The following is a 57,671-nucleotide window of genomic DNA, read 5'->3' on the forward strand; positions in this document are numbered from 1 at the left end:
ATGCCACACGCCGTGGACAAAACCACTGAGCACGCCCATCACCAGCAGCAAGCTGAGCGCCACCCACCAGATCCGCCGTGCAAACAACTGGCGTACCTGCCAGCGCGCTTCATGCCACAAGGCGTGCGTCCAACGACTGGCCGTCAACGGACCCGGCAATTGCACGTCACGGCTGCGCAGCATCGGCGGTTCCGCCAGCACCGCACCGCTGCGCCGGCCCATCAGGCCCTGGCGCGTGGTGCGCGCCAACACCACGGCCAGCACCAGCAGCGGCAACACACACCACAACGCGCGGTTGAGCCAGAACCCCGGCGTCAGCGCCAGCAGCGACTGCGACTTCTGCGCGGCGCTCCAGGTTTCGACCTGGGCCTGGGCAAAGGTAAATAGCGACGGGTCCAGGCTGGCCGCCAACAGCGGGTTGATATGCCCGCCCTTGAGTACGACCACCGCAAACATCCACAGCAGCATCAATACCGTCGCCAGGGCAAAGGGCGCAGCCAGGCCACGGCTGCGCAACGCCAGCAGGTAATACAACGCACCGATCCCCGTACTCACCGGCAACAGCAAGGCGACCCAGGCAAAGGCCAGCGCCGACCACACCGGCGCACCGATACTTGCCGCGGGTACCCAGCCGAGCCAGCCCAATACCGGGCTGACCAGGAAGCCGACAATCAACGCACTCGCGAGCAACCCACCCACCAGCGCCGCGCCGATAAAACGCCCCCACAGCAGCGCCGGCAGCGACAGCGGCAAGGCCAGCAGCACCTCTTCCAACTGCGCCTTGCGGTCGCGCAGGGCCGGCTGCGCAAACACCCAGGCCCAAGCAAAAAACAGGAAGAACATGCAACCGCACGACATCAGGTAAATCAGGCTCGGCGCATTGCGTACGATGTCGCTGGCCCCCATTTTCTGCACGTAATCGGCATTCGTCAGGGACATCAGCAGGTAGCCGGTGAGGCCAAGAAACACCAACAAGGGAATGCCACTGCGCAGCCCGGCGCGGACTTCCACCCAGGCTTCACGCAACAGCAAGGCGAAGGTATTCATGCGTCCACCGCCTCGCCGGCCTGGGCCAGCGCCAGGTAATAGATGTCTTCCAGGCGCGGTACATGGGCGATAAAGCGCGGGTCTGCTGGCCGCTCACCGTGCACGATCACGCGACTGCCTTCGGGGCTGGCCGCCACATGCAAAGCCGCGGGCAACGTTTCGCCACGGCTGAACGGCGCTTCCCACAAGCGGCCCTGTTCGGCAGCGAGCAAGTCGGCCGGGCGACCTTCGACAATAATCTGCCCGCCGGCCAACACCGCCAGGCGGCTGCACAGGTTCTCGACGTCTTCGACGATATGGGTCGACAGCAGCACGATGGATTCGGCGGCGACATCCGCCAGCACTCGATGAAAACGGTTGCGTTCGGCCGGGTCGAGGCCCGCCGTGGGCTCATCGACGATCACTAAGCGCGGCGAGCCCACCAGTGCCATGGCGATACCGAACCGGCGCAACATGCCGCCCGAATAGGTCGCCAACGCACGGTGGGCCGCCTGCTGCAAGTTGACCTTATCCAGCAGGGCCTCGATTTCCTCGCGGCGCTGGCCGTTGTCGGTACGGCCCTTGAGCCAGGCGAACCGGTCGAGCAAATCCCGCGCACTCACGCCGGGGTATGCGCCCAGTTGCTGCGGCAGGTAACCCAGGCGGCGACGCAGATGGTCGGGGCCGCGCAGAACGTCCACGCCGTCCAGGTGAATGCTGCCGGCGTCCGGCTGCTGCAAGGTCGCCAGGGTGCGCATCAGGCTGCTCTTGCCAGCGCCGTTGGGGCCGAGCAAGCCATACATGCCGGGGCCAACACTCAGGTCAACGCCGCGCAGCGCTTCAACGCCGTTGTTGTAGCGCTTGCGCAGGCCGCGCACTTGTAAACCCGAATCGACAGACATCCGCAACTCCATGAAGAGGCCCTGCAAGAGGGCGGCGAGCGACGGTAGTCAAGGCCGTGGGCCGGGCTCTACCCGATTCAAGTCATTTTCCAACCGCATCGCGCGGCGTATCGGCGTCATCCCCCGCAGTTGCGCCCGTGCAATCCGCACCGACCAAACGGATACGGGGCAAAAACGATTCGATCCGGGTAGTTACCAAAATGAGAATGACTAGCATCTTGCCCCATGCATTTGCCTGCCCCCAGCGCCTGGGCCAACCCCGGCCCGGGCCCTAGCGATGAGAAGACGTTGAGCCATGGCCACTCCCAGCACCTCAACCGCAACACTGCTGCGCCAATCCCTGTCCGACGCCCTTGGACTGCCCGCCGACCAGGTGCCCCTGGAGGCCAACCTGATCGAATGGGGGCTGGATTCCGTCACCCTGATCCGCCTCGCCGGCCAATGGCGGCGCCAAGGCCTGGCCGCGCGTTTCGCCGACCTGGTGGCGGACCCGCGCCTGTGTGCCTGGTTGGCCCTGCTTGATACGGCACCCACGGCCGCCGCGCCGGTCAGCACCTCTACCGATGACGGCTTGCCATTCGAACTGGCGCCGATGCAGCACGCCTATTGGATCGGTCGCGCCCCTGGCCAAGCGCTGGGTGGCGTGGCCGCACACTTCTATAACGAGTTCGATGGCCACGACGTTGACCCGATACGGTTGGAAGCCGCCGTGCGTGCCCTGCTCGCGCGGCACCCGATGTTGCGGGCGCAATTTCTCGATGACGGCCGCCAGCAGGTCCTCGCGCACAGCCCGTGGCCGGGGCTCACGGTGCATGACCTGCGCCAGGCCAGCGCCGAACAGGTGCAACAACGGCTGGCAGCCTTGCGCGCCGAGCTGTCCCATCGCACGTTGGCCGTGGAGCAAGGCCAGGTGCTGGATATCCAGCTGTCGTTGTTGCCCGACGGCACCCGCCTGCACCTGAACCTCGACATGCTCGCCGCCGATGCCTTGAGCCTGCGCACCCTGCTCGGCGACCTGGTGCTGTTGTACCGCCAACATCCCCTGCCCGCGCTGGACTACACCTTTGCCCGCTACCTGGCTGACCTGCGCCAGGAACAGGCCAGCACCGAGCAGCGGGATCGTCACCAACGGGCGCGCGACTACTGGTTGCAGCGCCTCAATCAATTGCCCGGTGCGCCGAGCCTGCCGATCAAGCCCCAGGGCGATGACCGCCAGGTCTGCCGCCGTCACCATTGGCTGCCGCCGTCGGAACGCCAGGCATTCGAACGCCGTGCGCGGGAGCACGGGCTCACGCCGGCTATGGCGTTGGCGGCGGTGTTCAGTGAAGCGCTCGGCGCCTGGTGCGATACCCCTGAGTTGCTGCTCAACCTGCCGCTGTTCAATCGCGCACCGCTGCACGCCGATGTCGAACGCCTGGTGGGGGATTTCACCTCGTCGATCCTGCTGGCCTGGGACGGCCGGGTCGCCGGCACCTTTGCCGCACGCGCCACCGCCCTGCAACGCCGCTTCCACAACGATGTCGCGCACAGTGCGTTTTCCGGCCTGGAGGTGTTGCGCGAACTGTCCCGCCAACGCGGTGAACAAGTGCTGGCTCCCGTTGTATACACCAGCGCACTGGGCCTGGGTGAGCTGTTCGCCGAGGGTGTACAGGCCAGTTTCGGCCAGCCGGCGTGGATCATTTCCCAAGGCCCGCAGGTGTGGCTCGATGCGCAAGTCACCGAGCTGGACGGCGGCATCCTGGTCAACCTCGATGCACGTGAAGGGCTGTTCGCCGACGGCGTGCTGGATGGCATGTTCAAGGCCTATACCGACCTGTTGCAACGCCTGTGTTTTGACCCGGACGCCTGGCATCAGGCGCCGTCTGCGCTGATCCCCGCCGAGCAACTGGCCCTGCGCCAAACCGTGCAAGGCCAGCCTGCTGCCCTGCCCGTCAAGCGCCTGCATGAGGCTTTTTTTTCCCAGGCACGCCTGACGCCCACCTTGCCCGCGCTGCTGCAGGGCCACCCTCCCGTCATCAGCTATGGCGAGCTGGCCGAGCGGGCCCTGCAAGTTGCAGCGTACCTGGAAGACCAAGGTATCCAGCGCGGCGATGTGGTGGCGCTGCAACTGCCCAAGGGCCCCGAGCAAGTCATCGCGGTGCTGGGCATCCTCGCCTGCAGCGCCACATACCTGCCCATCGGCATCGACCAGCCCGACGCCCGCTGCCAGAAAATCTGCGAAAGCTCAGGTGCACGGTTGCTGCTCAAGGCCCTGCCACCTGCGGGCCCCGCGCTGGACGCGCCCCGGCCCGGCGCGGTCAGCGACCTGGCCTACATCCTCTACACCTCCGGTTCCACTGGCGAACCCAAGGGCGTGGAAATCAGCCACCTGGCCGCCGCCAACACCGTGGACGACCTGCAACGACGCCTCCAACTGACCGCCGATGACCGCATCCTCGCGCTCTCTGCGCTGGAGTTCGACTTGTCGGTGTTCGACCTGTTTGCTGCGCTGTCCACCGGCGCGGCGGTGATTGGCATCGAGCCCGAAGCGCAACGCGATGCCGAGCGCTGGCGTGAATTGGCCTTGCAGCACCGCGCCAGTGTGCTCAACTGCGTGCCGGCGTTGCTGGACATGTTGCTCGGTTGCGCCCCGGCCGACGCCCGCCTGCCGCTGCGTGCGGTGTTGCTCGGCGGTGACAAAGTCGCCCCGGACCTGGCGCCACGGTTGTGGGCCCAGGCGCCGGGCTGTCGCTTCATGGCCTTGGGCGGCGCTACCGAAGCGGCGATCCACTCGACGCTGTTCGAAGCCCTCCCCGGCCAGCCATTGGCTTGGCACTGCCTGCCCTACGGCAAACCGCTGGACAACGTCAGCCTGCGCATCGTCGACCACCAGGGCCATGACTGCCCGGACTGGGTGGCCGGGGAGCTGTGGATCGGCGGCGCCGGGGTAGCCGAAGGTTATCGCGGCGACCGTGTGCGCAGCGCCGAGCGTTTCGTCGACTATCAAGGCCTGCGCTGGTACCGCACCGGCGACCGAGCGCGCTACCACCCCGACGGCACTGTGGAGTTCCTCGGGCGTAGCGACTTTCAGCTCAAGCTGCATGGCTACCGCATCGAGGCCGGCGAAGTCGAGCAGGCGCTGCTGGCCTGCCCAGGCGTGGAGCACGCGGTCGTGTTGCTGGCCGGCCAGCAATTGGCGGCGGTGGTCCGTCTGGCGCACGGCGCCGTGCAACCTGTGCAGATCGACCTGCCGGGCCTGGCCGAGCGCCTGCCGGCGTATATGATTCCCTCGCTGATTCTCGGCTGCGCGCAGTTGCCCTTGACCGGCAACGGCAAGGTCGACCGCAAAGCCTTGCACGCGTGGCTCGCCCAGCATAGCCCTGTGCAGCAGGCCAACCTGACGGCGCCCTGCGGCGTTATCGAACAACAGGTGGCCCGCGCCTGGCAGCAGTTGCTTGGCTGTGGTGAGGTGTACCGCGAACACAGCTTCTTTGCCCTGGGCGGCGACTCCCTGAGCGCCACCCGCCTGGTGCGCCTGCTTGCCGAACAAGGGCTGGGCGGTGCACGCATCGCCCAGGTGTTTGCCAAGCCGGTGTTGGCGCAGTTCTGTGTCGACCTGCATCAACAGGCACAGGCCGAACCCGCACGCACCGTCGTTGCAGACCTGGCGCAACGCCACGCGCCCTTCCCTATGACTGAGGTGCAGCAGGCCTATTGGCTGGGCCGCGACCCCAGCCTGGTGCTGGGGGGCGTGAGTTGCCACTTCTACCGTGAATACGACGTCGAGGACCTTGACCTGCCGCGCCTGCAACACGCCTTGCAGCGCCTGATCGAACGCCACGAAATGCTGCGCGCTGTGTTCGACCAGAATGGCCAGGCGCGCATTCTGCAACAAGTGCCGGACTTCGTGATCGGCCAGGGCCACGCCAGCCTGGAAGACCTGCGTGAACACTGTGCCCATCGCGTGTTCGCCCCTCACCAATGGCCGCTGTTCGATGTGCAAACAGTGACCCACGGCCGGCACACACGCCTGGCGATCAGCCTGGACAATTTGATCCTCGATGCGCTGAGCATCCTGCGTTTCTACGCCGAACTCGATGCGTTGTACCGCGAGCCCGACATGGCGCTGGCCCCGTGGGACCTGTCGTTCCGCGATTACCAATTGCAGTGCGCCCCGACACCTGAAGAGCTGCACGCCGCGCAGCGCTTCTGGCAGGAACACCTGCCCGAATTGCCGCCCCATCCGCAGCTGCCGCTGGCCGCCGACCCCGCCAGCCTGGGCCGACCACGCTTTGAACGCCTGCAAGGGCAGATCGATGCGAGCGCCTGGCAAGCGATCCTGGCCAAGGCCCAGCAACAGGGGCTGACCGCCTCGGCGGTATTGCTCTGCGCTTTTGCCGAAACCCTCGGCCGCTGGAGCGCACGCCCGGACCTGAGCCTCAACCTCACGCTGTTCGATCGCCGCCCCGTCCACCCTCAGATCGACCAGGTCATGGGCGACTTCACATCGCTGACCCTGCTCGGGTATGTGCCCGTGGCGGGTGAGCGTTGGATTGACCGTGCGCGGCGTACGCAACAATCCCTGGGCGAGGCGTTGGAGCATCGCTGCGTGGGTTCGGTCAGCCTGCTGCGCCAGCTGGCCCGGGGCAATGGCGAGCAACAGGTGAGCATGCCGGTGGTGTTCACCAGCGCCCTGGGCGTGCCGGATGGCACGGCGGCGCCGGTGGACGGCCCGTTTGCCCACCAGGTGTTCGGCCTGACACAAACCCCGCAAGTGTGGCTCGACCACCAGGTCGTCGAAGCCAACGGTGGCATTGCCCTTAACTGGGACCGTGTGGTCGGCCTGTTTCCCGAAGGTCTGGTTGAAGCGATGTTCGATGCTTACCTGCTGAGCCTCAACTGGTTGGCCGAGCACGCCTGGGACAGCGCGCCACCCGACCTGCTGCCCCAGGCCCAAGCGCAACGGCGCGCTCAACTCAACGCCCCGGTCGACTGCGTGCCGGGCGACCCGACGCTGCACCAGGGCTTCTTTGAACAGGCGCGTCAGACGCCACAGCGCCCGGCCCTGTTATGGGGTGAACACGGCACGCTTAAGTACGGCGAACTGGCCGAACGCGCGCTGCGTATCGCCCACAGTCTGATGGACGCAGGTGTCGCACCCGGCGACCTGGTGGCCGTGTCCCTGGCCAAGGGGCCGCAGCAGGTCGCCTGTGTGCTGGGCATTCTGGCGGCCGGCGCCGCCTATCTGCCGGGGGGTGTCGATCAGCCATTGCAGCGCTGCCAGCGCATCCTGCAACAGGCCGGCGTGACCCTGATGCTCGCCGAGCACGACCCGCGACTGCCCGGTGTCAAACACCTCAAGCCCTCCACCGCGTTGAAGGCCGAACCGCTGGCAGCGCCACGGCCTGTCGCGGCGGATGAACTGGCGTATGTGATCTACACCTCCGGCTCCACCGGCCAGCCCAAGGGCGTGGAAATCACCCACCGCGCAGCGATGAATACCGTGGCCGAGATCAACCGCTGTTATGGCGTCCAAGCCAGCGACCGGGGCCTGGCACTGTCGGCGCTGGACTTCGACTTGTCGGTGTATGACCTGTTCGGCCTGCTCTCGGTGGGCGCCGCGGTGGTGCTGATCGACGAAGACCAGCGCCGCGATGCCCGCGCCTGGCTCAAGGCATTGCAACAGCACCGCGTGACCCTGTGGAACAGCGTGCCGGCGCTGCTCGACATGCTGCTGGAAGCCAACTTACAAGACCGCCAGCCTCTGGACCTGAGGGTCGCACTGCTGTCCGGCGACTGGATCGGCCTTGATCTGCCGCAACGCCTGCAAGAGCAGGCCCCCGGTTGCCGTTTTATCGCCCTCGGCGGCGCGACCGAAGCGGCAATCTGGTCGAATCACTTTGAAGTACGCCAGGCAATGCCGGGCTGGCGTTCGATCCCCTACGGCGTGCCGCTGGCCAACCAGGCCTACCGGGTGGTCGATGCGCTGGGCCGTGACTGCCCGGACTGGGTCACGGGGGAACTGTGGATCGGCGGTGCCGGCGTCGCGCGCGGTTATCGCCACGCCCCGCAGTTGAATGCCGAGCGCTTTGTCGATGGCTGGTACCGCACCGGAGACCTTGGCCGCTACCACCCCGATGGCCTGCTGGAGTTTCTCGGGCGCGCCGACAGCCAAGTGAAGATCCGTGGCCATCGCATCGAACTGGGCGAAATCGAAGCCGCCCTGGCGCGTCACCCCTGTGTGAACAGCGCCGTGGCGCTGGTCGCCGACCACCGACTGATGGCCGCCGTTACGGCCAGCACCTGCGCCGAGGTGCTCGCACAGCATCTGGAACAGTGCCTGCCTGCGTACATGCGCCCGGAACAGATCCTGGTGCTGGAACGCCTGCCCTTGAGCAGCAATGGCAAGGTCGACCGCCGTGCGCTGCTCGCCCCTTTGAGCGCCGCAGCCCAGCCACGGGACGCGGTGGATGAGCAACCGCTGAGCGCAGGCGAACAGGTGATCGCCGAGCTCTGGCAGCACTTGCTCAAGGTGCCGAGCGTCTCGCGCCACGACAACTTTTTCCGCCTGGGCGGCGACAGCCTGCTGGCCACGCGTTTTCTCGAAATGCTGCGCAGCCGTCTGGGTGTGGAACTGCCCATGGGCCAGTTGTTCGGCGCCGCCAGCCTATTGGAAGTGGCGCAGACCCTCGAACGCCTGCCCACCCCGCACACCGTTGAAGAAGGCGTTATCTGATGCCCGCGCAACCCCCCTTTTTTCCAGGAGCTGTCCCCATGCCCGCCGCCAAACTGCTAAGTGAACTCAAGTCCTTGGGCGTCGAACTCTGGCCCCAGGATGGCCAACTGAAATTCCGCGCGCCCCAGGGCCTTCTCGACACCGAACGCCTGGCGCAACTGCGCGAACACAAGCAACAGATCCTGCATCTACTGGAGACACAGGAACGCCCGCTCGTGCAGGCCCATCCGGCGCAGCACCACGCGCCCTTTCCCCTCACCGATGTGCAGAATGCCTACCTGCTGGGCCGCCAATCGTCCTTCGGCTACGGCAATGTCGCCTGCCATGGCTACCTGGAACTGAGCTGGCCGACCCTGGACCCGCGCCAGGTGGAACAGGCCTGGAACCGCCTGATCGCCCGCCACGACATGCTGCGCGCGGTGATCGCCAGCGAAGGTTCGCAGCGTGTGCTGCCCGACGTCGACCACTATCCTGTGGCCATCGCCGATCTGCGAGGCGCCACCCGCGAGCAGCACCAGCACGCGGTGCAACAGATTCGCCAGGCCATGGAGCAGAAGCTCTACCCCACCGAGGTCTGGCCGCTGTTCGAACTGCGTATGAGCCGCAGCGACAACGGCGACACGCTGCACTTTTCCATGGATTCCTTGATCGCGGACTGGGCCAGCGCGCAGCTGCTGTTCAATGAGCTGGAACTGTTGCTGCAGGATCCTCAGGCAGCCTTATCTGCCTTGGACATCACCTTCCGCGACTACCTGCTGGCCGAGCGCAGTTTGCTCGAAGGCAGCCGCCACCAACGTGACCGTGACTACTGGCTGGCCCGCATCGACGCATTGCCCGCCGCCCCACAACTGCCGGCGCCGCTGAGCGGCGAAGACACCCGCGTACCCCGTTTCCAACGGCACTCGGCGCAGCTTGAGCCGCAGCCATGGGCCGCCCTGAAAAGCGCTGCCAGCGAACGCGGTCTTACCCCATCCATCGTGGTGCTGGCGGCCTACGTCGCCACGTTGCAACGCTGGAGCCAGCAGCCCGCCTTCAGTCTCAACCTGACATTGCTCAACCGCCTGCCACTGCACCCGCAGGTGGATCGCCTGGTGGGCGACTTCACCTCGGTCAGCCTGTTGCAGGTCAACGATCCCGAAGGGCTGGACTTCACCGCCCAGGCACGCCAGTTGGGCAGCCAATTGTTTGCCGACCTGGAGCACCGGCTATTTTCCGGCATCCAGGTCATGCGCGAAATCGGTCGCCGTCGTGGGCGTGAAGCGGCGGCCATGCCGGTGGTCTTCACCAGCGCCATCGGCCTGGGGATCGAGGCACCGCCGGCCAGTCAACGCCGGGTGGGCCACGGCATCACCCAGACGCCGCAGGTCACCCTTGATTGCCAAGTGATGGATGACGCCAACGGCCTGCACATCCATTGGGACGTGCGCCAAGGCGTATTCCCCGACGGCCTGGTGGACGACATGCAACAGGCCTTTGTCGCCGAGTTGCAGTTGCTCGCCCTCGATCCGGCCGCCTGGGAACATCCGGTGCAAGTGCCGCTGCCGGCCTGGCAACAGCGTGAACGCCTGGCGGCGAATGCCACCGCCGCCCCGTTGCCCACCGGTCGCCTGCACGACGGCCTGCTGGCCATGGCTTGGGAACATCCTCACGCACTGGCGGTGATCGATGCAAGCGGCAGCCTGACCTACGCCGCCCTTGCCGAACGCGCACTGGCCGTGGCCGCCACCCTGCGTGAGGTCGGATGCGACGCGCAGGAACCCGTGGCGATCCTGATGCCCAAGGGCCTCGACCAAGTGGTGGCGGCCTACGGCGTGTTGCTCGCCGGCGCGGCCTATCTGCCCCTGGACAGCAACGCTCCGGCCGCACGCCGCGACCGCGTCCTGCTAAGTGCCAAGGTGCGGCATGTGCTGGGGCATTCCCTGGCACAGCCAAACACGCCGTTGCCCGAGACATTGCAATGGCACGCCGTAGACCGGTTGCCCTCGGCGGGCGCGGATTTCGAGCTGATCGAGGGCGGCCCCGACGACCTCGCCTACGTGATCTACACCTCCGGTTCCACCGGCGAACCCAAGGGCGTGATGATCAGCCATCGCGCCGCGCTCAATACCGTGCAAGACATCAACCGACGCTTCGACGTCAACGCCGATGACCGCGTACTGGGCCTGGCGCAGTTGAGTTTCGACCTGTCGGTGTATGACCTGTTCGGCCCCCTCGCGGTGGGCGCAACCCTGGTGCTGCCCGACCCGGCACGTGGCGCCGACCCGTCGCACTGGGCCGAACTGGTACAGCGTCATCAGGTCACGCTGTGGAACTCAGTGCCGGCACAACTGCACATGCTCGCCGACTACCTGCACGCCGAACCCCGGCCACTGGACAGCTTGCGCCTGGCCTTGCTGTCCGGTGACTGGATCCCGCTGAACCTGCCACCGCAACTCCAGGCGTTGTTGCCCGAGCTGAAACTGGTGGGCCTGGGCGGCGCCACCGAAGCCTCGATCTGGTCGAACCTGCACCCCATCGGCGCCATCGACCCGACGTGGCGCAGCATTCCCTACGGCCTGCCGTTGGCCAACCAGGGCTTTCGGGTACTCGACAGCCACTGGCGTGATGCGCCGACCTGGGTGCCGGGCGACTTGTATATCACCGGTGTCGGCCTGGCCCAGGGCTACCTGGGCGATCCGGCATTGAGCGACTCACGCTTCTTTGCTCACCCGCTCGACGGCCAGCGCCTGTACCGCACCGGCGACCGTGGCCGCTATTTGCCGGGGGGTGAACTGGAATTCCTGGGTCGTGAAGACGGCCAGGTGAAAATTCGCGGGCATCGGGTGGAACTCGGTGAGGTCGAGGCCGCACTGCTCGCCACCCCCGGCGTGGACAGCGCGGTGAGCCTGGTCAGTGGCGACCTGCTGGCGTTCGTTACTGCCGCACGCGTCGAACCCGAGCCGCTTCCAGGCGCGCCGTTGCTCACGGCAGTGAAACGCTATGCCGACAGCCAAGTCGGCAGTTTCGATGCGCAGCAGGTGCGCGAGTACCAGGCTGACCTGAGTGCCGCCGCATTGAGTTCGATGCTGGAGGTGTTGCTCAAGGCCGGACTGTTCAGCGGCGAACAGGCCGAACCGGACGCCGCCGCAATCCTGCACGCCTTGCAGGCCGAGCCGCGTCACCATTGGCTGGTACGCCGCTGGTTGGGCGCGCTATGTGAGGCGGGTCTGCTGCACTCCACCCACTCGCACTACCGCCTTGCGCAACCCACGCCCAACCCGGCGCTGGCGTGGGGCCGGGTGGAACAGGCGGTCGCCTCGGGGCTGTGCAGCCAGACGCTGCTCGACTACCAGCTCAACCATGTGTGGCAACTGCCGCAACTGCTCAAGGGCGAGGTCAACCCGTTTGATTTGCTGTTCCCCCAAGGCCAACTGGACGTGGCCTTGCAGCTGTATGGCGGGGATGCCGTGTCGCGCTACAACAACCACAGCATCGCTGCGCTGATCAACCGCCTGGCCACCCACCATCAAGGCGACGGCCCGCTGCGCATCCTCGAAATCGGCGCCGGTACCGGCGCCACCAGCGCGCCGGTCATCGGCTTGCTCGATGGGCTGGAAGTCGACTACCTGTTTACCGACATGACCGCGTTTTTCCTGCCGGCGGCCAAGCAACGCTTTGCTGAACAGGCCTGGGTACGCTATGGCGTGTTGGACATCGACCAGGACATCCGTCCTCAGGGTTTGGCCAGCAACAGCGTGGATATCGTGCTGTGTGCGGGCATGCTCAACAGCGTCAAGGACATCGACAATGCCCTCGGCCAGATCACCGAGTTGCTCAGCCCTGGCGGCTGGCTGGTGTTCAGCGAACCGACCGGCGAATGGCCGCCGATCCTGCTGACCCAGGGCTTCATGATGACACCGGCCAACGGCGATCACGACCAGGGCCGCAGTGGCCTGCGCGACGCTGATATCTGGCAGGCGCGGGTCAAGGCTTTCGGGGGCGAATGCCTGCCTGCCCTGCCCCAGGCCGATCATCCGCTGGCCGCCCTCGGCATGCAGGTATTCGCCGCGCGCTTCAAGGCCGGCGTGCAGCGCCTGAGTGTCGACAACCTGCGCCGCGCCCTGGCCGAGCGCCTGCCGGACTACATGCTGCCGGCGCACCTGCAGGTACTCGACCGCTTGCCGCTGACCGCCAATGGCAAGGTCGACCGCAAGACCCTGGCCGGCTGGCGCCCTGCCGCCGATGCCCAGGCCTCCAGCCGCCAGGAAGCGCCGAGCGATCCACTCAGCGCCGAGTTGTGCCGCGTATGGGCCGACGCCCTGGGGCTGGCGCAGATCGGCGTCGAGGACAGCTTCTATGAAAAAGGCGCCGACTCGCTGATCCTCGCCCGCGTCGCCGGCCAACTGCGTGAGCAACTGCCTCAGGCCCAACGCCTGAGCTACGACACCTTGCTGCGCCAGATGCTCAACGAGCCGAATGTCGCCGCCCTCGCGCGCCTGCTCCATCAGGGCGAAGCCACGCCGGCCACGGTTGCCGTCAGCGCTGAAGCGCAACGCTCGTCCAGCAGCAACGCGCTGGTGGTGCCGTTTGGCGGGGGTGACATCGGCCCGGTGCGGGTGATGTTCCATGCCGCCCTCGGCACCCTGGATTATTTCCAGCACCTGGGCCGCGCCCTTGCCGACCAGCAGGCCGGTCCGGTGATTGGCTTTGCCGTGGCTGACACCGAACAGTACCTGGCGCTGGAGCCCAAGCGCCTGATCGAAAGCGTGGCCGAGGACTACGCCGAACGCTTGATTGCCGATGGCCATCAACGCTTCCAGTTGATCGGCTACTGCCTCGGCGGGCTACTGGCCACTGAGGTTGCCCGGCGCTTGCTCGAACGCGGCATGGAGGTGGTCGACTTGAGCCTGATCGACAGCATCCCGATGTTCATCGACACCGACGAAGAGCTGGCCTACGAGGCGATCTTCGTGCCCAACCTGAACCTGGACCCAGTGAAAACCGTGTTCGGCGCGCACATCGAAGACTACGACGTGTACCGCGCCATCGACCTGTTGATGGCCCGCGACAACCGCCGCGTGCCCGCCGGGGCCATGGCGGCGTTGAGCGGCGATCCGGGGCTGGACGCGCTGGCGCTGGCGGTCCAACAGCAATCGGCGCGCAGCCAGGAGGAACGCCTGGCCGAATACGCACGCCTGGCCTCAGGCCAGGCCGGGGTGCCGATCGGTCCCGAACTGGTGCCAACGCTGTTCCGTGTGTGCCGCCACAGCATGCGGGCGGCGCGGTTCGACCCGCCGCCGTTCCTCGGCAACATGACCTACCTGCGCTGCCTGGAGCAACAGTCGTTCGGCATCACCGGCGGCGTCGGGCATTTGGCCGCGCCGTTCTGGGAAGACGCGTGCCTGGGCCGCTTCGAGCTGATCGACGTGCCTGGCAACCACTTCAGCGTGATCGAACCGCCCCACGTCCACACGGTTACTGCGCTCCTGCTTGAGGCCCTTCGGAAAAACTCATGACCACTGCCTTGGATACCCTGAAACGCCCGGTCAATCGCCTCATCCGTCTTGGTGTGGCGTTCGCCGCCCTCGGCGCATTGGTCAACCTGGTGCCCTTTATCGGCCTCACCGAACTGGGCCGCTTGCTGTTGGCCGGCAGCGCCGACAGCAAGACCCTGTGGCTGTGGGCCGCGCTGGTGGTGATCGCCCTGAGTGTGGGGTGGATGGCCAGTGGCGTGGCGCTGTGGTTGACCCATGTGGCTGACCACCGGCTGCAATCAAGCTTGCGCGAAGCCATGGTGCGCAAGCTCGGGCGCGTGCCGTTGGGCTGGTACACCGACACCACCTCCGGCGCCGTGCGCAAGGTGGTGCAGGACGACCTCGAAGACCTGCACCACCTGGTCGCCCACCATGCGGTGGAACTCACCGCAGCCATCGTCACGCCGTTGGCGGGCCTGCTGTGGCTGGCGACGTTGAACTGGCGGCTGGCGCTGCTGGCGGTGCTGACACTGCCCATCTACGCGGTGGCCTACACCCTGATGATGCGCGGTTTTGGCGCCAAGATGCAGTTGCTGGACAAAAGCATGACCCGGGTCAGCGCGGCGATTGTCGAGTTCGTGCACGGCATTGCCGTGGTCAAGGCGTTCGGCCAGGTCGGCCAGGCGCACCGCAGCTATCAGCAGGCGGTCAACCAGTTCAGCGAGCAGTACGCCGGCTGGGTCAAGCCGCTGCTGCGCCTGGAAGCCTTTTCCTCGATGGCCTTGAGTGTGCCGGTGATCCTGCTGGTGAGCCTGGGGGTGGGTAGCCTGTTGCTGGCGCACGGTTGGATCACACCGCTGGAGCTGTTCGCCGAAACCCTGGTGGCGGTGGTCATCCCGCAGTCACTGCTGGTGATCAACCAGAGCCTCACGGCCCAGCGTACGGCCCTGGCGGCAGCGGATCGCATCGAAGCGCTGCTGGACGTTGAGGAATTGCCTACGCCCAAGGCCTGCGTCCAACCCCAGGGCAGCGACATCCGCTTTGAACAGGTGCAGTTCGGCTACGACGCCGAGCACCTGATCCTCAAGGGCGTCGACCTGCACTGCCCGGCCGGCAGCGTGACCGCATTGGTCGGCGCGTCCGGCGCCGGCAAGTCGACCCTGGCCAAGCTGGTGCCGCGCTTTCATGACGTCAACGCCGGCCGTATCTGCGTGGGCGGCGCCGATGTGCGCGAGATCGACCCGCGCCAGTTGTATCAACACGTGGGCTTCGTGTTGCAGGACGCGCAACTGGTGCACGGCACGGTCGCCGACAACCTGCGCCTGGGCCGCCCGGATGCCAGCGATGCAGAGGTCGAGGCGGCAGCGCGCTCGGCGCAGATCCATGCGCGTATCCAGGCCCTACCCCGTGGTTATCAATCGGTAATCGGCGACGACGCGATCTTCTCCGGTGGCGAGGCGCAGCGCGTGTCCATCGCCCGTACGCTGCTGGCCGACACACCGGTGCTGATCCTCGATGAAGCCACCTCCCACGCCGACCCCGAATCCGAAGCGCTGATCCAGGACGCCCTGTCCGCCCTGGCGCGTGGCCGCACGGTGCTGGTGATTGCCCATCGTCTGTCGAGCATCAGTGGTGTCGACCAGATCGTCGTGCTCGACCAGGGCCGCGTGCTGGAAAGCGGCCGTCATGAACACCTGCTGAATGCCAACGGCGCCTATGCCCGACTGTGGCGAGCCGGCACCGAAACCCCTGCCGTGGAGATGTCCCTGTGATTCGCAGCCTCGTGACCTTACTGGGCCCGGCCCATGCCCCGCGCCTCTACCGTTACCTGGCGTGGCTGGTGACCAGCGCCGTGCTGCAAGGCCTGGCCGTGGCGCTGCTGGTGCCGATCCTGCACGCGTTGTTCGCTGGTGACCTGCCCAAAGCCACCGCCTGGCTGGCGGGCCTGGCGGGGATGGTGGTGCTGACCTGCATAGCCCACTACCAGCAGGCCATGAAGGGCTTCGCCCTGGCCTTGCTGGTGCTGACGACCTTGCATGATCGCCTCGGCCAGCACCTGGTCAGCCTGCCGTTAGGCTGGTTCAACTCGGAAAAGGTCGGGCGCCTGTCACGCAGCGCTACCAGCGGCACGTTGATGGTCACCGGTTTGTTTGCCCATTACCTGGGGCCGGTGGTGTCCGGGGTAGTGGTGCCGGCCACCGTGGCGCTGACGCTGTTCGTGTTCGACTGGCGCCTGGGCCTGACGGCTGTGTTGTGTGCGCCGCTGATCTACTTCACCCATCATTGGTCGGCCGCCGCCATCGGCAGCAACGATGCGCGAGTGGAAGCCGCCGCGACCCTGGCCGGTAACCGCGTGGTGGAGTTCGCTCGCTATCAGCAAGTGCTGCGCGCGTTTGGCCGCACCCAGGACGGCTACACGCCGTTACAGGCGGCCAATCAGACGCAAAAGCTGGCGGGTGGTTCGATGCTGTCGCAGACCTTCCCCAAGCTGCTCGCCGGTGGTTTGACCGTGCAACTGGCCTTTGCGCTGCTGGTCGGCGTGGGCATTGCCCTGGCGGCTCACGGTGAAATCGATGCGATCCAACTGGTGGCCCTGCTCGCCCTGGCAGCGCGATTCGTGGGGCCATTGGCCGAAGCGGCAGCACGCAGCGGCCTGTTGCGCATGGCCGGCAACGACCTGGATCAACTGGTGGGTATCCTGCGTGAGCCGCCGTTGCCCGAACCCGCCGTCAGCCTGCCCCTGTCAGCACCCGGCAGCCTGGCCTTCGAACACGTGAGCTTCGCCTACCCGAGTGGCCCGACGGTGTTGCGCGACCTGACCTTCAGCGCACCGGCGCATTCGATGACCGCGATTGTCGGCGCGTCGGGCTCGGGCAAGACCACCGTCACCCGCCTGTTGATGCGCTTTTTCGACACCACGGCGGGCAGCGTCAAGGTCGGCGGCGTGGACGTGCGCGAGCTGTCCAACGCGGCGCTGATGGCGCAACTGTCGCTGGTGATGCAGGACGTGTACCTGTTCGACGACAGCCTCGAAGCGAATATCCGCGTCGGCAGCCCGGACGCCAGTGCCCGCGACGTCGCCGAAGCGGCACGGCTGGCCGGTGTCGATGAAATCGTCGCCCGCCTGCCGCAAGGCTGGAACACACCGGTGGGCGAAGGTGGCGCATCGTTGTCCGGCGGTGAGCGCCAGCGCGTGTCCCTGGCGCGCGCCTTGCTCAAGCGTGCGCCCATCGTGCTGCTGGACGAAGCCACCGCCGCGCTCGACCCACACAACGAAGCCTTCGTGCAGGCCGCGATTCAACGCCTGATGCAACACTCGACCGTGCTGGTGATCGCCCATCGTTTGCCGACCATCATGGCCGCCGACCAGATCCTGGTCCTGGACGAAGGTCGCCTGGTGGAATCAGGCACCCACGCGCACCTGCTCAGCCTCAACGGTCGTTACGCCGGGTTCTGGCATGACCGTCAGCGCGCCGGTGGCTGGCGCCTGAAGGCGCAGGCCCAGCCATGCTGATCGGGGTGCTGGGCGCCAGTGGCGACGTCGGCCTGGCCAGCGCACAGGCCTTGTTGAGCCTGGGCCTGCAGCACCTGCGCCTGGGCGGGCGTGACGCGCACAACGGCGCGCGCTGCCTGGCGCAGCTCCAGCAGCAATGGCCCGACGCACGCCTGCAATGGGTCGCCGTGGATTTCAACGACACACCAGCCCTGGCCAGGTTCGCCCGTGGCTGCGACGTGCTGCTCAACTGCGCCGGCCCCGCCTGGCGCGTGGCGGACCGTGTCGCGCAGGCCGCCTTGAACGCCGATGCGCATTACGTCGACGCCGCGGGCGATATCCAGCTCGACCCGGCTTTATGGCGCGGGCGCAGCGCGGTGCTTGGCGCGGGCCTGCAACCGGGCCTCAGCGGCCTGCTGCCACGCTGGCTGGCGCTGCAGGGGTTTACACGGGTGCTGGGGCTGAACAGCTATTTCGGTCTGCGTGATCGCTTCACGGCGGTCGCCGCCGACGACTTCCTGCAAGGGGCGGTAGACGGCTCCAGCGAGCCCTTGGCGGCCTGGAACAACGGCCGTTGCAGCCGCGCACTGCGACGTAGGCGCGACGTGCTGCTGCCGTGTTTCCCCGGGCCGGTGCATGTGCTGCCCTACCTGAACCGGGAAGGCGAACGCTTGGCCAGGGACCTGCGCCTGGAAACAGGCCAGTGGTTCAACGTGATGACCGACGGCCATGTACTCAAGGCCCTCGACCAGGCGCACAGCCTGCCGCGTGCCAAAGCGGTGCAACGCTTATGCACGGCCAGCCAGCTGGACCTCAGTGGCCAGCCACCCTTTGTCACGTTGTTGCTGCAACTCGATGGCCTCTGCGACGGCCAAGCCTGCACCCGCAGCCTGGTCGTCAGCGGCACGGGCAATGCGGCCCTGACCGGCGCCATGGCGGCAGTCACGGTGGTGAGTGTGCTCGAAGGCGAAATCCGCCCGGGCTGCCATGACGCCGCTTACGCGTTGCCGCCCGCCGCCAGCCTTGAGCGCCTGCAACGCACTCAGGCGATCCGCACACTGACCCTGCTGGACCACCCGCTCGAACACCTGCAACACGCCGAAGAAGGTTGCCTATGAACACCGCCCTTAACGCACTGGAACAACTGAGCCTGGGCGTCATGGCCGACGTGCTCCTGCGTACCCAGGCCTTGCCGATGCAGGCCTGGCGAACCGCCGCACAGCTTAACCAAGCGCTGGGCACCGCACCGCGCCACGCCTGGATCGTGCGGCGCTGGCTGGCTGCGTTGTCGCGTACCAAAGCCGTGCAGGTAGACGGCGAGCGGTTGGCCTGGAATGGCTCGCCGCCTCAAGCCGCCCTCGGCGATTTGCCAGGGTTGTATGCCGAGCTGGGTTTCCCGCCGAGCATGGCGCAACTCCATGCCCAGGTCATCGAGTGCCTGCCCGAGTTGCTGCGCGACCGCCTCGCCCTGGCGCCGTTGTTGGTGCTCGCCGGGGATCCGGTGGCGGTACTCGGCGCGTACCAGCACAACCACTTCACCGCCGCAATCAATCAGGTGCTTGCGGCGCGTGCGCGGGAAACCCGCGCCGCCGACGACGTGTTGCAGGTGCTGGAGCTCGGCGGCGGTGCCGGCTGTACCACGCGTGCCGTACTGGCAGCCTTGGAGGACCGTGAAAAAGCTTATCGCTTCACTGATATCAGCTCACTGTTCACCGGCGTGGCTCGGCGCGAATTGCGTCTGGAGCCCGGTATGCAATTCGACCTGCTCGACCTGGACCGCGACTTCAGCGAGCAAGGCATCGCGCCCCGCAGCCAAGACCTGGTGATCGCCGGCAACGTGCTGCACAACGCCTGCGACCTGCCGCGCAGCCTGGCGCGAATCCGCGCCTGCCTGCGCGACGGCGGCACCTTGCTGTTCAGCGAATCCATCGCCGACAACCCGGCGATGCTGACCTTCATGCACCTGTTGCTCTCACCCCCAGCCGGCGCGCCGCTACGGACCACCGATGAGGTGTTCATGCCACCCGACGCCTGGCGCCAGGCCTTGCACGTGGCGGGTTTTGAGTTGACCGACCTATGGCCCGCCGCGAGCGACCCGCTGGCCGCCGCCGGGCAACGCCTGTTCCATGCCACCGGAGTTTCCCGATGAACGTCGACACCCTGTTGATCGACCTGCCCACTGCGCCCTGGCAACTGCCTGCGTTTACCGACCTGGGCGTTCATCAGTTGGCGCCCGCGCGGCTGCTGGCCTTGCTTGAGCGCCAGCGCCCCGCTGTGGTGATGATGAGCGCCGAGCAGTTGGAACGTCTGCTGGATTTCCCCGCACTGTCGTTGAGTGATTTGAGCCACCTGCAACAGGTGCTGTTCGTCAGCCACCGTCCGGGTGACTGGCAGCTCGCGGAGCGTGCGGCGGCGCAACTCGATTGCCGCGTGCAAGGTTTCACCGAGCAATGGCACGACTTGGCCAGCGTCAAGCTGGCGCATCAACGCTGGCGTGAACGCGCCCTGGGCCATCCTCAAGTCAGTGCCGTTGCCCTGCACGGCCAGACGCTGTTCGTGGTGCCGCGTCCCTACCCGAGCAGGCCGGTGGACGATCAGCTGGCCGCAACCGAGGCCGCCCTCGACCAAGCCTTCGAACCCGCGCAACTGGTGGAGGCGGTGCGACTCAATGATCGACTGGGTCACGCCGCGCTCCTCTCCATGCTCAATGGGCTTGAGCAGTGTGGGTTGCTGCCGGCACCGCTCAATGATGTGGCCCACAGCCTGGCACTGGCGGGCATTGCCCCTGGCCACCGGCCGTTGATTGCGCGCTGGCTGGATGTGCTGCAAGCCCAAGGCCTGATGCGACGCGTCGCCGATCGGTTGCAACCCACCCTCGACGCGAATGCCTGGAGCGATATCGCCCTGGAAGGTATTTGGACGCAGTTGAGCGTGGACTGGGCGCGCAATACCGGCGGCAACGGCACCCTCGACTACGCGCGGGAGAATGCGCGGCAGTTGCCGTCGTTGATGCGTGGCGAGTCTGCGGCGGTGCACCTGTTGTTTCCCGAAGGCCGCACCGAACGCGCGGCGGCGCTGTACCGCGAGAGCCTCGCAGCGCAATACCAGCACCGCGCCGTCGCGCACTGGATCGGCGCCTGGGCTGCACGCCAACCGGCCGGTGTGCCGCTGCGCGTGCTGGAAGTCGGCGCGGGCACCGGGTCCACCACCCAAGCGGTGTTGCCCGCCTTGGCGAATGCCAGCGTGGACTATCTGTGCACCGACGTGTCGCGCTACTTCAGCGAGCAAGCTGCCGAGCGGCTGAAGGACTGGCCATGGGTGCGTCACGGCGTGTTCGACATCGACCGCCCGGCGCTGGCCCAGGGTTATCCCAGCCAGAGCTGGGACTTGATCGTTGCCGGGGGCGTGCTGAATGCCGCCCGCGACACCGAGCGCTCCCTGGCCACACTGCTCGCTTTGCTCAAGCCGGGCGGCTGGCTGGTGTTCAGCGAACCGACCCAGGAGGAATTCTGGGTGATGGCCTCCCAGGCTATCATGCTCAACCAGGCCAGCGACGAACGCCAGCTCAGCAGCGCAACCTTCCTCGACCTGTCGCAGTGGCAAAGCGCATTGGCGCGAGCCGGATTCCACGGCAACCGCAGCCTGCCCGCCGCCACACACCCGCTGGCGCGCCTGGGCCATCGCGTATTCGTGGCCCAGGTCCCGGCCCAACGCCTTAGCCGCGCCGCACTGGCGGCCCACCTGGAAGACCCCGAATTGCAGCTTGAGCTGCTCGACCATTTGCCCGACCTCAGCACCGCCAAGGACTTGCCATGACCCCGCTGGCCTACCCGTTCAACCGCTTCACCGACCTCAAGCTGGCGGAGCCCTATCGCCATGCCCAGCAGGCACCGGGGCTGTTGCGCATTCAGATGCCTATCGGCGCCCCCGCCTGGCTCGCCACTCGCTATGACGACGTACGCCTGGTGCTCGGTGACCGGCGCTTCAGCCGCAGCGAAGCGTTTCGCCGCGACGATAGCCCGCGTGCCTTCCCACGCATCGCCGGCGGCATCGTGATGATGGACCCGCCGCAACTCACGCGAATCCGCTCGCGCGCCGCCCAGGCTTTCACCCGTCGCCGCGTCGAAGCCCTGCGCCCCCACGCCCGTGACTACGCCCATCAGTTGATCGACCGCATGCTCGCCGCTGGCCCGCCGGCCGATCTGGTCAACGACTACGCCTTGCCGCTGCCCCTGGCACTGATCTGCGAACTGCTGGGGCTGCCGGTGCAGGACCGTGATCGCTTCAAGGTGTGGAACGACTCCCTGCTGTCGACCCGCCCTGAAGACGCGGATCAGACCCAGCGTCACTTGGGCGAACTGGCCGCATACATCAAAGACCTGGTGGCCGAACGTCGACGCGAACCACGCGATGACTTCATGACCGCCCTGACCCAGGCCGACGAAAAAGGCGAGTCCCTCAACGAGGAGCAATTGCTGCTGTTGTGCATTGCGATCCTGGTCGCCGGTTACGAAGGCAGTGCCTCGCAGATCCCCAACTTTATCCAGGTGCTGCTGGACAATCCGGCGCAGTGGCAACAGCTCAAGGCCGATCCCGAGCAGATACCGCAGGCGGTCGAAGAGCTGCTGCGCTACATCCCGCTGGCCTCGGCGGCGATGTTTGTGCACTACGCGCTGGAAGACATTCAGGTCGGTGAAACCCTGGTGCGCCAGGGCGACGCGGTGTTCGCCTCGATCGGCGCCGCCAACCATGACCCGGCCCGCTTTGAAAACCCACAGGCGCTGGACCTGCAACGGGATGCCAGCGGCCATTTCGGTTTTGGCCACGGCCTGCATCACTGCATCGGCTCAGCCCTGGCGCGGGTCGAGTTGCAGGAGGCGCTGCACGCCCTGGTGGTGCGGATGCCCAGCCTGCAGCGCTGTGGTGATGTGCAATGGAAAACCGCCACATTCTTTCGCGGCGCCCACTGCCTGCCGGTGACCTGGTCATGAGCCGCCCGACTGCACGCAAACGCGTGATCGTCGCCGGCACTGCATTTGGTCGTATCTACCTGCAAGCGGTGGCACGCGCCCAGGCCGACTATGAACTGGTGGGCATCCTGTCACGCGGCAATGCCTACTCGCGCGCCTGCGCCGCGCACTATGGCGTGCCGTTGTACGAGGCGGTGGAGCAAGTGCCGGATGACGTCGACATCGCCTGCGTGGTGGTGCGCTCCGGCGCCACAGGCGGCGCCGGCAGCGAGCTGGCCCAGCAACTGCTGCGGCGCGGCATCCACGTGCTGCAGGAACACCCGGTGCACCACCGCGAAATCGCGGCGTGCATGCAGGCCGCTCGTCAAGGCCAGGCAGCCTACGCGGTGAACACGCTGTACCCGAACATCCTCGCGATCCGGCGTTTTCTCGCCGTGGCCGGGTACCTGCGCGAGCAGCAAGGGCTGGCGTACATCGACGCGGCCTGCAACAGCCAGGTGGCGTACCCGCTGCTGGACATTCTCGGGCGCCTGGCCGGTGGCCTGCGGCCCTGGGTGTTCGCGGCGCCCGCCACCGGGGTCGGGACGCAGCCTTTCACGCGGTTCAACGCGAGTTTCAACGGGGTGCCAATCAGCCTGCGTATCCAGAACCAGGTGCACCCCCAGGACCCGGACAACCATTCCTTCCTGTTGCATCGCCTCGAAGTGGGCTGCGAAGCCGGCGTGCTGAGCCTGGGCGACACCCATGGCCCGGTGCTGTGGAACCCGCGCCTGCATGCCCCACGGGACAACACCGACCGCCTGATCATGGCCGGCCCAAGCAGCGAACGCCTGGCCGGGCCGACGATGGTGGTGCTCGACCCGCAGCTCCCCGCGAGCTACCACCAGGTGTTCAACCAGCTCTGGCCCGACGCGGTCAGCCTTGCGCTGGGTGAACTGTGCCGCGATATCGACGACCCCGCACGCCGCCTGCGCAGCGGTGTGTGGGCGACCGAGGTGTCCATGGCCTGGCGCGAAATGAACGGCCTGATCGGCATGCCCGAACTGATCGAGCCACCGGTGCCGCGTGCGCTGCCACTGGCTGAACTCCACGCGCGTGCCGACGCCGTGCAACCCCCTTGCGGTGACGACACCGCTCAACTGCTGGGAGCCCTGCCGTTTTGAACACTGCTCAACCCTCTTCCGCTTGCAGCCATGTGCTGCTGTGGGTGCGTGACTTGCACCAGGCCGTGGCGAATTTTCGCGCCGCCGGCTTCGAGGTCACTTACGCCACCGCCGAAGCCAGCGCGCAACACGCGCACATCTGGTTCAGCCAAGGGCCGATCATCGAACTATTGACCACGCCGCGCCATGCCTGGCTGTTCAAGTGGCCCATCGACTGCCTGGCCGGCCGGGGGGCCGGGCGACGCATGTTGCGTTGGGCCGCACAAGGCGAAGGCTTCTGCGACCTGGCCCTGCTGTGCGAAGACCCGGTCCTGGCGCCTCGCCTCAAGGGCCTGGCGGCTTGCGGCGTGAGCATGGGACGTACGGTGAACTGGCGGCGCATCTGCGCCGATGGCAGCCAGACGCGCTTTCGTTTCGTGTACCCGCGCCATGATCGCTTGCCCTTCCTGGTCACGCCCTACTCACCGTCCCAGCACCCGGCGCACAGGGTCCACCCGAATGGCGCTACCGGGTTGGCCGCGATTCATTTGGGTGTACACCCCGAGGATAGAACCGCCCTCGACCTGCTGGCCGGCGATGATCCGCTGCTGCGCCTGCAACCGGCCACGCACACCGGCGTACAGGCGGTGCAAATCACCGGCCTTGCGCACCCGCTGAATCTGCACGGTGCCCAGTTGCTGGGCTGCCCGACTGCCCAAGGAGATTGCCATGCTTGATGGATGCACTGACTGGCCCGACGACTTTATCCGCCGCTACCGCGAGCAAGGCTACTGGCGCGGCGCGCCCTTGGGCGAACTGCTCCGCGAGCAGGCCCGGCGCACGCCAAACAAGGAGGCGCTGGTAGCCGGCTCGCGGCGCTGGAGCTACGCCGAGCTCGACCAGCAGGCCGACCGCCTGGCCGCCGGCCTGGCCGAGCGCGGGCTGGTGGCGGGCCAGCGGGTGCTGGTGCAGTTGCCGAATATCGCCGAGTTCTTCAGCCTGACCTTCGCCCTGCTGCGCCTGGGCGTGATCCCGGTGTTTGCGCTACCGGCCCACCGCGAACATGAACTGGCGCACCTGGCGCACCTCAGCCAGGCGGTGGCCTATGTGATAGTCGATCAACACCTGGGCTTCGACTATCGCCCGTTGGCGCGCACGTTGCGTGAGCAAGTGCCGAGCCTGCAACAGGTGTGGGTGGTCGGTGCTGCCGAGGAATTCGTGCCGCTGGCGCAGTGCGTGGCCAGCCCGCGCGAACTGCCTGCGCCGGATTCGCGGGAGGTGGCGGTGCTGCTGTTGTCCGGCGGCACCACCGGCCTGCCCAAACTGATCCCGCGCACCCATGACGACTACGCGTGCAATGCGCGCCTGGCTGCCCAGGCGTGTGGGTTCGATGCCGATACCCGATACCTCGCCGCACTGCCGGTGGCGCACAATTTCCCCCTCGCCTCTCCCGGTGCTTTGGGCGTGTTCAGTGTCGGCGCTACCCTGGTACTGGCGCCGGAACCGAGCCCGGACACCGCCTTTGAGCTGATCGAACGCGAACGCATCACCCACACGGCCCTGATCCCACCGCTGGTGTTGCTGTGGCTGGAAGTCGCGCAATGGTCCGATAACGACCTGGGCAGCCTGCAATGGCTGCAGGTAGGCGGCGCCCGGCTCAAGGCCGAGATCGCCGCACGCATCCGTCCGGTCCTGGGCTGCGGCCTGCAACAGGTGTATGGCATGGCCGAGGGTTTGCTGTGCTTCACGCCACTGGATGATCCGCAGGCGCGGGTGTTCGACACCCAGGGGCTGCCGCTGACCGCCGACGACGAGATCCGCATCGTCGACGCCGACGACCAGCCGGTCGCCCCTGGTGCCGTCGGTGAATTGCTGGTGCGCGGCCCTTACACCATTCGCGGCTATTACAACGCCGCCGAGCAGAACCAGCGCGCGTTTACCGCCGACGGTTTTTACCGCAGCGGCGACCTGGTGCGGCGCCTGCCCGAGGGGCATTTGATTGTCGAGGGTCGCAGCAAGGATGTGATCAATCGCGGGGGCGAGAAAATCCCCGTGGAAGAGATCGAGAACCTGCTGCTCGGCCATCCGTTGATTCGCGATGTGGCGCTGGTGGCGCTGGCCGACGAGTTGCTCGGCGAGCGCAGTTGCGCCTGTGTGCTGGCCCACGGCGAGCGGGTCGACCTCGCCTCGATCAACGCCTGGCTGCGCGAACGTGGGCTGGCCGCCTACAAGTTGCCGGATCGCTTGCAGGTGCTGCGCGAGTTCCCGTTGACGCGCCTCGGCAAGGTCAACCGAAAGGCCTTGGCGGAACAGGTGCTGGCGCTATGAGCGGCACTGCATCGCCATGGCTGCGTGTGCTGCGAGAAAGCCAACAGGCGCGGGCACGCCTGGTGTGCCTGGCCCATGCCGGGGGCAGCGCGAGTTTTTTCCGTCCGTGGCTGACGCACCTGCCGGGGGATATCGACCTGCTGGCCGTGCAATCTCCGGGACGCGAAGAGCGTTTCAACGAAACGCATATCCCCTGCCTGGACAGGCTCGCCGAACACATTGGCGCAGCACTGCAAAAGTTACCCGCCCGGCCCTTGCTGCTGTTCGGTCACAGCATGGGCGCCGCCCTCGCCTACGCCGTGGGAGTGCGCCTGCAAGCGGCGGGCTCTGGCGCCGCCCATGTGTTCGTCTCGGGTCACGCGCCTCCACACCGGCAACCAGACAGTGACCTGCACCGCCAGGACGACGCCGCACTGATCGCCGACATCCTGCGCCAGGACGCCGACGCCGCCGGCCTGTGGGCCAATCCCCAACTGCGTGCGTTGTTCCTGCCAACCCTGCGCAGCGACTACCAGGCCATCGAAACCTGGCGCCCACAGCAGCTTACCCGCTTGTCGGCGCCACTCGACGTGCTGCTGGCCCGCGATGACGCCGAAGTCAGCCTTGAGCAGGCCCGTGCTTGGGCTGACCTCAGCGACCATACCCCGGATATCCGCCTGTTCGACGGCGACCACTTTTACCTCAAGCATCAGCCGCGACCGGTGATCCATCACCTGTTGCAACGCACTGCCTACCTACAGGGAGACTCGGTATGAAAACCCCGGAACACTGCACTGGCCTTTCGGACATTCGTGAAGCCATCGACAGCCTCGACCAGCAGATCATCGAGGCCCTCGGCCTGCGCATGCAGTACGTCAAGGCCGCCTCCGCGTTCAAGCCCGACCAGGCCAGCATCGCCGCCCCGGAACGTGTCGCGGCGATGTTGCCGCAGCGCCGACAATGGGCGCAGACGGCCGGGCTGGACGCAGAGTTTATCGAGGGGTTGTTCAACCAGATCATCCACTGGTACATCGCCGAGCAGACCGCCTTCTGGTTGCAGAAAAAGAGCAAGGTGGTATGAACCTGGACGCGTTGCTCAAGCTGTTCCAGACCGCGCACCAGCGTGCGGTGGCGTATCAACGGCCCGTCATCGCCGTTTCTTCACACCCCGCGCCGACGCTGGAGGCCCTGGCCCTTTACGAAGCCCACCGGCAGGGTTTCTTCTGGCGCGCGCACTCGCCAGACCTGACACTGTTCGGCCTGGGCTGCGCCTGGCAGATCGAGGCCAGCGGCCCCCAGCGCATGCTCGACGTCGACCGGCAATGGTTCGCCCTGTGCGCCGACGCGGTGATCGACGGGCCCAAGGCACCCTTGCTGCTGGGCGGCATGTGCTTCGATGAACAACGGCCATGCGCACCGCATTGGGCCGCCTTCGCTGACGCGAGTTTTCATTTGGCCCATTGGCTGCTCAGCGAAGACACCGACGGCTGCTGGCTACGCTGCCAGCAAGTGGTCGAACCCGACAGCGACCCGCAGGCATTGGCCCGCGACAGCATCGCGGCCTATGCGCAACTGCTCAACCCGCCCGCCGCGACGGCCACAGCGCCCGATGTTATCGAACGCAACGCGCTGCCTTCCCCACAATGGCAGGGGAAGGTCGATATGGCGTTGCAGGCCATTTCACGCGGTGACTTGAACAAAGTGGTGTTGGCGCGGCATATCGAGTACCAGTTGGACGCGCCCCTCGACAGTGGTGCAGTGATGCAGCGCCTGCATGCACGGGGTAACGCCTCCCACCTGTTCGCGCTGCACCGTGGCGAGCATTGCTTCATGGGCGCCACCCCCGAACGACTGCTCAGTTGTCAGGCGGGTCGCCTGACCACCCATGCCCTGGCAGGCAGCGCACGACGAGGCATTACGGCCGACGAGGATCACGTTATCGGTGAACGGCTATTGGCCGATCCCAAGGAGCAACATGAACACCAACTGGTGGTGCAGACCATCACCCAGGCCCTGGATGGCAAGGTCCGCGACCTCCAGGCTGCGTCATCCCCCCACCTGCTGAAGCTCGCCAACGTGCAGCACCTGAGCACGCCGATCATGGCGCAACTCAACCCGGAAAAGCGGTTGCTGGACGGCGTTCACGCGCTGCATCCAACGCCAGCGGTGGGTGGATTGCCAAGTGCGACCGCCATGGATTTCATCCGCCGCCACGAAGGTTTCGATCGGGGTTGGTATGCGGCGCCTGTGGGGTGGCTGGACTCACAGGGCAATGGAGATTTCCTGGTCGCTCTGCGCTCGGCGCTGATGACCCCGCGACACTGTCATTTGTTCGCGGGGTGCGGAATCGTTCATGGATCTAGGCCAGCCGATGAATATGAGGAAACCCAGATCAAGCTTGCCAGCATGGAGCAGGCACTCTTGCCTGATTGCCACCCCGACCCTAATCGAAAGCACCATTGAGCACCTCATAAATGAGGCCGGAAGCAATGGCGACAAGGATCAAATCCGTACCCGCCTGCCGCCACTCATAGCCGTCGTAATGTGGCAACCTGCCCAGCAAGCGACCATCCAACTTCTTGGCAATGCCCGGAGGCATGGGTTTTCCTCGCGCCAGATTCTTCTGTATCCCAGGCGGCAGTGATGGGCCTGGGCGCCAATAGTCACGATAGCCTCCGACCACACCCAGGATGCTGCCCCGGTCGATGCTGGGGCCGCGCCGCCAATCATCTACGTCGGAGCCCTTGTCCTTTTGACCTTGGCCCCCTTGTGCGTTGCCCTTTGCGTGGCCTTGACCCTTGCCGTTGCCGGGGTCGGCTACAGTCGCCACCGAGCCCATAAGCAAAACAGTGCCGATCAATGCAACTGCCAACGTGCGAGATTTGAACATGGTCGTCTTCTCCAGATGGGAACTACCCTAGGAATGTAGACGATATTTCCCTATGAACCCTGTGCCCGCCCTAACATATAATAAAAACTGTTAATCATACGGATAAATTAAATAATATTAACTGATAATTAGCTTATTCCAAAATAGCCTTTCACTCAGGTTTTTTATAGGATTATCTTCGCTTCACAGACCGACCCCATACCTGGCGGAGGACGTATTCCCTAGCCCCCAGGTTGCCTACATGCCAGACATCGCACTCCCCACCTCCCTTAACAAATTTCACCTGTCACTCTTGGCCAGCTCCGTGCTGATAGCAGCGGCGCCCGCCTTCGCCGAAGACGCCAAGCTCGACACCGTGACGGTGATCTCCACCGGCCTGCGGGGCCAGGAGCGCACGGTGGCCGACAGCCCGGCGCCCATCGATGTGATCAACAGCGACCAACTGCTCAAGACCGGTCGCGCCGAGCTGTCCGAGGCAATTGCAAAGCTGCTGCCATCGTTCAACTTCGGCACCAACATCGCCGGCTACAACTCGGTGACACGTCCCCTGAGCAACCGCAGCCTCGGCCCGGCCTACACGCTGGTGCTGGTCAACGGCAAACGGCGCCACAATGGCGCGACGGGGCAGCGCGGCTCGATCGACAACAGTGGCGCGAATGCGGTGGACATCGACCTGATCCCGGTCAGCGCGGTAGACCATATCGAAGTGCTCAAAGACAGCGCTGCCGCACAGTACGGCTCCGACGCGGTGGCGGGCGTGATCAACATCATCCTCAAGAACACCAAGAGTGGCGGCCACCTGGAAACCAGCTACGGCCAGCTGTATTCCGGCCAGGGCGAGACCATCAAGGTCGCGGGTGACCAAGGCTTCGAACTGGGCCAGGGCGGCTTTTTCCACTTCTCGGCCGATGCGCGCAAACGCGGCAGCGCTTCCTGGAACGACAAGGCGGACAGCAGCGTGCGGGCGTTCAGCGACCCGGCCAAGGAAGCTGCGTGGGATCGCGTCGCGATCAAGAACGGCGACCCGGACCTCAAGGCCTTCAACCTGGCCTACAACGCCGAACTGCCGCTGGAAGACCTGACGCTGTATTCGTTCTCCACCTACGGCGAACGCGATGCCGAGGCCGCCAACTACTTCCGCCTGCCCACCGGCACGGCCGCTGTGCCCGAGGTTTTTCCGGACGGTTACTTCCCGCTCAATAACATCAAGGACCGCGACTACCAACTGCTGTTCGGCGGCAAGGGGTTGGTGGCCGACTGGAACTGGGACCTCAGCACCACTTACGGGCGCAATAACGTGCACCACTCCAGCGACCTCAACATCAACCCGTCGCTGGGCACGGCGTCACCGACCAAGTTCGACAACCTGGCGACCTTCCGCTTCGAGCAATGGGTCAACAACCTGGACTTCACCCGCCGCTACGACAGCTTGTTCAACCTGACGCCGCCGGTGCAGGTGTCGGCGGGCCTGGAGCATCGTTGGGAGCATTTCAGTACCTTTGCCGGCGACCGCGAGGCCTATATCACCGGCACCTACCCCGCCGCTTCCGGCGCGCAGGCCGCCGTGACGATTCGCCCGGAAGACGAAGTGAGCCTGATCCGCAATAACTACGCAGGTTACCTGGACCTGGGTTTCGACCTGACCGACCGTTGGTTCCTCGACGTCGCCGGCCGCGTGGAACATTACGACGATGACTCGGGCAACACCTTCGGCCTGAAGCTGAACTCGCGCTATGAATTGACCGACACCGTGGCCGTGCGCGGCACCGTGGGCACCGGTTTCCGTGCGCCGTCCCTGACCCAGATCGGCTACACCGTGGCCGATAACCGTGTGGCCATCGATGCGAACGGCAACGTGGTGCCAGCGGTAACCCGCCTGACCCCGTCCGGCAGCAACCTGGCCAAGGCCCTCGGTGGCGATGACCTCAAGCCGGAGAAGTCACGCAACCTCGGGCTGGGCCTGGCCTGGCAGCCGGCGCCACGCACCAGCATCACCGCCGATGCCTACCTGATCGACATCGACGACCGTATCGCCCTGACCAGCAATATCTACGACCGTGGCAACGGCGCGATCAACGCCATCCTCGCCGCCCAAGGCGTGCCCACCGGCACCTGGGTCAACTACTACACCAATGCGTTCGACACCCGCACCAAGGGCCTGGACGTGGTCGCCGACCACACCACGCCACTGGACGCCTGGGGCAGTGTGCGCTGGAGCCTGGGGTTCAACTGGAACAAGACCACCATCGAAGGCACCCGCGACACGCCCAGTGCGCTGGCCGGTTCAGGCGTGACCCTGGTGGGCCGCGACCGTGAAGGCGACCTGACCGACGCGTCACCCAAGACCAAATGGATCCTGGGCGCCAACTGGAAGGTCGAGGATTTGGCAGTCAACCTGCAAACCGCCCGTTATGGCGCGGTCAAGACACTGGCGGTCAACCCGAGCGGCGACCGCAGCTTCGGCGCCAAGTGGATCACCGACCTGGACATCAGCTACACCTTCGTCGACAGCCTCACCGTCAGCATCGGCGGCACCAACATCTTCGACGTACGCCCCGACAAGCACGCGGTGTACAGCAACCTCGGCCTGGCCGCCTATGGCAACCCGCCGTTCTACCCCGGCGGCGGCTACTGGTACACCAAGCTCGCCTACGACTTCTGATCCAAACGCCACCTGAGGGCACCCCATTGAACACCTCCAACTTGATGAGCCGTCTGCTGGCACCCTGCGCCTTGGCGCTGAGCCTCGCCGCCTGCTCGCCCGGGACTGATACCCAGGCGGGCAAAACCCTGAACATCGCGTTTTTTGGCGACAACACCACCCTGGTCAGCGTCGACCCGTTCCAGGTGTATTGGTTGGAACACCGTGTACTGCTGCGCAACGTCGCCGAGTCTTTGACCGACCAGGACCCGGAGACCGGCAAGATCATCCCCTGGCTGGCCAAACGTTGGGAGGTGAGTGACGACGCGCTGACCTATACCTTCCACCTGCGTGAGGACGTCACCTTCAGCAATGGCGAGCGCTTCGATGCCAAGGCGGTGAAAACCGCGTTCGACAGCGACAAAGCGCTGGCCACCGAGCTACCCGCGACCTTCGGCGCCACCTACCTGGCAGGTTACGACCATGCCGAAGTGGTCGATGACTTCACCGTCAAGCTGGTGCTGTTCAAGCCTAACGCAGGTTTCCTGCAGGCGACGTCCACCACCAACCTGGCGATCCTCGCGCCGGCCTCCTACGCACTGACAGTGAAAGAGCGCTCCCTGGGCAAGATCATCGGCACCGGGCCGTTCGTATTGGCCAGCTACACGCCGGAAGTCGGCGCACATTTGACCAAACGCAAGGGCTACGCCTGGGCTTCGGCCAATATGAAAAACCAGGGCGAAGCACACCTGGACGCGGTAGACATCAGCTACATCCCCGAAGAAAGCGTGCGCAACGGCCTGTTCCTGCAAGGCAAGGCCGACATCCTGTGGCCGCGCAACCCGTTCTCCGAAGTTGACCTGAAGCTGTTCCAGTCCAAGGGGGCGACGATCCAGAGCCGATCGTTGCCGGGCCCTGCGCTCAACCTCTTCCCCAACACCCGTGGCCAGCGCCTGCTGGCTGACAAACACGTGCGCCTGGCCGTGCAAAAGTCGATTGATCGCAAGAGCTACGCCAGCACGGTGTACAACGCCGAATTTCCGGTGGTGGACGGCGTGTTTGATGTGACCACGCCGTACGTCAAAAGCCAGGCCGCCAAGCTCGGTTATGACCCGGCCGGTGCAGAGCGCCTGCTCGACCAGGCCGGCTGGGCCAAGGGCGCGGACGGCTACCGGCAGAAAAACGGCAAGCGCCTGAGCCTGAGCTACAACATCAGCCCGGCCGAGACCGCTGGCGACGTGCTGATCCAGGACCAACTGCGCAAGGTCGGTATCGAGTTGAAACTCAGCGTGGTCACCCGCGCCGAATGGGTCGCCAACAACTCCGCCGGCAACTACGACCTGACCATCAACTACATGACCCGCGCCGACCCGATCATCCTGCAAACCATCCTCGATCCGCGCAGCGCCAACAGTTCCACCGTGGCGACCAACACCTTCGAACCGGCGGTACTGGATAAAGCCAAGGCGTTGTTTGATGCCGGCATCACCGCCACCCAGAGCCCGCAGCGCGCAGCCGCCTATGGCGATCTACAAGACCTGCTGATTGACGAAAGCTCGGCGTTCCCGATCTACGAGCGCGTGTGGCAGGCGGCAACCTCGCCCAAGGTGAAAAATTTCCGCTGGACCGCCGAGGGTTTTGCGCTGTTGGGTGATATCGAGATCGGCACGCCATGAGCCGCTACCTGATCGGTCGGGTCGGCCAGGCACTGCTGGTGTTGTGGGGTGCCTACAGCATCACGTACTTCATCCTTTATTTGTTGCCGGGCGACACGCTGTCATTGATGCTCAGCGCCTCGGGCATGGAGGCTGACGCGCTGTCGGTGGAAGACCTGGCAAAGGCGCGGGCCTATTACGGTTTGGACAAGGGCGTGTTCGAGCAGTATTTCGACCTGCTGTGGGGCGCCGTTCGAGGTGACTTCGGGCAGTCGCTATCGCTTAACCGCCCGGTCGCCGAGCTGCTGGTTGAACGCCTGCCGCAAACCTTGTCCCTGGCGGGCCTGGCTATCGTCCTGTCGTTGCTGGGCGGTATTGGCCTGGCTTACCTGACCGCCTATATCCGCTGGCAACCGTTGAAGAAAGCGTTGACGCGCTTGCCGTCCCTGGGCTTTTCGGTGCCGGTGTTCTGGATGGGGCTATTGCTGATCCAGGTGTTTGCCTTTGGCCTGGGTTGGTTTCCCGCCACCGGCAGCCGGGGCTTCGAAAGCCTGGTACTGCCGGCCGTCACCCTGGCCATTCCCAGTGCAGCGGTTTACGCCCAGGTATTGCAACGCAGTTTTCAGGGCGTCTGGAAAGAGTCCTACATCACCACTGCCTACGCCAAAGGCCTCAGCCGAGGCCAGGTTCAGGCGCGCCATGGGTTCAAGAACGCCGCGCTGCCGATTCTGACCCTGATCGGTTTGCAGGTCGGCAATACGGTGTCCGGCGCGGTGCTGGTGGAGACCATCTTTGCGCGTTCCGGCATCGGCCGGTTGGCCCAGGAGGCCGTGTTGCGCCAGGACATCCCGGTGGTGCTGGCCATCGTCGCGGTGTCGGCTGCGGCCTTTGTACTGGTGAACCTGCTGGTCGATCTGCTTTACCCCTGGTTCGACCCGCGCATCTCCCACACGCCAAAGGTGTCCTAGACCATGACCATCCTTGAGCAGAACCTGCGCGGCACAGCCATTCCGGCCAGCCAACCGCTGTGGCGTCGCCGCAGCCGATGGCAACGCGCGACAACGGTGTTGTTGCCCTTGCTGCGACGGCCTGGTTTCAGCCTGGCGCTGGTGCTGGTGCTGTTCGCACTGGTCTCAGCCGTGGCGCCACACCTACTGACAAGCTTTGACCCTTACGCCACCTCGCCCGTCGACAAGCTGCGCGCGCCAGGCCTCACCCACTGGTTTGGCACCGATGAACTGGGCCGCGACCTGTTTACCCGGGTGGTCTACGGTTCGAGCCTGTCGATGCTGGCCGCTTCGCTGGCCGTCGGCATCGCCCTGCTCGGCGGCTTGGGGCTGGGCATTCTGTCGGGCTTTGCCGGCGGGCGTATCGACTCGGTGATCATGCGCTTCGTTGATGTCCTGCTGGCCTTGCCCGGCGTGTTGCTGGCCCTGGCGATTGTCACGGCGATCGGCTTCGGCACCGTACCGGTGGCCATCGCGGTGGGCGTCGGGATCATTCCGGGGTTCGCCCGCACCACCCGCGCCGAGGTGTTGCGGGTCAAGACGTTGCCCTATGTGGAAGCCGCGCGCCTGGGCGGTGCAAGTTGGGGGCGTACGTTGCTGCGCCACATCCTGCCCAATGCCTGGGGCCCGGTGGCAGTGTTGGCGACGCTCGACTTTGGCGCTGCGATCCTGGCGACCGCGGGGCTGAGCTTCCTCGGTTTTGGCGCGGTGCCCCCTGCCGCCGAGTGGGGCACGCTGATTGCCAATGGCCGACACTTCCTGATCACCGCCCCGTGGGTGTCCCTGCTACCAGGCCTGTTCCTGGTGGCCGTGGTGTTCAGTCTCAACCATATCGCCCGCACCTTCGAGGAAACCCAGCGATGAATGCTTTAGTGGATATTCGCCAACTCAGTGTCCGCTATCGGCACGGCAACACGGCGGTCAATCGCCTGTCCTTGCGCATCGCCCAGGGCGAGACCGTGGCGATTGTCGGCGAGTCCGGCTCCGGCAAATCGACCCTGGCCAACACCATCCTGGGGCTATTGCCGGACAGTGCGCAGATCACCGCCGGCCAACTGTGGGTAGACGGCCAGGACCTGACCCACGCCAGTGAACGCCAAAAGCGTGCCTTGCGCGGCCGCACCATCGGCCTGGTGCCCCAGGATCCGATGGTCAGCCTCAACCCCACATTGCGCGTGGGCCAGCAAATCGCCGAGGCGCTGGTGCTGGCCAAAGGCAAACGCTACCCCGCTGTCGATGCAGACATTGTCGAGCTGCTGCAACAGGTGGGTATCGACAAGCCCGTGCTGCGCGCACGCCAGTATCCCCATGAACTGTCCGGCGGCATGCGCCAACGCGTGCTGATCGCCATTGCCCTGGCCGGCAACCCACGCCTGATCATCGCCGACGAGCCCACCAGCGCCCTCGACGTCACCGTGCAGCGCAAGATCCTCGACCACCTGCAACGCCTGGTCAGCGAGCGTGGGATTTCGCTGTTGATCATCACCCACGACCTGGGTGTTGCCACAGACCGCGCCGACCGGATCTTGGTAATGCAACAAGGCGAACTGGTCGAACAGGGACCGCCACGGCAGATTCTCGATGCGCCGCAACACGACTACACTCGCGCGCTGATTGCCGCCGCCCCTGCTTTCGCCAAGCGGCGGGAACCGCTGATTCATATCGACCCGATGATAGAGCCCATCCTGAGCCTTGAAAACGTCGGCAAGACGTTCGCCTTGCCCAAGGTCAAGGGTGAAGACAACACATTCGTGGCCCTGGAAAACCTGAGCCTGGAGGTCTACCCCGGTCAGACTCTGGCCATCGTCGGCGAGTCCGGCTCGGGCAAGAGCACCGCGTTGCGCATCGCCTTGGGCCTGGAAAAACCGAGCACGGGCCAGGTCTGGTTTGAACAGCAGGACGTCACGCACCTGAGCTGGCGCGACTTCCGCCCGCTGCGCCAGCGCCTGCAACTGGTGCAACAAAACCCATTTGCCGCGCTGGACCCGCGTTTCACGGTGTTCGATAGCATCGTCGAGCCGTTGGTGTCGTTCGGGCTGCTCAAGGGACCTGCGCTGGAACAGGCTGCGCGCGAGCTGATTTCCCGCGTACACCTGCCAGTCAGCTTCCTGGACCGCCTGCCACGCGAATTGTCCGGCGGCCAATGCCAACGCGTCGCCATCGCCCGGGCCCTGGCGTTGAAGCCGCACCTGTTGCTGCTGGACGAGCCGGTGAGTGCGCTCGATGTATCGGTGCAGGCACACATTCTTGATTTGTTGGAAGAGTTGCAACGGGAGATGGGCATTGCGTATGTGCTGGTGTCCCATGACCTGTCGGTGGTGGCCAACTTTGCCCATGAGGTGTTGGTGCTGCGCAATGGCCGGGTGATTGAACAGGGCTCGGTGGAGCGGATATTCAATCGGCCGGCGAGTGATTACACGCGGGAGTTGATTGCGGCGATTCCTGGACGGCAAGTCACGGCAACTGCAGCGTGAGACCTGTGAATCACGCCCCCCCACAGAACATGGGCATTACAGGATTTCACCAGAGGATCAACCAACCTCTCGGTTCAAGTCTTCGGTTGTTCCGGAAAAAACCTGTAATAACCTGCGATGGCCGCGTTCCGGCAAGCCTGCCACTCGTCACGATGAGCGCGAACGAACTGCTGAACGCTAACCAGAGGATAATTCGCATCTACCGCCGTGACGGGCTCACCTGTTTCCATATTAAACGAGTGGGTCGTGCCTGCGCCCCGCACCGTCAGATAGATAGGTGCATTCGGGTTCTCACAGATAACCATCGCCTTAGGAGCCTCGAACCTGTTCGATGCGGTGAGCACACCCGCAAGCAGCGCATTGATTTGCGCGCTGGCACAGCCGAAACCTGCCGCTTGCATATCGGCGCGGCCGTGCGCTTCAAAATCGTAGGGAACATAGCCGTCCTGTGTCAGGTAGCTGACCTCCCGGATCAACTTCGCAGGAATGGGCCCTCGATGCAGGTACCAGCAATGTTCTTCAGTATTACCCGTCAGGCTCAGCTCGTGCTGCAACGCCTCATCTGTCAACTCAGTGACATCCATGTTGGCGCTCAAGCCGACGTACTTACCGAATAAAGCGGGTATACCGAGCCATCGATACAACTCTAAGAAGCTGACCAAACCCACCTTTTTTGCCCGGTCATAATTCTCCAAATCGTCGGAATCAATCATGATCCTGACTCTGGATTTATCTTGGGAAAGGTTGTTCTTTGGCTTTCGTCCCTCGATAGATTCCACGTACGCAAGCTGTTGCTCTGTGAGTTCTACTGTCTCTTGGGGAACGCCAGTACCTTCAGGGTAAGTACTGGTTGTCAACCAAGTGTACCCAGTGAGTGGCGCCTCCTCGGGGATGGGCACATGCCCAAAACGCAGGGCGTCCGAAATGATGCTTTCTGCCAAAGGCACGGCAGTAAAGTGATAGAGCTTCATAAGTGGGAGGTCTATTCCTGATAGATGGCACAATGACACCTGGCCGAGGAATATTAGTGAGCTGAAAATTTGACGTCAAATGTTATGCACCCAAACCCAGCAGCCGGCATCCTTCACAAGCCGACGTCTTTACGAGCCATGCAAAAGTCTTTTGCCATCAAGCCCATTGATAGCCCCCTAACGAAACCCCCATGCTAGAGGGCTAATCTCGCGCTTATATCATTCCGAATGATAGTTACCTTTGCTTCATTCGATTCGTGACATAGCACATCGCCGCGCATGATCCGCCCATCTCAAATACATTGGCGGATGCACCTCATGGAACAGTCACTCAAACATTTGCGCTTCCCCCTGGCGATTTTGGCCGTGGTGGTGATGAGCGCGTGCGGCAAGACCCCGGACCAAGCGGCCGCCATGCCAGCTGCCAAAGTCAGCGTGGCCAAGGTGCTGGAGCAACCGGTCAACGAGTGGGATGAGTTCACCGGTCGTCTGGAAGCGCCGGAAACCGTGCAGATCCGTCCGCGCGTGTCCGGCCAGATTGACCAGGTCGCGTTCATCGAAGGCGCTTTGGTCAAGAAAGGCGACCTGCTGTTCCAGATCGACCCGCGTCCGTTCCAGGCGGAAGTGCGCCGCCTTGAGGCCCAGTTGCAACAAACCCGTGCCGCGGCCACCCGCAGCGATAACGAAGCTCAACGCGGCGAACGCCTGCGCCAGAGCAATGCGATTTCCGCCGAACTGGCCGACTCGCGCACCACCGCCGCCCAGGAAGCTCGCGCCGCTGTCGCCGGGATTCAGGCGCAGTTGGACCTGGCCAAGCTGAACCTGAGCTTCACCCGCGTGACGTCGCCGATCAGCGGCCGTGTCAGCCGTGCCGAAATCACCGCCGGCAACCTGGTGACCGCTGATGTCACCGCGCTGACCAGTGTGGTCTCCACTGACAAGGTCTACGCCTACTTCGACGCCGATGAGCGTGTGTTCCTCAAGTACACCGAACTGGCTCGCCAAGGCCGTCGCGGTGCGACCACTCCGGTTTACCTGGGCCTGTCCAACGAAACCGGCAACCCGCACCTGGGCCAGATGAACTTCGTCGACAACCAGGTCAACCCGGCCACTGGCACCATCCGCGGTCGTGCCGTGTTCGACAACAGCAAGGGCGAATACACCCCTGGCCTGTACGCCCGCCTCAAGCTGGTCGGCAGCGGCACCTACTCCGCCGTGCTGATCAACGACGAAGCCGTCGGCACCGACCTCGGCAAGAAGTTCGTACTGGTGATGGAAGGCGACAAGCCGGCGTATCGCTCGGTAGAACTGGGGCCGAAAATCGAAGGTTTGCGCATCGTGCGCAGCGGCCTCAATAAAGAAGACACCATCATCGTCAAGGGCCTGCAACGCGTGCGCCCAGGATCGCCGGTCGCCCCGGAAACCATTCCGATGGCCAGCAAGGAAACCCTCGCCGCCTTGGCCCAACAACGACAAGCGCTTGAAGCCAGCAACCTGGAACAAGTAACGCCGGATAAAGCCGCGCCGAAACTTGCCAGCGCTGCGACTCCACGCGGTTAAGGGATACGACTCAACATGAATTTTTCCAAGTTCTTCATTTCGCGGCCGATCTTCGCAGCGGTGCTTTCGCTGCTGATCCTGATCGCCGGTGCGATCTCGCTGTTCCAACTGCCGATCAGCGAATACCCGGAAGTGGTGCCGCCGACCGTGGTGGTACGTGCCAACTTCCCGGGCGCCAACCCTAAAGTCATCGGTGAAACTGTGGCCGCGCCGCTGGAGCAGGCGATCACCGGCGTCGAGAACATGCTGTACATGTCCTCGCAGTCGACCGCCGACGGCAAGCTGACCCTGACTATCACCTTCGCCCTGGGCACCGACCTGGACAACGCGCAGGTGCAAGTGCAAAACCGCGTGACCCGGACTCAGCCGAAACTGCCTGAGGAAGTGACGCGCATCGGTATCACCGTGGACAAGGCCTCCCCCGACCTGACCATGGTGGTGCACTTGACCTCCCCGGATCAGCGCTACGACATGCTCTACCTGTCCAACTACGCCTTGCTCAACGTGAAAGATGAGCTGGCGCGTCTGGGCGGTGTGGGTGACGTGCAACTGTTCGGGATGGGCGACTACTCGCTGCGTGTATGGCTGGACCCGAACAAGACTGCTTCGCGCAACCTGACGGCCACTGACGTGGTGACGGCAATCCGTGAGCAGAACCGTCAAGTCGCTGCCGGTGCGCTGGGTGCACAACCTGCACCGAGCGCCACCGCGTTCCAGTTGTCGGTGAACACCCAAGGTCGACTGGTGACCGAGGAAGAGTTCGAGAACATCATCATCCGCTCCGGCGAAAACGGTGAAATCACCCGCCTGAGAGACATTGCACGCGTGGAACTGGGCTCCAACCAGTACGCCCTGCGTTCGCTGCTCAACAATCAGCCAGCCGTGGCGATCCCGATCTTCCAGCGTCCAGGCTCCAACGCGATTCAGATCTCCAACGAAGTACGCGACAAGATGGAAGAGCTGAAAAAGGACTTCCCGCAAGGGATGGACTACAGCATCGTCTATGACCCGACCATCTTCGTGCGCGGCTCCATCGAAGCGGTGGTTCACACCCTGTTCGAAGCGCTGATCCTGGTGGTGTTGGTGGTGATCCTGTTCCTGCAAACCTGGCGCGCCTCGATCATTCCGTTGGTGGCAGTGCCGGTATCCTTGATCGGTACGTTTGCGGTAATGCACCTGTTTGGCTTCTCGCTCAATGCGCTGTCCTTGTTCGGCCTGGTACTGGCGATCGGTATCGTGGTGGACGACGCCATCGTGGTGGTGGAGAACGTCGAGCGGAACATCGAGCTGGGATTGGAACCGTTCCCGGCCACTGAAAAAGCCATGAGCGAAGTGACCGGCCCGATCATCGCCACCGCCTTGGTACTGTGTGCGGTATTCGTGCCAGCGGCGTTCATCAGCGGCTTGACCGGGCAGTTCTATAAGCAGTTCGCCTTGACCATTGCGATCTCGACGGTGATCTCGGCCTTCAACTCACTGACCCTGTCCCCTGCCCTGGCGGCGGTATTGCTCAAGAGCCACAACGCGCCGAAGGATGGTTTCTCCAAGTTCCTCGACAAGTTGCTGGGCGGCTGGTTGTTCAAACCGTTCAACCGCTTCTTCGAAAAGGCCAGCCATGGCTATGTCGGCACCGTACGCCGCGTGATCCGTGGCAGTGGTATCGCGCTGTTCCTGTACGCCGGGTTGATGGTCCTGACCTGGCTGGGCTTTGCCCACACCCCGACCGGTTTCGTACCGGCCCAGGATAAGCAATACCTGGTGGCCTTCGCCCAATTGCCGGACGCCGCGAGCCTGGACCGCACCGAAGACGTGATCAAGCGCATGTCCGACATCGCGCTGAAACAACCCGGCGTAGAGAGCGCCGTAGCCTTCCCGGGCCTGTCGATCAACGGTTTCACCAACAGCCCGAACAGCGGCATCGTGTTCGTGACCTTGAAGCCGTTCGACGAACGTAAAGACCCGAGCATGTCTGCCGGTGCGATTGCCGGTGCACTGAACGGCAAGTACAGCAGCATCCAGGAAGCCTACATGGCGATCTTCCCACCGCCGCCGGTACAGGGCCTGGGTACGATTGGTGGTTTCCGCCTGCAGATCGAAGACCGTGGCAACCTGGGTTACGACGAGCTGTACAAAGAAGTGCAGAACATCATCACCAAGAGCCGCACCACGCCGGAACTGTTCGGCCTGTTCACCAGCTACACGGTCAACGTGCCCCAGGTCGATGCTGCCATCGACCGTGAAAAGGCCAAGACCCACGGCGTGGCGATCAGCGACATCTTCGACACCCTGCAGATCTACCTGGGCTCGTTGTATGCCAACGACTTCAACCGCTTCGGCCGGACCTACCAGGTCAACGTGCAGGCTGAGCAGCAGTTCCGCCTGGACGAAGACCAGATCGGCCAGTTGAAAGTGCGCAACAACAAAGGCGAGATGATCCCGCTGGCGACCTTCATCAAGGTCAGCGACACCTCCGGGCCGGACCGCGTGATGCACTACAACGGCTTCATCACCGCAGAAATCAACGGCAACGCTGCACCGGGCTACAGCTCGGGCCAGGCAGAAGCGGCGATCGAGAAACTGCTGAAAGAAGAACTGCCCAACGGCATGACCTACGAGTGGACCGACCTGACCTATCAGCAAATCCTCTCGGGCAACACCGCGCTGTTCGTGTTCCCGCTCTGCGTACTGCTGGCGTTCCTGGTACTGGCGGCTCAATACGAAAGCTGGAGCCTGCCATTGGCGGTGATCCTGATCGTACCGATGACGCTGCTGTCGGCGATTACCGGGGTGATCATCTCGGGTGGCGACAACAACATCTTCACCCAGATCGGCTTGATCGTACTGGTGGGCCTGGCGTGTAAGAACGCGATTCTGATCGTCGAGTTCGCCAAGGACAAACAGGCAGAAGGCCTCGACCCGCTCGCTGCGGTACTGGAAGCCTGCCGTCTGCGTCTGCGGCCGATCCTGATGACCTCGTTCGCCTTCATCATGGGTGTGGTGCCCCTGGTGTTGTCCAGCGGTGCCGGTGCCGAGATGCGTCATGCCATGGGTGTGGCGGTGTTCTCCGGGATGATCGGTGTGACCTTCTTCGGTCTCTTGCTGACGCCAGTGTTCTACGTACTGATCCGTCGCTATGTGGAGCGCCAAGAGGCACGCAAAACGGCCAAGGCCTTGAAGCTGGAGACACAGCAATGAGTGTGAAAGTATTCCTGCCGAGCTTGCTGGTACTGGCGCTGAGCGCCTGTGCCGTAGGCCCGGACTACAAAGCCCAGACCCCGGAGGCGGCCAACATCACGGCCGCTGCCGATGCCAAAAAGTATGACCACGCCAAGTTCGAAGGCATCTGGTGGCAGCAGTTCGAAGACCCGACCCTCAACCAGTTGGTGACCCAATCGCTGCAGGGCAACCGTGACTTGCGCGTCGCCTTTGCCCGCCTGCGGGCGGCCCGTGCGATCCGCGATGACGCCAGCAATGACGCCATGCCGACCATCACCAGCCGGGTCAGCAGTGACCAGGGTAAAGGCCAAATTCCGGGCCAGACCACTAGCCGCGTCAAGACCGAGCGTTACGACCTCGGCCTGGACATGGCCTGGGAACTGGACCTGTTCGGTCGCATCCAGCGCAACCTGGAAGCCACCGACGCCGACCAGCAAGCCGCCGAGGCTGACTTGTACCAGCTGCAAGTCACCATGATTGCCGAACTGGTGGATGCCTACGGCCAACTGCGTGGCGCGCAACTGCGTGAACGCATTGCCCTGGACAACCTGAAGAACCAGCAGGAATCGCGCACCATCACGGTCAGCCTGCGGGATGCCGGTGTGGGCGACCAACTCGACGTGGAGCGTGCCGACGCACGCCTCGCGGCAGTCGAAGCCAGCGTGCCGCAACTGCAGGCCGAACAAGTGCGCGAGCGCAACCGCATCGCCACCCTCCTCGGCCAGCGTCCGGACAAGCTGACCGTCGACCTGGGCCCGAAAGACCTGCCGGCGATTGCCAAGGCGTTGCCGATCGGTGATCCAGGGCAACTGCTGCAACGTCGCCCGGACATCCTCAGCGCTGAACGCAAACTGGCCGCTGCCACCGCGCGTATCGGCGTGGCCAAGGCCGACTTGTTCCCACGGGTCAGCCTCAGCGGCTTCCTTGGCTTCACCGCCGGGCGTGGTTCGCAGATCGGCTCGTCCGCCGCGAATGCCTGGGCCCTGGGCCCAAGCATCACCTGGGCAGCCTTCGACCTGGGCAGCGTGCGCGCCCGTTTGCGCGGCGCCGATGCCGAGGCAGATGGCGCCCTGGCGACCTACGAGCAACAAGTGTTGTTGGCCCTGGAAGAGTCCGAAAACGCCTTCAGCGACTACGGCAAGCGCCAGCAACGCTTGGTTTCGCTGATCCGCCAAAGCGAATCCAGTCGCGCCGCCGCCGACCTGGCCGCGATCCGCTACCGCGAAGGCACTGTGGACTTCCTGGTATTGCTCGACGCGCAACGTGAGCGCCTGGCCGCCGAAGACTCCCAGGCCCAGGCCGAAGTGGATTTGTATCGCGGCATCGTCGCGATCTACAAGGCATTGGGTGGTGGCTGGCAGCCGGACACGGTGGTCGCCAGCGCCAAGTGATGTAAAGAGCTCCTTTGGTTGGTCGCATCCAGCCAATTTTTAGCCCTGCGGCCTATTCGGACGCGGGGCTTTTTTTCTGCTATTTCAATGTATGAACCCTTTCCGGTAGGGTATCGATTAGCGTTATGGCGTGCAGTACGTGGGTTCGAAACTGAAGGGAGTTGAGCATCCCTGCTCGAAGCTATAGTGGTTAATCGTCAAACAGGAAAGCGATTAACACTACCCGCTGACTGACCGGGTGGCGGTTGCAGGGCAAAGTTAGTTGTGCCAATCCCAGTATTTATCAAACCTGTGTTACCCGCCAAGTTTATTGTCTCATCGGTCGTCCAGGGCTTGGGCAGTCGCCTGATTTGGCTAGGGCTGTGCTTGTGTCCACCGAGTACCAATTTCCGAATGTCGCCAATCCCTTTCCCCAAACTTCCAAGATTGGCTTTTCCCAGCCTTCTGATACCCAATGACGAGAGACGGAACACAGACTTGCCAGTGTCCATAACGGCACCAGGAAGATTGAACATTGATATAAGAGCTTTACCAAACGTTGCAAGCTTGAACGTTATCGAAGCACCTTTTAGGGCCGCTTTGACAGCACCGCCAACGACGAACAGAGTGCCAAAAACTTCTAGCCCGAGTCCTAACATCCCCAACGCTACGCGCTTAGCCTCGCCTGACAATATATCTTCAAAATTGCCTTTGAAGGGAATTATAGTGTTGACGATAAATGATTCCGCGGCATCAAAACGCTGCTGAATACTCTCGTTATGCGTGGTGCCCTTGGCGTCCTCCCGCATCAATGGGCGATTGATGAACAGTTCACTATTCTTGAAGACCTGAATCATTTTATTTGTCCTCATGGATGAGTAAGTGTTCGGCACACGTCCGGGTGGACGCCGTGTCGTAGCGGGAAAATACCCTTTGATATCAATATCCGCCGGCAACGACGGATGATGTCGCTTGCGCATGGACAGCCTGGTTTTGTGAAATTCGATATCAACGTTTCTCAGGTAGTTCATGCCGAGAAGCAAATCCGGGCGCAAAATGTAACTATTGGTCGACGGGAGAAACTCATAACACTGAGAGCCCGATGCATCTTTGGCGAATATGATAGGCCCTATTTGTTGTTGAGCGCGCTCTTTGGTAACGTCACCGGCCTCGAGCCCTAGATTCTCTGAGACACCAAATATGATGACCTCACCCCATTCCAGCCGTGACCGGTCTTCCAGAGGCATTTCGCTCATCATCATTCTGGTTGACAGAGACTTGAATTTCTCAAAGTGTTCAAGCCCCGCATCAAACTTCTCGTAGAACACCTCGCCTATAGGCTTTAACGTTGACAGCTGCGACTTTAAGGACTCAAATCTTACTTTGTCTAAGGCGCTGGAAAACTTCAACTTCCGAGTGCTCACATTTTCTGCCGTCAACACCCCTGACAAATATAAGTCGTAGACGGAACTGGCTTCATATAATTTCTCCGCCGTCGACAAATAATCATCATGGAAAATATTGTCGGCGTTGCCCAAGATGATATCGCTAGTCATAACAAGGCCTTTTCCGACCTCGTACAGTACTGAGTCTGGCTCGTGGTAAATCGTGCGTTTCTTAAAAAAGTCGTCATTACCTGGGCACATCCTCTCAAACTCCTGCCTACTGAATTCAAGGCGGGTGCCAATCGTTGAGCGAGCGTTATCAAGGTCAAGACACATGGCGTTGTAATCTTCAATGCGCTCGTTGTAGGACGTGAGCGCCTGTGTGAATGCCTGCAGCGAGTAATCGTCATCAGTGGCGACAACCCCCTGTGCAATGGCCCAGTCGTAAACAGGACCAGCCGTCTCCAACGCTTGCAATTGCTCATGGTCACTGGAGAAAGGCGTCAAGAATGCGCGTGAACTGACTTGTGCGGTATTCATTTCGCGCGAACTGCCTTGAGAGGTCAACTCTACCAGTGCAGTTTGAGTTCGTAGGCTCACCAGCGATAAACTTCCTACCCGCTCCTCCTCCGCCCCCTTCACCAGGAACTCTGGAGCCACAGTCGCCAACAACGCATGCGTGATGAGTACCGCCTGTCCCATGGAGAGCCCTTTACTTGTGCAAAGGTGTTGCTCCAGTTCAACACGTACCTCGAGCAGTGTTTTTCCTGTATTCAATGATGAATACAGGTCGTAGCCAGCGATATGATTACGTTTCATGCCCAACTCCGGATCAATGCAGAGCAGATCACGGGTCAGGATCATTTGTTGACGATAGCTTGGGGATGCGTCCGCGGTAATGGATGACGGGTCGTCTTTCAACGCTTCTAGAATGGGTTCACAACACTTCAACCCTGCCCCTTGAGTCAACGACTGAACAATGAACTGATCGGCATGCTCACGTATTTGCTCCAGGGTTTGCCCTGACCATGGTTGCGGTGAACAATCGAATACCCTCAACGTTGGCTGTTCGCTTTCACCAGAAGCTGAACGGCGGATCCTGGCACGCTGCTCGGCGCTCAAGTATCCAGGTGATTGAGAGTAGGTAAGAAAGTCCCGGGCATAATTGCCTAGTGAAGTCCCTGGTGGCAGCGGATTAAGCCGCCAGTTCAGCCAGTTACGCAGTTCCTTAACAGAAACTTTGGCGGGAAGCTCATCCATCCCGCTAAAGCGCAACAGCTGCATCGCGTCAGCCTTTGCGCCTGAATTGATGATATTTCCCGTATGTTTCGCCTGTTCGATAGCATCGTCGAGAAGCGCCGCCAGAGGCGCATGGGCTCTAACTTCCTTAGTCAAGTTATGCCATTGCCCTGCCTTGCCACGGCTCTTTACAAACAACTCTCCATCGACCAGCCGAACTTGGGTCGCCGAGTCCAATTGGTGCTCTTGCAAAATAGAAACCATTTGAGGACGGTCTCTCAGGTTCTTCAATAGTTGCGGTTTTGACTTATTGGCAAAGTTAAATGACGACTCCGGCGTAATGTCCTGAAGAATCGCCCCCAGATCGATGTTCTCATCGTCGGGTTTGCCCTTGATGGCACTGAGCACTGTTTTTATCAGCGCGGCTTCTTGCTCTGCATCCATGAACTCGCGCGATGCTAGCTCCCGAACCAGGGGCGAACGCAAGGGATCATCTGCGATGCCCGCTACGGCGAACCCATTGATCCAGAGACTGTTTGCCTCGCCATGGCTGAGGGGCCAAGTTGCACCGCCGTAGAACGCCATGACGTCCGCGGGCTGCAGAAGCGCCCGAGATCCGCCGACTAAGCCTGCCGCTTGCGGGTCAAGTATGGCGGCACTGGCAATGACCTGGCGGCCTATCGGCCACCAACCGGTCGCATCTGCGGGCGCAAACGTGACGTTGGTGAGTTTCCCATCCACTATTTTTTGTGCTGTCAGCGTGGATCCCTGTAGACGAAGCGAGCCAGGTACTAGCGTTTGCGCCTTCACCCAAGCCTGCACTGCGGGCGAGTCCCACGACTGGTTGTACAGACTCAGCCACTTGCCAACTGATGTGTTTGCCGACGGTTGCCGCCACAGTCCGATGTCGTTGTGCACATCGGCTAGAAACCAGGCCAGATTGTCATCAGCCCTTTTTTGCACATTAATCGCTACGTCCAACCGAGCGGGCAGCTTAGGCAAATTAGCTGATCGATCCGGCTGAACGGTTGCCTGCGCAGTGCGCGGCTCTTCTGCGTAGAGATTAGATCCACTGTACGAAACCCTGCCTGCATCACCGTTTATTAAGCCCATGAAAAGTATTCCAGACTGTAGAAGCCTACATTCTGCAAACCGCTCTCTCCACTCACAGCGGATTTCTCCGAGTCTATCTGGGCTGCTGTATGTAGATATTACAGCTCACCGGTTAACGCTCAGGCCTTGGGTCAGATTTGCACAGATGCCGTCACTGCCGTGGTAGGTCATTCAAAATCAAACTGCGGTAATGCCCCGGATTCGACCCCGCCCACTTACGAAACGCCTTATAAAACGAACTCGTATCAGCAAACCCCAGCCGCGCCGCAATCTCGGCAAAGCTGATCTGCGGCTCCGCCAACCACACAATCGCCAATTCCTTACGCACACTGTCCTTGAGCCCCTGATAGGTCTGCCCTTCTTCTGCCAGGCGACGGCGCAAGGTTGAGGCCGAGATGCACAGGCTGACCGCCAGGCCTTCGGTTTCCGGCCAAGTATCGGGGGGGAGCAGGCGCAGGTCGTGCTTGATGCGGGTGGCGAGGCTGTCGGGGTCGCGGTACTTGACCAGGATATTGGCCGGTGCGTGGGCCAGGAAACGCTTGAGTTCTTCCGGGGTGCGCTTGGTCGGCAGGTCCAGGCAGTCGGCGGAGAAGATCATGCGCGTGCGGGGTCGGTCGAAACGCAGGTTGTCGGAGAACATCACCTGGTAGTCGTCGCAGAAGTCCGGCTTTGCGCAGCGCAGCTCAATCGCCAGGATTGGAATCCGTCGCCCAGCCAGCCAACAGGCCACGCCGTGCACAATCATCCAATAGGTAAAATAGGTGAAGGCCCGATTGGGTTCGGTGTCGGGCTCAATCAGCACGATCTCCGCCAGGCTTTGTTGACGCACCAATTCAGCGGGCAGTCGCTCCAGCATCAGTGACAGGAACCCCAGCCCGGTCTCCAGGGCAGTGGCAAGCGTTGGCTGCGCGATTGCAGCACGGCAGAGAAACGCGAGGCTGCCGGACCTGAGTTTGCGCGGGTCCATACCGAAGAACTCATCGTCGGTGCGCCGTGCCAGGAGGCGCCACAGCCGTGCATAGGTGGTGGCCGAAACCCGCGCGGCAGATTCGACCAGCGACTGCGGGTCAATCCCGGCTTTGTGCAGCACTTCGGCGCTCGTCGCCCCCGGCGCACAGCTTTGCAGCAAGGCCTCACGCACAAGATGAATGGAGATGGTGTCTTTTTCCGACATGGGTGACCGGGTATCCAACTGCCCAAAGAATGGCAGGCATCATAAGGGCGGATGCGCATTGCCACCACCGTTCAGCCACTGTTCAGCAAACGTCAAGAATTGTTGTTTAGCAATGAGTATCATTATGTTACAACTTAGCACCCTATCTAGTTGTCACGCGGTGCCGAATGCTCGTTCCTTTCCTCATCATGCTGCGCGAAGGCATTGAAGCCGCACTGATCGTTGGCATCATCGCTAGCTACCTGCAACAGACCGGTCGTGGCCAGTGGATGCCCGCCGTATGGATCGGCGTCTTTCTCGCTGCTGCGCTGGCCCTGCTGGTCGGTGGTGGCCTGGAACTGGTCAGCGCCGAGTTCCCGCAGAAGCAGCAGGAACTGTTTGAAGGCATCGTCGGCCTGGTCGCCGTGGGCATCCTCAGCTCCATGGTGTTCTGGATGCGCAAGGTGGCGCGTTCCATCAAGCATTCCCTGCACGAATCCCTCGATCATGCGCTGGCCGGTTCCAAGCACCAGGTCACCGCGCTGATCCTCATGGTGTTTTTCGCCGTGGCCCGCGAGGGTCTGGAGACGGTGTTCTTCCTGCTGGCGGTGTTCCAGCAGAGCGAAGGCCCAGGCGCGCCGATTGGCGCCCTGCTCGGCCTGATCCTGGCGATCATCGTCGGTTTCCTGATCTACACCGGCAGCATGCGCCTGAACCTGGGCGCGTTTTTCCGCTGGACCGGCCTGTTTATCCTCGTGGTGGCCGCCGGCATCCTGGCCAATTCGGTGCAAGCCCTGCACGAAGCGGGGGTATGGAATCACCTGCAAACCGTGCTGTTCGACTTCAGCGCCGCGCTGCCCATGGACAGCCCGTTGGGCTCGGTGCTAGCCGGGATGTTCGGCTATCAGGAAGCGCCCACCATCAGCACCCTCGGCGCCTACCTGATTTACCTGGTGGTAGCCCTGGTGATGTTCTTCCTGCCCACCGCACCGTCCAAACCCGCCGCCTCGCCCTCTTCCGTTTCCAGCCAGTAAGGACCGCCTCTTGTCCAAGCCTACTCCTCAACCGTCCTCGCCACCTCGCGCCCTGCGCTGGGCCGTGGCGGGTTCGGTGGTCGTGATGATCGCCGCCGGAGGCCTGTTCTATTACGCCTCGCAACTGGCGGCCAGCAAGCGCCAGACCAACCACAATGAAATCGCCGTGACCATCCATGGCCACGCCTGCGAACCGAATGAACTGAGCGTGCCCGCCGGCCGCGCCAGCTTTCGCATCATCAACCGCTCCGACCGTGCGGTGGAATGGGAAATCCTCGACGGCGTGCTGGTGGTCGAAGAGCGCGAAAACATCGCCCCCGGCCTGAGCCAGGTGATCAACGCCAACCTGCTGCCCGGCGACTACGCGATCACCTGCGGCCTGCTGAGCAACCCGCGCGGCACCTTGCACGTAACGCCGACCGCCGAGTCCGATGCGCAAGCCAAGGCCAAGCCGTCGATGGTGGCGTTTATCGGGCCGCTGTCGGAATTTCGTGTGTACCTGAGCAGTCAAGGCAGCGCATTGGTCAAGGCCGTCACCGCCTTGCAACAGGCCGTCGACGCCGGCGAACTGGCCCAGGCTCAAGCGCTCTACGTTCCGGCGCGCGAGGCTTACCAACGACTGGCCCCCGCGTCGCAACGCCTGGCCGAGCTGGACAACGCGATCAACGCCCGCGCCGACTACTTTGAAAAACGCGAGCAGGACCCGGCCTTCAGCGGCTTCCATCGCCTGGAATACAGCCTGTTCCAGCAGCGCAGTCTCGATGGCTTGACGCCGATTGCCCAGCGCCTGCTGACCGACGTCACCAGCCTCAAGCAACAACTGCTCGCCCAGTCGCTGCCGCCGGAGCAACTGGTCAGCATTGTGGTGCGCAACCTCAACAGCCTGGCCGATGTACGTGCCATCAGCGGTGAAGAGGAGCGCTACAGCCACGTCGACCTGAATGGTTTCGCCGCCAACCTGGAGGCCGCTCACAAAGTCGTCGACCTGATGCGCCCTTTGCTGACCAAGTCTGCCGCAGACTTGCTGCCTAAAGTCGACAGCGCTCTCTCGGCCTTCGACAGCCAACTCAACGAATTGAAAGTCGACGGCCAATACCGCCGCTACGACAGCGTAAACGCCGATCAGCGCAAGCAGATCGCCGACAAGGCCAAGGCTCTGGCCGCTGCACTCGATGGAATCGACCCCGCCCTTGGCCTCTCCGGCCTGCAGTGAAGACGACCGCACACATGAGTGATTCGAAACAATTTGACCTCCAGCGTCGCCGTGTCCTGCTGGGCATGGCCGCCACCGGCGCCGCGATTGCCGGCAGCACCCTGACTTGCCCGGCCATGGCCGCCGAGCAAGTCACCACCGCACCGCGCAGCGACAAGACCCAGGACCACCACGATTTTTTTGGCAAGCACCAAAGCGGTATCGTCACGCCGCGCCCGGCCTGCGGCATGCTTGTGGCGTTCGATGTGCTGGCGAGCGACCGCGAAGACCTGGAGCGCCTGTTCCGCACCCTGAACGAACGCATCAGCTTCCTGATGACCGGCGGCACCGTGCCGCAAGTCGACCCGAAACTGCCGCCGACCGACTCCGGCATCCTCGGCCCGGTGGTCACGCCGGACAACCTGACCATTACCGTGTCCGTCGGAGAATCCCTGTTCGATGAGCGCTTCGGCCTCAGCGCAGTCAAGCCCAAGCGCCTGAGCCGCATGGTGGGTTTTCCCAACGATGCACTGGAACCGGCGCAGTGCCACGGCGACCTGAGCCTGCAATTCAGCTCCAACACGCCAGACACCAATATCCACGCCCTGCGCGACATCGTGAAGAATCTTCCGGACTTGCTGCTGGTGCGCTGGAAGCAGGAAGGCAGCGTGCCGCCCCAGGCGCCGAGCAAACCCGGCGAGCCTGCGCAGAGCGCGCGCAACTTCCTAGGCTTCCGCGACGGTTCGGCCAACCCGAACTCCAACGATGCCAAGGCCATGGACCAGATTGTGTGGGTACAACCGGGCAGCGACGAACCGGCGTGGGCGGCCAACGGCAGCTACCAGGCCGTGCGCATCATCCGCAACTTCGTCGAGCGCTGGGACCGTACTCCGCTGCAAGAACAGGAAAGCATCATCGGCCGCGTCAAGCCGACCGGTGCGCCCATGGACGGTGACAAAGAAACCCAGGTGCCCGACTACAGCAAGGACCCGGAAGGCAAAGTGACCAAGCTCGATGCCCACATCCGCCTGGCCAACCCGCGCACCCCGCAGACTCAGGCCAACCTGATCCTGCGCCGGCCGTTCAACTACTCCAACGGCGTCAATAAAAACGGTCAGCTGGACATGGGGCTGTTGTTCATCTGCTACCAGGCTGACCTGGAGAAAGGCTTTATCAGCGTGCAAACCCGGCTCAACGGCGAGCCCCTGGAGGAATACCTCAAGCCGGTCGGCGGCGGGTACTTCTTCACCTTGCCGGGGGTCACGGGGCCGAAGGATTTCATCGGGCGCACGCTGCTGGCTGCAACGCACCCTCACACCACTGCCCAGACCTAAAACAAACCCAGAGCGGAAATCGTCCCATGAAAAAGTCGTCTATCGCGTTGTCGTTGTTGCTGACCCTTTCGCCGCTGGCAGCCTTCGCCGCTACTGCGCCGCTGGACCTGGTAGGGCCGGTGTCGGATTACAAAATCTACGTCACCGAAGAAATCGGCGAGCTGGTCACCCAGACCCAAGCCTTCACCGACGCCATCAATAAAGGCGACCTGGCCACCGCCAAGAAGCTCTACGCGCCGACACGCGTGCACTATGAGTCCATCGAGCCAATCGCTGAATTGTTCAGCGACCTCGATGCATCCATCGATTCGCGCGTCGACGACCACGAAAAAGGCGTGACCGCCGAAGACTTCACCGGCTTCCACCGTATCGAATACGCGCTGTTCTCGCAGAACACCACCCAGGGCCTGGAAGCGCTGACGGCTAAGCTCAACACCGACGTCAACGACCTCAAGACCCGCGTCGATGGTCTGACCTTCCCGCCTGAGAAAGTCGTGGGCGGCGCCGCAGCATTGCTGGAAGAAGTCGCTGCGACCAAGATCTCCGGTGAAGAAGACCGCTACAGCCACACCGACCTGTATGACTTCCAGGGCAACATAGACGGGGCGAAGAAAATCGTCGACCTGTTCCGTGGCCAGATCGAGAAACAAGACAAGGCGTTCCTGGCCAAGGTCGACAAGAACTTCGCCACCGTGGATAAGATCCTGGCCAAGTACAAGACCAAGGACGGTGGTTTCGAGACCTATGACAAGGTCAAGGAAAACGACCGCAAAGCCTTGGTGGGGCCAGTCAATACCCTGGCCGAAGACCTGTCGACCCTGCGTGGCAAGCTAGGCCTGAACTGACCGTCGTAGCGCTCGCCCACGCTGTCGGGCGAGCGCTACGCGGCTCAAGCGCCCAGCCTGAAATCACGCAATGGCGTACCAAACGGTTGATTCGTTTTTGGATTGATCGCGTACCAAGCGCCCCCGTGCCGTTGCGCCGATACCGGCACCCCCTGAGACACACCGGACGATCCGGCCGACGCAATTGGCGCTTTAGAGTCCCATGCGCCGGCAAGCCAAAAACTTCTCAACTTTTCCTCGACGGTGATCAGGTGAGGGGCCGCCTTGCCAAGCCTCGTCGCACCACTGACCAGCAACGGTAGTTTGAACAGGCCCTTGAGCCCAGCGTTGACCAGTTGCCCATATCCATCCGCCGGGTTCATGGCTGCACTGGTGAAAAGCGCCGACGCGCTGATGAAGTTGAATGCCCGATCACTGAAGCTCTCCACGGGTTTAGCCCAGGCGACTTTTGGCGCGAGGGGATGCACTGCGCTGCCCAGCTTGCGAAGGGCGCCACCCAGCGGGTTGTGCGTGATTGATCTGCCCGCGCGTATCAACGCCCGTGCCCGACCTCCCGCGCCCAGGGCCAGCCCGACCAGGTCCAGACCCAGGTTGAACAGTCCCTTGCCGATATTGCCGGTGGCAAACTCCTGGTAGGCGCCCACAAAGGGCACCAGCCCGAGCAAAATTGATTTTTCAGCCCCCAGCACCTCGCGCTGCTGCTCCAGGGGCAAACTCCCTTTGGCCCGGGCCAGCATGGCGTCATCGGCCTCATAGAAATTGAGCTCGGCAATACGCGACGCAATACTGTGTGTCTTCGACGATGCATAAGTGTCAGGCACGTAGGTTTCCAGTGCCTCACCGGCCGCAAGTGAACGGCCAGCGATAGGCCCACCGAGTTTTCCAACAATGACGTTGGACGTGCTACCAGGCTTCGCTTCAGTGCCTTTAGCGTAGGCTTCATAGTCCACGCCCAGGCTGAATCCGCCCGTAAACGCGGTCACATAAGCGCCTTCCAAACCCAATGGATTGGTGCGGCCATTCGAGGCATTACCCAATTTGAGTTTTTCTGGAAGATCGGTGCGCTTGACGATCGTACCGTTCGCAAACACTTCGTAATAATTCACCTTGCCATCCAGTTCGGCGCGCAACAGCGTGCCTTGCCGACCCCGAGCCGCAGCCCGATCTGCGGCTGTCTCCGTCGCCGGGGGCAACCCGGTTTCCCCGCGTATGCCGTACAACTGGACCGTCCCCAACTCCAACATTTGGCGATCCTCCAATGAAAGTCCGGAGAACATCAGCTTGAGCCGCGTGGTATAGGCGGTCTGGAGCGATTGTCGGTGCTCATTGACCGCTGTTTGCAGCATCGTATCCAGCGTCGGCAACTCGCGGATTCGTGCATCCAACGCATCGCGTTTCTCTTGGGGCGCTGTGACTTCCGGGGTACGCTGAAAGGGAGATGTCCGGGGACGAACCGCAGATTGCGGCATATCGTGGGTCAGTACCCACTTACCCGGCGTCAAGTCGCCGGTCATGTACGTTTCAACCAGAGAACGCGTACGCGGCTCGGAGACGGACATGTTCCGCCGTACGTCACTGTCGGCGATCATTACCGTCATCGCTTCCAACTGGCTGGCCGTGACATCTGGAAATACCTTTAGCAATTCCTGGATTGCCATGGCTTTGCGATCCGGCATCGCCGTCACTGCGCTCAAGGCGGTGTTAACCTCTTCGCGCTGTTTGAAAAACGCTTCGCTGGCGGTCTTGAGCGCCTCTGGCGAGTGTTCCCCGTCAATCGGCGCTGGAATGACCCCGTTGAGCACCGCCCAATCCAGCAATAATTTCATCGCATGCAGTTGCATCAATGACGCCTGCGCCTCGCTGGTGGGCGCCAGCGTGGTCAGCTCGCTGACCTGCTCTTCAGTCATTCCACGGGATGTCCCGGGCGCTATACGATCCGCCATCGCTGCCCCCAGGCGTAGCTCCACCCATGCAGGCGTACCGACGCGGATGGATGGAGGTACATCCCTCACCAGAAACTCGGGAGCGGCCTGCGCCAGACCGATGTGGGCCACCAACACGGCGAGTTTTGGATCGAGGCCTCGTTCTTGTAGATGTTGTTCAACACCGCGGCGTACTTCACTAAAGGAGCGCCCCATATTCGCAGGTTGATACACGTTGTAGCCGGCGATGACGCCTGGCTGCGCGGGCGCCTCGGTATCGGCGTGTAGAGCGAGCGCAGCAAGCACCAGTTGTTGGCTCACCGCTTTGGGCACCGGCGAATCCATCCATTTCAGGTCCCGCGCCAGCTCCTCGCCAAAAGCCAAGGCGTCAGGACCGTTTAGCAGCGTTTCCAGCGCTTCAGTGGGGTTGGCTTGCAATGCCTGCTCGGTGAGTTCGTCAAGGTCGTAAAGCCCGCGAGGTGCTTCGCCACCAAAGCGCTGGTCGGCCTTGGCCTTAAGGATGGCTTTATCGTCCGAAGTCAGTTGGCCCGGGGTCCAGTCCCGTGCCATCAGAGCGGCATAATTTCCCAACGGTGGCACGGGTGGCAGGGTCGCGGCGCGCAACCACTGCACAACATTGCGCGTCTCGCCAGCGGTCCGCGGTGAGCCCAACCCCTTGTTGTCCAGGTACTGACGCACATCACAATAAGGCACTGAGTACAAGGCGTTCCCCTGATCTTGGCTCAGGCTGACCAACTGGCGAAACTCAGTGTCCAGTTCGGTCACGCCGCTGATGGACGCAGTGAGATCAATCCATTCCCCGCCCGGGGTCTTGTGCTCGAACCGCCCCTCGGACACACGAAACGGTTGGCCCGGCCATATCAGGTCTGTGATCAACGCCTGAACAGCCGGCGATTCACTGAAACGTTTCAACCGGGCCTGTGCAACCTCATCTCCCGCCGCCAGTGGCGTGCTCACCGACAACTGCGCCAGCTGGGTTGACCAGTCATAAGGAATATCGTCAGGCAGGTCCTTGACGGCGTTCTCCATTTGGTCCGCCAGGAAGGCGCGCTCATCCAGATCACCAACGGATTGCCGGACGCGCTCCAGACTGGCACTGAGCTGCTGGTACTGCTGCGCAAACATCAGCAGCCCGGAGGTACGCAAGGACGCTATCAACTCATCCTGGTCCTCTGTATAGACGGGAAGTTGCAAGCCAAAGACCTGCAGGACCAAGGAATGGGGCACCCAGGATTCACCTGCCAGCAAGTAAGGAAGCCCCTTGTCGGCCGGGTCCAACACATCTCTGATGCTGCGCAGCCTCACGCTGGCCTGCCCCCATCCGGAGCTGTCCGTGGTGCTGAATGTTACGGCCGTACGGACACCGTCACGGTAGACATAACCGCTGACACTGTCGCGGTGCAGGGTCAAGGTAGACACTTCCAGACCTTTGCTGGCGAACCATGCCTGTAACTGCGGATGAGCCAGTACTTTTGCGTAAATGTCGAGTGCAGGCGCCAAGGAGCTGTCCGCCGGGACTTCTACGGTGGAATAACCGCCCTCCATTGAGGTCAGCAAGCGTTCCCCCAGCGCGGTATCTGCAGATGCCCGCCCAGAGTTAGCGGGAGGTGCGGCAGGCAAGGTCCAGCTGGGCGTAGAGTGTTGTTGCTCTGCGCTGCCCGACTCACGCCGTATACGTCGCCCGGGGGCCTCTGGTACGGGAGATTGAGGGCCCATCGGCTCCTCAGCAACGATGGTGGCGCCGGGATAAACAGGGATTTGGGCCGCAGGCATTCGGGTCAGCGCAGGACTTACCAACATGGGTATGCTCTCTCTCAATTGCACCTTAAAGGATGAAACCGTAAGTCCATGAACGGTTCAGAGAGAGTAAGAAATCTATCGGCAGCCTAGCCTCCAGACTTTTCCGGAACGATGAGGAAAACAGCTCAGAGGACTGTAGGAAGCTCATAGAATCCGGTACAACAGCCGCTCGATCCGCACCCGGCTGACCCGGCGCAGGAATTTGCCAACCGCCTCGGGGTAATCCGGCAGTGTTTGCAAGTCCTGGTACCGCTCGATCCGCGTGGTGTGCTGGAAAATCTGCGCCAGCTCGGTGCGTCGCGGCGCCAGCCACTCACTCTTGGGATCATCGATCAACAAAGCGTTTTCCAGGTCGAGACGGAACGCGCGCGGGTTGAGGTTGTTGCCGGTCAGCAAGGTGTAGCGCTGGTCGACCCACATGCCCTTGAGGTGGTAGGTGTTATCGCCGTCGCGCCACAGGTGCAGGTTCAACTGGCCGCTGTCGATCATCGGCTGATGGCGCTTGGCAAAGCGGCGCAGGCTGATTTCGTAGAGGTAAGGCAGCGCCGCAATGACCTTGAACGGCTCGCTGGGCGGGATGTAGAAATCGTTGGCGGTCTTGTCGCCGACGACGATGTCGATCTTCACCCCACGCGCCAGCGCGCGGTTGATTTCGCGGGTTACCGGCAGTGGCAGGTTGAAGTACGGGGTGCAGATAGTTAGCTGATGCTGGGCGCTGGCGATCAGTTCGAGAATTACGCGGTTCAGGGGGTTGTTCTTGCCAACCCCGAGCAACGGGCTGACCGACAGGTGACCATTGGGCAGTTGCCCGGTCGTGGTGTCATACGTCGCGTGTTTCAGG

34 protein-coding genes (2 of these 34 running past the window's edge) are annotated in these 57,671 nt (G+C 63.3%); 26 read left to right on the forward strand and 8 right to left on the reverse strand.

The genetic code is table 11. From position 1 onward, the window contains the following. Together HX868_RS18625 and HX868_RS18630 are read right to left on the reverse strand one after the other, a co-directional pair. A protein-coding gene (locus HX868_RS18625) for a hypothetical protein (RefSeq protein ID WP_177003914.1) crosses the window boundary here: on the reverse strand, nt 1-1,047 show its 5' end (the start). Its footprint begins 2,007 nt before the window's first position; 1,047 of the gene's 3,054 nt are visible here — the first part of the coding sequence; the start codon lies at nt 1,045-1,047; its stop codon lies off the left edge, out of view. After that, a complete protein-coding gene (locus HX868_RS18630) occupies nt 1,044-1,928 on the reverse strand; it encodes an ABC transporter ATP-binding protein (protein ID WP_177003915.1) in 885 nt (294 codons plus the stop codon). The genes HX868_RS18625 and HX868_RS18630 overlap by 4 nt, the downstream gene beginning before the upstream one ends. Nucleotides 1,929-2,223: 295 nt before the next feature. On the opposite strand from HX868_RS18630, the gene HX868_RS18635 reads away from it, so the two are divergent. Genes HX868_RS18635 through HX868_RS18700 form a run of 14 tightly spaced genes read left to right on the forward strand, consistent with a single transcriptional unit; the run spans nt 2,224 to nt 28,471 of the window. Continuing rightward, complete coding sequence (locus HX868_RS18635) at nt 2,224-8,643, forward strand: non-ribosomal peptide synthetase (protein WP_177003916.1); 6,420 nt, start codon at nt 2,224-2,226, stop codon at nt 8,641-8,643. Between the two features lie 38 nt (nt 8,644-8,681). Continuing rightward, the gene (locus HX868_RS18640; RefSeq protein ID WP_177003917.1) at nt 8,682-14,138 is read left to right on the forward strand and encodes a non-ribosomal peptide synthetase; all 5,457 of its coding nucleotides are present in this window, start codon (nt 8,682-8,684) and stop codon (nt 14,136-14,138) included. Further along, on the forward strand, nt 14,135-15,868 hold the full coding sequence (locus tag HX868_RS18645) for an ABC transporter ATP-binding protein (RefSeq protein WP_177003918.1): 1,734 nt from the start codon (nt 14,135-14,137) through the stop codon (nt 15,866-15,868). Before HX868_RS18640 ends, HX868_RS18645 begins: the two co-directional genes overlap by 4 nt. Beyond that, the gene (locus tag HX868_RS18650) at nt 15,865-17,610 is read left to right on the forward strand and encodes an ATP-binding cassette domain-containing protein (RefSeq protein ID WP_177003919.1); all 1,746 of its coding nucleotides are present in this window, start codon (nt 15,865-15,867) and stop codon (nt 17,608-17,610) included. Before HX868_RS18645 ends, HX868_RS18650 begins: the two co-directional genes overlap by 4 nt. After that, complete coding sequence (locus tag HX868_RS18655; protein ID WP_177003920.1) at nt 17,604-18,707, forward strand: saccharopine dehydrogenase NADP-binding domain-containing protein; 1,104 nt, start codon at nt 17,604-17,606, stop codon at nt 18,705-18,707. Before HX868_RS18650 ends, HX868_RS18655 begins: the two co-directional genes overlap by 7 nt. Further along, nucleotides 18,704-19,738: a class I SAM-dependent methyltransferase gene (locus HX868_RS18660; RefSeq protein ID WP_177003921.1), complete on the forward strand. Its 1,035-nt coding sequence runs from the start codon at nt 18,704-18,706 to the stop codon at nt 19,736-19,738. The genes HX868_RS18655 and HX868_RS18660 overlap by 4 nt, the downstream gene beginning before the upstream one ends. Next, the gene (locus tag HX868_RS18665) at nt 19,735-21,405 is read left to right on the forward strand and encodes a class I SAM-dependent methyltransferase (protein WP_177003922.1); all 1,671 of its coding nucleotides are present in this window, start codon (nt 19,735-19,737) and stop codon (nt 21,403-21,405) included. The genes HX868_RS18660 and HX868_RS18665 overlap by 4 nt, the downstream gene beginning before the upstream one ends. Continuing rightward, complete coding sequence (locus HX868_RS18670; RefSeq protein WP_177003923.1) at nt 21,402-22,580, forward strand: cytochrome P450; 1,179 nt, start codon at nt 21,402-21,404, stop codon at nt 22,578-22,580. Before HX868_RS18665 ends, HX868_RS18670 begins: the two co-directional genes overlap by 4 nt. Then, on the forward strand, nt 22,523-23,722 hold the full coding sequence (locus HX868_RS18675) for a Gfo/Idh/MocA family oxidoreductase (RefSeq protein WP_246355551.1): 1,200 nt from the start codon (nt 22,523-22,525) through the stop codon (nt 23,720-23,722). The genes HX868_RS18670 and HX868_RS18675 overlap by 58 nt, the downstream gene beginning before the upstream one ends. Continuing rightward, a complete protein-coding gene (locus HX868_RS18680; protein WP_177003924.1) occupies nt 23,719-24,438 on the forward strand; it encodes a VOC family protein in 720 nt (239 codons plus the stop codon). The genes HX868_RS18675 and HX868_RS18680 overlap by 4 nt, the downstream gene beginning before the upstream one ends. Beyond that, nucleotides 24,431-26,029, forward strand: a complete 1,599-nt coding sequence (locus HX868_RS18685) for a (2,3-dihydroxybenzoyl)adenylate synthase (RefSeq protein WP_177003925.1) — start codon at nt 24,431-24,433, stop codon at nt 26,027-26,029. The genes HX868_RS18680 and HX868_RS18685 overlap by 8 nt, the downstream gene beginning before the upstream one ends. Next, nucleotides 26,026-26,784 (forward strand): thioesterase II family protein, encoded by a 759-nt coding sequence (locus HX868_RS18690; RefSeq protein WP_177003926.1) that lies wholly within the window; start codon nt 26,026-26,028, stop codon nt 26,782-26,784. The genes HX868_RS18685 and HX868_RS18690 overlap by 4 nt, the downstream gene beginning before the upstream one ends. Beyond that, complete coding sequence (locus tag HX868_RS18695) at nt 26,781-27,089, forward strand: isochorismate lyase (protein WP_061436824.1); 309 nt, start codon at nt 26,781-26,783, stop codon at nt 27,087-27,089. Before HX868_RS18690 ends, HX868_RS18695 begins: the two co-directional genes overlap by 4 nt. Beyond that, a complete protein-coding gene (locus HX868_RS18700; protein ID WP_177003927.1) occupies nt 27,086-28,471 on the forward strand; it encodes an isochorismate synthase in 1,386 nt (461 codons plus the stop codon). Before HX868_RS18695 ends, HX868_RS18700 begins: the two co-directional genes overlap by 4 nt. Here the strand turns inward: HX868_RS18700 and HX868_RS18705 are convergent. After that, nucleotides 28,452-28,898, reverse strand: coding sequence for an anti-virulence regulator CigR family protein (locus HX868_RS18705; RefSeq protein ID WP_177003928.1), 447 nt, complete (start codon nt 28,896-28,898; stop codon nt 28,452-28,454). The genes HX868_RS18700 and HX868_RS18705 overlap by 20 nt on opposite strands. A 241-nt stretch (nt 28,899-29,139) precedes the next feature. Between HX868_RS18705 and HX868_RS18710 the strand changes: the two genes are divergently transcribed. Genes HX868_RS18710 through HX868_RS18730 form a run of 5 tightly spaced genes read left to right on the forward strand, consistent with a single transcriptional unit; the run spans nt 29,140 to nt 36,675 of the window. Continuing rightward, on the forward strand, nt 29,140-31,560 hold the full coding sequence (locus HX868_RS18710; RefSeq protein ID WP_177003929.1) for a TonB-dependent receptor plug domain-containing protein: 2,421 nt from the start codon (nt 29,140-29,142) through the stop codon (nt 31,558-31,560). Nucleotides 31,561-31,604: 44 nt separating this feature from the next. Next, nucleotides 31,605-33,215 carry an ABC transporter substrate-binding protein gene (locus HX868_RS18715; protein WP_177004064.1) on the forward strand — a complete coding sequence of 537 codons (1,611 nt, stop codon included), beginning with the start codon at nt 31,605-31,607 and terminating at the stop codon, nt 33,213-33,215. Continuing rightward, nucleotides 33,212-34,162: an ABC transporter permease gene (locus HX868_RS18720; protein ID WP_033901150.1), complete on the forward strand. Its 951-nt coding sequence runs from the start codon at nt 33,212-33,214 to the stop codon at nt 34,160-34,162. The genes HX868_RS18715 and HX868_RS18720 overlap by 4 nt, the downstream gene beginning before the upstream one ends. A 3-nt stretch (nt 34,163-34,165) precedes the next feature. Then, entirely contained in the window at nt 34,166-35,065 is a 900-nt protein-coding gene (locus HX868_RS18725; protein WP_177003930.1) for an ABC transporter permease, read from the forward strand. Further along, nucleotides 35,062-36,675, forward strand: a complete 1,614-nt coding sequence (locus HX868_RS18730; RefSeq protein WP_177003931.1) for a dipeptide ABC transporter ATP-binding protein — start codon at nt 35,062-35,064, stop codon at nt 36,673-36,675. The genes HX868_RS18725 and HX868_RS18730 overlap by 4 nt, the downstream gene beginning before the upstream one ends. Before the next feature lie 74 nt (nt 36,676-36,749). Here the strand turns inward: HX868_RS18730 and HX868_RS18735 are convergent, their stop codons facing one another. Then, on the reverse strand, nt 36,750-37,646 hold the full coding sequence (locus tag HX868_RS18735) for a hypothetical protein (protein ID WP_177003932.1): 897 nt from the start codon (nt 37,644-37,646) through the stop codon (nt 36,750-36,752). Nucleotides 37,647-37,964: 318 nt separating this feature from the next. Here HX868_RS18735 and mexE point away from each other — a divergent pair, with 318 nt between their 5' ends. The 3 genes from mexE to HX868_RS18750 are packed head-to-tail and all read left to right on the forward strand — an operon-like array spanning nt 37,965 to nt 43,813. After that, on the forward strand, nt 37,965-39,206 hold the full coding sequence (gene mexE, locus HX868_RS18740; protein WP_177003933.1) for a multidrug efflux RND transporter periplasmic adaptor subunit MexE: 1,242 nt from the start codon (nt 37,965-37,967) through the stop codon (nt 39,204-39,206). A gap of 15 nt (nt 39,207-39,221) precedes the next feature. Further along, nucleotides 39,222-42,401, forward strand: coding sequence for an efflux RND transporter permease subunit (locus HX868_RS18745; protein WP_177003934.1), 3,180 nt, complete (start codon nt 39,222-39,224; stop codon nt 42,399-42,401). After that, the gene (locus HX868_RS18750; RefSeq protein WP_095016145.1) at nt 42,398-43,813 is read left to right on the forward strand and encodes an efflux transporter outer membrane subunit; all 1,416 of its coding nucleotides are present in this window, start codon (nt 42,398-42,400) and stop codon (nt 43,811-43,813) included. The genes HX868_RS18745 and HX868_RS18750 overlap by 4 nt, the downstream gene beginning before the upstream one ends. A gap of 197 nt (nt 43,814-44,010) precedes the next feature. On the opposite strand, the gene HX868_RS18755 is transcribed toward HX868_RS18750, so the two are convergent. Both HX868_RS18755 and HX868_RS18760 read right to left on the reverse strand, forming a co-directional pair. After that, the gene (locus tag HX868_RS18755) at nt 44,011-47,529 is read right to left on the reverse strand and encodes a hypothetical protein (protein WP_177003935.1); all 3,519 of its coding nucleotides are present in this window, start codon (nt 47,527-47,529) and stop codon (nt 44,011-44,013) included. 151 nt (nt 47,530-47,680) lie between these two features. Further along, nucleotides 47,681-48,703, reverse strand: coding sequence for an AraC family transcriptional regulator (locus HX868_RS18760; RefSeq protein WP_177003936.1), 1,023 nt, complete (start codon nt 48,701-48,703; stop codon nt 47,681-47,683). 167 nt (nt 48,704-48,870) lie between these two features. On the opposite strand from HX868_RS18760, the gene efeU reads away from it, so the two are divergent. Genes efeU through efeO (HX868_RS18780) form a run of 4 tightly spaced genes read left to right on the forward strand, consistent with a single transcriptional unit; the run spans nt 48,871 to nt 53,087 of the window. Further along, the gene (efeU, locus tag HX868_RS18765) at nt 48,871-49,716 is read left to right on the forward strand and encodes an iron uptake transporter permease EfeU (RefSeq protein WP_177003937.1); all 846 of its coding nucleotides are present in this window, start codon (nt 48,871-48,873) and stop codon (nt 49,714-49,716) included. A gap of 10 nt (nt 49,717-49,726) precedes the next feature. Further along, a complete protein-coding gene (efeO, locus tag HX868_RS18770) occupies nt 49,727-50,929 on the forward strand; it encodes an iron uptake system protein EfeO (RefSeq protein ID WP_177003938.1) in 1,203 nt (400 codons plus the stop codon). A gap of 14 nt (nt 50,930-50,943) precedes the next feature. After that, the gene (gene efeB, locus HX868_RS18775) at nt 50,944-52,242 is read left to right on the forward strand and encodes an iron uptake transporter deferrochelatase/peroxidase subunit (RefSeq protein ID WP_177003939.1); all 1,299 of its coding nucleotides are present in this window, start codon (nt 50,944-50,946) and stop codon (nt 52,240-52,242) included. A 26-nt stretch (nt 52,243-52,268) separates the two neighbouring features. Next, complete coding sequence (efeO, locus tag HX868_RS18780; protein WP_095016141.1) at nt 52,269-53,087, forward strand: iron uptake system protein EfeO; 819 nt, start codon at nt 52,269-52,271, stop codon at nt 53,085-53,087. Between the two features lie 44 nt (nt 53,088-53,131). Here the strand turns inward: efeO (HX868_RS18780) and HX868_RS18785 are convergent, their stop codons facing one another. Together HX868_RS18785 and pssA are read right to left on the reverse strand one after the other, a co-directional pair. Beyond that, nucleotides 53,132-56,587 carry a hypothetical protein gene (locus tag HX868_RS18785; RefSeq protein ID WP_177003940.1) on the reverse strand — a complete coding sequence of 1,152 codons (3,456 nt, stop codon included), beginning with the start codon at nt 56,585-56,587 and terminating at the stop codon, nt 53,132-53,134. Nucleotides 56,588-56,974: 387 nt separating this feature from the next. After that, a protein-coding gene (gene pssA, locus HX868_RS18790; protein WP_177003941.1) for a CDP-diacylglycerol--serine O-phosphatidyltransferase crosses the window boundary here: on the reverse strand, nt 56,975-57,671 show its 3' portion. It continues 647 nt past the right edge of the window; 697 of the gene's 1,344 nt are visible here — the last part of the coding sequence; its start codon lies beyond the right edge, outside the window; the stop codon is at nt 56,975-56,977.

The organism is Pseudomonas reactans, from assembly GCF_013385825.1.
GTDB lineage: Bacteria > Pseudomonadota > Gammaproteobacteria > Pseudomonadales > Pseudomonadaceae > Aquipseudomonas > Aquipseudomonas reactans.

Excerpts from the sequence above, each read along its gene's own strand:
- HX868_RS18630 (WP_177003915.1), bottom strand. The coding sequence starts at position 1,928 with ATGTCTGTCGATTCGGGTTTACAAGTGCGCGGCCTGCGCAAGCGCTAC.
- HX868_RS18635 (WP_177003916.1), top strand. The coding sequence starts at position 2,224 with ATGGCCACTCCCAGCACCTCAACCGCAACACTGCTGCGCCAATCCCTG.
- HX868_RS18640 (WP_177003917.1), top strand. The coding sequence starts at position 8,682 with ATGCCCGCCGCCAAACTGCTAAGTGAACTCAAGTCCTTGGGCGTCGAA.
- HX868_RS18645 (WP_177003918.1), top strand. The coding sequence starts at position 14,135 with ATGACCACTGCCTTGGATACCCTGAAACGCCCGGTCAATCGCCTCATC.
- HX868_RS18655 (WP_177003920.1), top strand. The coding sequence starts at position 17,604 with ATGCTGATCGGGGTGCTGGGCGCCAGTGGCGACGTCGGCCTGGCCAGC.
- HX868_RS18660 (WP_177003921.1), top strand. The coding sequence starts at position 18,704 with ATGAACACCGCCCTTAACGCACTGGAACAACTGAGCCTGGGCGTCATG.
- HX868_RS18665 (WP_177003922.1), top strand. The coding sequence starts at position 19,735 with ATGAACGTCGACACCCTGTTGATCGACCTGCCCACTGCGCCCTGGCAA.
- HX868_RS18670 (WP_177003923.1), top strand. The coding sequence starts at position 21,402 with ATGACCCCGCTGGCCTACCCGTTCAACCGCTTCACCGACCTCAAGCTG.
- HX868_RS18675 (WP_246355551.1), top strand. The coding sequence starts at position 22,523 with ATGGAAAACCGCCACATTCTTTCGCGGCGCCCACTGCCTGCCGGTGAC.
- HX868_RS18685 (WP_177003925.1), top strand. The coding sequence starts at position 24,431 with ATGCTTGATGGATGCACTGACTGGCCCGACGACTTTATCCGCCGCTAC.
- HX868_RS18690 (WP_177003926.1), top strand. The coding sequence starts at position 26,026 with ATGAGCGGCACTGCATCGCCATGGCTGCGTGTGCTGCGAGAAAGCCAA.
- HX868_RS18695 (WP_061436824.1), top strand. The coding sequence starts at position 26,781 with ATGAAAACCCCGGAACACTGCACTGGCCTTTCGGACATTCGTGAAGCC.
- HX868_RS18700 (WP_177003927.1), top strand. The coding sequence starts at position 27,086 with ATGAACCTGGACGCGTTGCTCAAGCTGTTCCAGACCGCGCACCAGCGT.
- HX868_RS18705 (WP_177003928.1), bottom strand. The coding sequence starts at position 28,898 with ATGTTCAAATCTCGCACGTTGGCAGTTGCATTGATCGGCACTGTTTTG.
- HX868_RS18710 (WP_177003929.1), top strand. The coding sequence starts at position 29,140 with ATGCCAGACATCGCACTCCCCACCTCCCTTAACAAATTTCACCTGTCA.
- HX868_RS18715 (WP_177004064.1), top strand. The coding sequence starts at position 31,605 with ATGAGCCGTCTGCTGGCACCCTGCGCCTTGGCGCTGAGCCTCGCCGCC.
- HX868_RS18720 (WP_033901150.1), top strand. The coding sequence starts at position 33,212 with ATGAGCCGCTACCTGATCGGTCGGGTCGGCCAGGCACTGCTGGTGTTG.
- HX868_RS18725 (WP_177003930.1), top strand. The coding sequence starts at position 34,166 with ATGACCATCCTTGAGCAGAACCTGCGCGGCACAGCCATTCCGGCCAGC.
- HX868_RS18730 (WP_177003931.1), top strand. The coding sequence starts at position 35,062 with ATGAATGCTTTAGTGGATATTCGCCAACTCAGTGTCCGCTATCGGCAC.
- HX868_RS18735 (WP_177003932.1), bottom strand. The coding sequence starts at position 37,646 with ATGAAGCTCTATCACTTTACTGCCGTGCCTTTGGCAGAAAGCATCATT.
- mexE (WP_177003933.1), top strand. The coding sequence starts at position 37,965 with ATGGAACAGTCACTCAAACATTTGCGCTTCCCCCTGGCGATTTTGGCC.
- HX868_RS18745 (WP_177003934.1), top strand. The coding sequence starts at position 39,222 with ATGAATTTTTCCAAGTTCTTCATTTCGCGGCCGATCTTCGCAGCGGTG.
- HX868_RS18750 (WP_095016145.1), top strand. The coding sequence starts at position 42,398 with ATGAGTGTGAAAGTATTCCTGCCGAGCTTGCTGGTACTGGCGCTGAGC.
- HX868_RS18755 (WP_177003935.1), bottom strand. The coding sequence starts at position 47,529 with ATGGGCTTAATAAACGGTGATGCAGGCAGGGTTTCGTACAGTGGATCT.
- HX868_RS18760 (WP_177003936.1), bottom strand. The coding sequence starts at position 48,703 with ATGTCGGAAAAAGACACCATCTCCATTCATCTTGTGCGTGAGGCCTTG.
- efeU (WP_177003937.1), top strand. The coding sequence starts at position 48,871 with ATGCTCGTTCCTTTCCTCATCATGCTGCGCGAAGGCATTGAAGCCGCA.
- efeB (WP_177003939.1), top strand. The coding sequence starts at position 50,944 with ATGAGTGATTCGAAACAATTTGACCTCCAGCGTCGCCGTGTCCTGCTG.
- efeO (WP_095016141.1), top strand. The coding sequence starts at position 52,269 with ATGAAAAAGTCGTCTATCGCGTTGTCGTTGTTGCTGACCCTTTCGCCG.